General features: G+C 67.9%; 54 protein-coding genes and 2 tRNA genes (2 of these 56 only partly in view). 25 read left to right on the top strand and 31 right to left on the bottom strand.

Annotated elements, in window-relative coordinates:
* Window positions 1-887 carry the 3' portion of a penicillin acylase family protein gene (locus L2D01_02845; GenBank protein ID WBQ10725.1) on the top strand. It extends 1,426 nt beyond the left edge of the window, so only the last 887 of its 2,313 coding nucleotides appear in the window; its start codon lies off the left edge, out of view; it ends in the stop codon at window positions 885-887.
* Here L2D01_02845 and L2D01_02840 read toward each other — a convergent pair.
* Entirely contained in the window at window positions 884-1,477 is a 594-nt protein-coding gene (locus L2D01_02840) for a thiamine phosphate synthase (protein ID WBQ10724.1), read from the bottom strand. The genes L2D01_02845 and L2D01_02840 overlap by 4 nt on opposite strands.
* 5 nt (window positions 1,478-1,482) lie before the next feature.
* Between L2D01_02840 and L2D01_02835 the strand changes: the two genes are divergently transcribed.
* A complete protein-coding gene (locus L2D01_02835; GenBank protein WBQ10723.1) occupies window positions 1,483-2,166 on the top strand; it encodes a YggS family pyridoxal phosphate-dependent enzyme in 684 nt (227 codons plus the stop codon).
* Between the two features lie 6 nt (window positions 2,167-2,172).
* Here L2D01_02835 and flaF read toward each other — a convergent pair whose 3' ends face one another.
* Both flaF and flbT read right to left on the bottom strand, forming a co-directional pair.
* Window positions 2,173-2,541 carry a flagellar biosynthesis regulator FlaF gene (gene flaF / locus L2D01_02830; GenBank protein ID WBQ10722.1) on the bottom strand — a complete coding sequence of 123 codons (369 nt, stop codon included), beginning with the start codon at window positions 2,539-2,541 and terminating at the stop codon, window positions 2,173-2,175.
* Window positions 2,542-2,550: 9 nt separating this feature from the next.
* Window positions 2,551-2,949 carry a flagellar biosynthesis repressor FlbT gene (gene flbT / locus L2D01_02825; protein ID WBQ10721.1) on the bottom strand — a complete coding sequence of 133 codons (399 nt, stop codon included), beginning with the start codon at window positions 2,947-2,949 and terminating at the stop codon, window positions 2,551-2,553.
* 185 nt (window positions 2,950-3,134) lie between these two features.
* Here flbT and L2D01_02820 point away from each other — a divergent pair, with 185 nt between their 5' ends.
* Window positions 3,135-4,931: a tetratricopeptide repeat protein gene (locus L2D01_02820; protein ID WBQ10720.1), complete on the top strand. Its 1,797-nt coding sequence runs from the start codon at window positions 3,135-3,137 to the stop codon at window positions 4,929-4,931.
* A 13-nt stretch (window positions 4,932-4,944) separates the two neighbouring features.
* Here L2D01_02820 and rmuC read toward each other — a convergent pair whose 3' ends face one another.
* The 7 genes from rmuC to L2D01_02785 all read right to left on the bottom strand — a co-directional run bounded on the left by rmuC (window position 4,945) and on the right by L2D01_02785 (window position 12,429).
* The gene (rmuC, locus tag L2D01_02815) at window positions 4,945-6,285 is read right to left on the bottom strand and encodes a DNA recombination protein RmuC (GenBank protein ID WBQ10719.1); all 1,341 of its coding nucleotides are present in this window, start codon (window positions 6,283-6,285) and stop codon (window positions 4,945-4,947) included.
* A gap of 64 nt (window positions 6,286-6,349) precedes the next feature.
* Window positions 6,350-7,144, bottom strand: a complete 795-nt coding sequence (gene pgeF, locus L2D01_02810) for a peptidoglycan editing factor PgeF (protein ID WBQ10718.1) — start codon at window positions 7,142-7,144, stop codon at window positions 6,350-6,352.
* A gap of 4 nt (window positions 7,145-7,148) precedes the next feature.
* Window positions 7,149-8,585: a YdiU family protein gene (locus L2D01_02805; protein ID WBQ10717.1), complete on the bottom strand. Its 1,437-nt coding sequence runs from the start codon at window positions 8,583-8,585 to the stop codon at window positions 7,149-7,151.
* A gap of 58 nt (window positions 8,586-8,643) precedes the next feature.
* On the bottom strand, window positions 8,644-9,564 hold the full coding sequence (locus L2D01_02800) for an alpha/beta hydrolase (GenBank protein ID WBQ10716.1): 921 nt from the start codon (window positions 9,562-9,564) through the stop codon (window positions 8,644-8,646).
* A gap of 103 nt (window positions 9,565-9,667) precedes the next feature.
* Window positions 9,668-9,898 (bottom strand): hypothetical protein, encoded by a 231-nt coding sequence (locus L2D01_02795; protein WBQ10715.1) that lies wholly within the window; start codon window positions 9,896-9,898, stop codon window positions 9,668-9,670.
* A 162-nt stretch (window positions 9,899-10,060) separates the two neighbouring features.
* Window positions 10,061-10,618 (bottom strand): DUF924 domain-containing protein, encoded by a 558-nt coding sequence (locus L2D01_02790; GenBank protein ID WBQ10714.1) that lies wholly within the window; start codon window positions 10,616-10,618, stop codon window positions 10,061-10,063.
* A complete protein-coding gene (locus L2D01_02785) occupies window positions 10,615-12,429 on the bottom strand; it encodes a long-chain-acyl-CoA synthetase (protein WBQ10713.1) in 1,815 nt (604 codons plus the stop codon). The genes L2D01_02790 and L2D01_02785 overlap by 4 nt, the downstream gene beginning before the upstream one ends.
* A 236-nt stretch (window positions 12,430-12,665) precedes the next feature.
* Here L2D01_02785 and L2D01_02780 point away from each other — a divergent pair, with 236 nt between their 5' ends.
* The 3 genes from L2D01_02780 (at window position 12,666) to cydC (ending at window position 16,908) form a co-directional block, all read left to right on the top strand.
* A complete protein-coding gene (locus tag L2D01_02780) occupies window positions 12,666-13,322 on the top strand; it encodes a helix-turn-helix domain-containing protein (GenBank protein WBQ10712.1) in 657 nt (218 codons plus the stop codon).
* A 158-nt stretch (window positions 13,323-13,480) separates the two neighbouring features.
* Window positions 13,481-15,190, top strand: coding sequence for a thiol reductant ABC exporter subunit CydD (cydD, locus tag L2D01_02775; GenBank protein ID WBQ10711.1), 1,710 nt, complete (start codon window positions 13,481-13,483; stop codon window positions 15,188-15,190).
* Entirely contained in the window at window positions 15,187-16,908 is a 1,722-nt protein-coding gene (cydC, locus tag L2D01_02770; protein WBQ10710.1) for a thiol reductant ABC exporter subunit CydC, read from the top strand. Before cydD ends, cydC begins: the two co-directional genes overlap by 4 nt.
* A 3-nt stretch (window positions 16,909-16,911) precedes the next feature.
* On the opposite strand, the gene L2D01_02765 is transcribed toward cydC, so the two are convergent.
* From L2D01_02765 to L2D01_02755, 3 genes are all read right to left on the bottom strand, one after another.
* Window positions 16,912-17,133: a hypothetical protein gene (locus L2D01_02765; protein WBQ10709.1), complete on the bottom strand. Its 222-nt coding sequence runs from the start codon at window positions 17,131-17,133 to the stop codon at window positions 16,912-16,914.
* A gap of 169 nt (window positions 17,134-17,302) precedes the next feature.
* Complete coding sequence (locus L2D01_02760) at window positions 17,303-18,412, bottom strand: Fic family protein (GenBank protein ID WBQ10708.1); 1,110 nt, start codon at window positions 18,410-18,412, stop codon at window positions 17,303-17,305.
* Between the two features lie 187 nt (window positions 18,413-18,599).
* Window positions 18,600-18,686: transfer RNA gene (locus L2D01_02755), tRNA-Leu, on the bottom strand.
* 176 nt (window positions 18,687-18,862) lie between these two features.
* On the opposite strand from L2D01_02755, the gene L2D01_02750 reads away from it, so the two are divergent.
* Both L2D01_02750 and L2D01_02745 read left to right on the top strand, forming a co-directional pair.
* Window positions 18,863-20,206, top strand: a complete 1,344-nt coding sequence (locus L2D01_02750) for an exopolysaccharide biosynthesis protein (protein WBQ10707.1) — start codon at window positions 18,863-18,865, stop codon at window positions 20,204-20,206.
* Window positions 20,203-20,778 (top strand): demethoxyubiquinone hydroxylase family protein, encoded by a 576-nt coding sequence (locus tag L2D01_02745; protein WBQ10706.1) that lies wholly within the window; start codon window positions 20,203-20,205, stop codon window positions 20,776-20,778. Before L2D01_02750 ends, L2D01_02745 begins: the two co-directional genes overlap by 4 nt.
* 3 nt (window positions 20,779-20,781) lie before the next feature.
* Here the strand turns inward: L2D01_02745 and glpK are convergent, their stop codons facing one another.
* Window positions 20,782-22,263 carry a glycerol kinase GlpK gene (glpK, locus tag L2D01_02740; GenBank protein WBQ10705.1) on the bottom strand — a complete coding sequence of 494 codons (1,482 nt, stop codon included), beginning with the start codon at window positions 22,261-22,263 and terminating at the stop codon, window positions 20,782-20,784.
* Window positions 22,264-22,338: 75 nt separating this feature from the next.
* On the opposite strand from glpK, the gene L2D01_02735 reads away from it, so the two are divergent.
* Both L2D01_02735 and L2D01_02730 read left to right on the top strand, forming a co-directional pair.
* Window positions 22,339-23,274, top strand: coding sequence for an alpha/beta hydrolase (locus L2D01_02735; GenBank protein ID WBQ10704.1), 936 nt, complete (start codon window positions 22,339-22,341; stop codon window positions 23,272-23,274).
* A 71-nt stretch (window positions 23,275-23,345) separates the two neighbouring features.
* A complete protein-coding gene (locus L2D01_02730) occupies window positions 23,346-24,851 on the top strand; it encodes a hypothetical protein (GenBank protein WBQ10703.1) in 1,506 nt (501 codons plus the stop codon).
* Window positions 24,852-24,882: 31 nt separating this feature from the next.
* Here L2D01_02730 and thiD read toward each other — a convergent pair whose 3' ends face one another.
* Window positions 24,883-25,746 (bottom strand): bifunctional hydroxymethylpyrimidine kinase/phosphomethylpyrimidine kinase, encoded by an 864-nt coding sequence (gene thiD, locus L2D01_02725; GenBank protein ID WBQ10702.1) that lies wholly within the window; start codon window positions 25,744-25,746, stop codon window positions 24,883-24,885.
* Between the two features lie 137 nt (window positions 25,747-25,883).
* On the opposite strand from thiD, the gene L2D01_02720 reads away from it, so the two are divergent.
* A complete protein-coding gene (locus L2D01_02720) occupies window positions 25,884-26,672 on the top strand; it encodes a LuxR C-terminal-related transcriptional regulator (GenBank protein WBQ10701.1) in 789 nt (262 codons plus the stop codon).
* A gap of 159 nt (window positions 26,673-26,831) precedes the next feature.
* Entirely contained in the window at window positions 26,832-28,154 is a 1,323-nt protein-coding gene (locus tag L2D01_02715) for a hypothetical protein (protein ID WBQ10700.1), read from the top strand.
* Window positions 28,155-28,171: 17 nt separating this feature from the next.
* On the opposite strand, the gene trxA is transcribed toward L2D01_02715, so the two are convergent.
* Together trxA and L2D01_02705 are read right to left on the bottom strand one after the other, a co-directional pair.
* On the bottom strand, window positions 28,172-29,095 hold the full coding sequence (gene trxA / locus L2D01_02710; GenBank protein ID WBQ10699.1) for a thioredoxin: 924 nt from the start codon (window positions 29,093-29,095) through the stop codon (window positions 28,172-28,174).
* A 75-nt stretch (window positions 29,096-29,170) separates the two neighbouring features.
* The gene (locus L2D01_02705; protein ID WBQ10698.1) at window positions 29,171-29,704 is read right to left on the bottom strand and encodes a prolyl-tRNA synthetase associated domain-containing protein; all 534 of its coding nucleotides are present in this window, start codon (window positions 29,702-29,704) and stop codon (window positions 29,171-29,173) included.
* A 160-nt stretch (window positions 29,705-29,864) separates the two neighbouring features.
* On the opposite strand from L2D01_02705, the gene L2D01_02700 reads away from it, so the two are divergent.
* Window positions 29,865-29,939: transfer RNA gene (locus tag L2D01_02700), tRNA-Gly, on the top strand.
* A 137-nt stretch (window positions 29,940-30,076) separates the two neighbouring features.
* Here L2D01_02700 and L2D01_02695 read toward each other — a convergent pair.
* The 5 genes from L2D01_02695 to L2D01_02675 all read right to left on the bottom strand — a co-directional run bounded on the left by L2D01_02695 (window position 30,077) and on the right by L2D01_02675 (window position 36,331).
* The gene (locus L2D01_02695) at window positions 30,077-32,026 is read right to left on the bottom strand and encodes a beta-propeller domain-containing protein (GenBank protein ID WBQ10697.1); all 1,950 of its coding nucleotides are present in this window, start codon (window positions 32,024-32,026) and stop codon (window positions 30,077-30,079) included.
* A 109-nt stretch (window positions 32,027-32,135) separates the two neighbouring features.
* Window positions 32,136-32,990, bottom strand: coding sequence for an N-acetylmuramoyl-L-alanine amidase (locus L2D01_02690; protein ID WBQ10696.1), 855 nt, complete (start codon window positions 32,988-32,990; stop codon window positions 32,136-32,138).
* A gap of 77 nt (window positions 32,991-33,067) precedes the next feature.
* Window positions 33,068-34,453: a DUF1254 domain-containing protein gene (locus L2D01_02685; protein ID WBQ10695.1), complete on the bottom strand. Its 1,386-nt coding sequence runs from the start codon at window positions 34,451-34,453 to the stop codon at window positions 33,068-33,070.
* 73 nt (window positions 34,454-34,526) lie between these two features.
* Complete coding sequence (locus L2D01_02680; GenBank protein ID WBQ10694.1) at window positions 34,527-35,360, bottom strand: ABC transporter permease; 834 nt, start codon at window positions 35,358-35,360, stop codon at window positions 34,527-34,529.
* Window positions 35,357-36,331 (bottom strand): ATP-binding cassette domain-containing protein, encoded by a 975-nt coding sequence (locus L2D01_02675; GenBank protein WBQ10693.1) that lies wholly within the window; start codon window positions 36,329-36,331, stop codon window positions 35,357-35,359. The genes L2D01_02680 and L2D01_02675 overlap by 4 nt, the downstream gene beginning before the upstream one ends.
* A gap of 144 nt (window positions 36,332-36,475) precedes the next feature.
* Here L2D01_02675 and ppk2 point away from each other — a divergent pair, with 144 nt between their 5' ends.
* The 6 genes from ppk2 (at window position 36,476) to L2D01_02645 (ending at window position 44,586) form a co-directional block, all read left to right on the top strand.
* Entirely contained in the window at window positions 36,476-37,231 is a 756-nt protein-coding gene (ppk2, locus tag L2D01_02670) for a polyphosphate kinase 2 (GenBank protein WBQ10692.1), read from the top strand.
* A gap of 29 nt (window positions 37,232-37,260) precedes the next feature.
* Complete coding sequence (locus L2D01_02665; protein ID WBQ10691.1) at window positions 37,261-38,346, top strand: DUF2855 family protein; 1,086 nt, start codon at window positions 37,261-37,263, stop codon at window positions 38,344-38,346.
* 33 nt (window positions 38,347-38,379) lie between these two features.
* Entirely contained in the window at window positions 38,380-41,205 is a 2,826-nt protein-coding gene (locus L2D01_02660; GenBank protein ID WBQ10690.1) for a [protein-PII] uridylyltransferase, read from the top strand.
* On the top strand, window positions 41,202-42,776 hold the full coding sequence (gene murJ / locus L2D01_02655) for a murein biosynthesis integral membrane protein MurJ (protein ID WBQ10689.1): 1,575 nt from the start codon (window positions 41,202-41,204) through the stop codon (window positions 42,774-42,776). The genes L2D01_02660 and murJ overlap by 4 nt, the downstream gene beginning before the upstream one ends.
* Before the next feature lie 89 nt (window positions 42,777-42,865).
* Window positions 42,866-43,909 (top strand): tryptophan--tRNA ligase, encoded by a 1,044-nt coding sequence (gene trpS, locus L2D01_02650; protein ID WBQ10688.1) that lies wholly within the window; start codon window positions 42,866-42,868, stop codon window positions 43,907-43,909.
* 101 nt (window positions 43,910-44,010) lie between these two features.
* Window positions 44,011-44,586: a copper chaperone PCu(A)C gene (locus L2D01_02645; GenBank protein ID WBQ10687.1), complete on the top strand. Its 576-nt coding sequence runs from the start codon at window positions 44,011-44,013 to the stop codon at window positions 44,584-44,586.
* Window positions 44,587-44,675: 89 nt separating this feature from the next.
* Here the strand turns inward: L2D01_02645 and L2D01_02640 are convergent, their stop codons facing one another.
* From L2D01_02640 to L2D01_02610, 7 genes are all read right to left on the bottom strand, one after another.
* A complete protein-coding gene (locus tag L2D01_02640) occupies window positions 44,676-44,969 on the bottom strand; it encodes a BrnA antitoxin family protein (protein ID WBQ10686.1) in 294 nt (97 codons plus the stop codon).
* Window positions 44,941-45,228, bottom strand: a complete 288-nt coding sequence (locus tag L2D01_02635) for a BrnT family toxin (protein WBQ10685.1) — start codon at window positions 45,226-45,228, stop codon at window positions 44,941-44,943. Before L2D01_02635 ends, L2D01_02640 begins: the two co-directional genes overlap by 29 nt.
* 168 nt (window positions 45,229-45,396) lie before the next feature.
* Window positions 45,397-45,846, bottom strand: coding sequence for a hypothetical protein (locus L2D01_02630; protein WBQ10684.1), 450 nt, complete (start codon window positions 45,844-45,846; stop codon window positions 45,397-45,399).
* A 3-nt stretch (window positions 45,847-45,849) separates the two neighbouring features.
* A complete protein-coding gene (gene trpB, locus L2D01_02625; protein ID WBQ10683.1) occupies window positions 45,850-47,061 on the bottom strand; it encodes a tryptophan synthase subunit beta in 1,212 nt (403 codons plus the stop codon).
* A gap of 49 nt (window positions 47,062-47,110) precedes the next feature.
* Window positions 47,111-47,764, bottom strand: coding sequence for a phosphoribosylanthranilate isomerase (locus L2D01_02620; GenBank protein WBQ10682.1), 654 nt, complete (start codon window positions 47,762-47,764; stop codon window positions 47,111-47,113).
* 49 nt (window positions 47,765-47,813) lie between these two features.
* On the bottom strand, window positions 47,814-48,437 hold the full coding sequence (locus tag L2D01_02615; protein ID WBQ10681.1) for a class I SAM-dependent methyltransferase: 624 nt from the start codon (window positions 48,435-48,437) through the stop codon (window positions 47,814-47,816).
* A complete protein-coding gene (locus L2D01_02610; protein ID WBQ10680.1) occupies window positions 48,434-49,189 on the bottom strand; it encodes an alpha/beta hydrolase in 756 nt (251 codons plus the stop codon). Before L2D01_02610 ends, L2D01_02615 begins: the two co-directional genes overlap by 4 nt.
* A 109-nt stretch (window positions 49,190-49,298) precedes the next feature.
* Between L2D01_02610 and L2D01_02605 the strand changes: the two genes are divergently transcribed.
* From L2D01_02605 to infC, 3 genes are read left to right on the top strand one after another with little or no spacing between them, the layout of a single operon-like run.
* Window positions 49,299-50,420, top strand: a complete 1,122-nt coding sequence (locus L2D01_02605) for a glycosyltransferase family 4 protein (GenBank protein WBQ10679.1) — start codon at window positions 49,299-49,301, stop codon at window positions 50,418-50,420.
* 4 nt (window positions 50,421-50,424) lie between these two features.
* Window positions 50,425-51,411, top strand: a complete 987-nt coding sequence (locus tag L2D01_02600) for a glycosyltransferase family 9 protein (protein ID WBQ10678.1) — start codon at window positions 50,425-50,427, stop codon at window positions 51,409-51,411.
* Entirely contained in the window at window positions 51,392-52,051 is a 660-nt protein-coding gene (infC, locus tag L2D01_02595; GenBank protein ID WBQ10677.1) for a translation initiation factor IF-3, read from the top strand. The genes L2D01_02600 and infC overlap by 20 nt, the downstream gene beginning before the upstream one ends.
* Window positions 52,052-52,123: 72 nt before the next feature.
* Here the strand turns inward: infC and L2D01_02590 are convergent, their stop codons facing one another.
* Both L2D01_02590 and L2D01_02585 read right to left on the bottom strand, forming a co-directional pair.
* Entirely contained in the window at window positions 52,124-52,585 is a 462-nt protein-coding gene (locus L2D01_02590; protein ID WBQ10676.1) for a hypothetical protein, read from the bottom strand.
* Between the two features lie 55 nt (window positions 52,586-52,640).
* A complete protein-coding gene (locus L2D01_02585) occupies window positions 52,641-52,826 on the bottom strand; it encodes a DUF1674 domain-containing protein (GenBank protein ID WBQ10675.1) in 186 nt (61 codons plus the stop codon).
* A gap of 98 nt (window positions 52,827-52,924) precedes the next feature.
* On the opposite strand from L2D01_02585, the gene htpX reads away from it, so the two are divergent.
* From htpX to L2D01_02570, 3 genes are all read left to right on the top strand, one after another.
* Window positions 52,925-53,878 (top strand): zinc metalloprotease HtpX, encoded by a 954-nt coding sequence (gene htpX / locus L2D01_02580; GenBank protein ID WBQ10674.1) that lies wholly within the window; start codon window positions 52,925-52,927, stop codon window positions 53,876-53,878.
* Between the two features lie 75 nt (window positions 53,879-53,953).
* Complete coding sequence (locus tag L2D01_02575; GenBank protein ID WBQ10673.1) at window positions 53,954-54,301, top strand: hypothetical protein; 348 nt, start codon at window positions 53,954-53,956, stop codon at window positions 54,299-54,301.
* Window positions 54,298-54,833, top strand: the beginning of a protein-coding gene (locus L2D01_02570) for a methyl-accepting chemotaxis protein (GenBank protein ID WBQ10672.1). Its footprint extends 925 nt past the window's final position; only the first 536 of its 1,461 coding nucleotides appear in the window; it begins with the start codon at window positions 54,298-54,300; its stop codon lies beyond the right edge, outside the window. The genes L2D01_02575 and L2D01_02570 overlap by 4 nt, the downstream gene beginning before the upstream one ends.

Below are 54,833 nucleotides of genomic sequence, written 5' to 3'. Positions count from 1 at the left end.
ATAACCGGGTCGTCTCCGACGCCTACCCGCACCCCCTGCCCGGCCTTTTCGACCCCTATCGCGCCGCCCGCATCGACACCCGCCTGGACGAGGCCGAGCTGCATGATGTGGCGGGCTTCGAGGATATCCAGATGGATGTGACCTCACATCAGGCGCGCCGCCTCCTGCCCGCCCTGCTCAGCGCGACGCCGGAAAGCCAGCTGGGCGTGCAGGCCCTGGCCCGGCTGGAGCGCTGGGACGGATCGCTGGACGCGGACGGGCCGGAGGGCCTGATCTTCTCGGCCTGGATGCGGGTTTTGTCCGCCGCCGTGTGGATGGATGAGCTCGGCCCCGCCGCGCCCTGGTTCAACCAGCCGCGCCGGGTGTTTCTCGACGATGTCCTCACCGGCGAGGCGTCGCGCTGGTGCGATGATGTACGCACCAGCCAGACTGAAACCTGCGCGGTGACGGCGGGACTGGCGCTGGACGCCGCTATGGCCGAGACCGCCAGCGCCTATGGCCGCAATATCGACGCCTGGCGCTGGGGCGAGGCCCATCAGGCCCGCTTCGCCCACCCGCTGGCCGATATTCCTCTTGTTGGCGCCATGTTCGAGGTGCGCCAGCCCGTGCCCGGCGACGGCTCCACCATCAATGTGAACCATTTCAGCTATGCGTCGGGCGCGTACGACTCGGTCCATGCGGCCAGCCTGAGGGCGGTCTATGACCTGGCTGACCTGAACCGCTCGCGCTTCATGCATGCGCCGGGACAGTCGGGGCATCCACTCTCGCCCCACTATCGCGATCTGGCGGTGCGCTGGGCGGCGGGCGAGAGCGTCGAGATTCGCGATGACTGGACGCCGGACGCATTGCCCGACGGGGCGCGCCTCCTGACGCTGGCGCCGCGCTAGTCCGACACACCTGCCACCGCCGCGGCGCCGGAAATCCCGAGCCCGCTCAGCCGCGGCAGGGTCGCCCCGGTGACTCCGCCCAGTGCATAGACCGGCAAGCGCGCCCGGCGCGCTGCGGCAGCGATGCGGAACACGCCCATGGGCCGTCCGGCGCTGGGGCTTGCCGATGCAAACGCCGTGGAGACCAGCACCGCATCCACCAGACCCGCCGCGCGCCGAATGGCGCCGGGACGATGAGCGCTCGCAGTCATGACTGGAAAGCGCGCCCGCACCGCCCGGGCCAGCATGCGCTCGGGCCAGTGCACCCCGTCCGCGCCGCAGCGCGCGGCCAGTTCAGGATCCGCCGCGACCAGAAACACCAGATCGCGCGCCCGGGCGATGTCCGCCAGATCACCGGCCATCGCCGCCAGCGCCGGGCGCCCAAAGGTGCGCAATATCAGCCCCGTCCCGGGCGGCATTGCGCGCGCCAGCGCCAGCGGATCGGGCGTCCGGTCCGGGTCGGTCAGCGCGAACAGCGCCGGCAGGCGCCCGCGCGGGCCATCCAGCCTCATCGCAAGCCTTGCCAGCCGCTCCGCTGCATCATACGCCATGGGTCATGTCCGATCTCAACGCCTCCATCGCGCAATCGCGCACCGCCATCCTTGAGCGGATCGCCGCCGCCGCCAAGGCGGGCGGGCGCCCGGCAAACGCCGTGACGCTGGTGGCGGTGTCCAAACAGCAGCCGGATGAGCGCATCGACGCCATGCTCGCCACCGGCCAGTGCGTGTTCGGCGAGAACCGCGTGCAGGAGGCTGAAGCTCGCTGGGCCCATCGCCGCGAAGGCCTGCCGGACCTGGAGCTGCGCCTGATCGGGCCGCTGCAGACCAACAAGGCCGAGGCCGCCTGTGCCCTGTTTGACGTGATCGAGACGCTGGACCGCGAGCGCCTGGCCGCTGCCCTGGCCAAGGCCATGGTGAAGACCGGGCGGTGTCCGCGCCTGTATGTGCAGGTCAATACCGGCCGCGAGACGCAGAAGTCCGGCATCGATCCGGCCGAAGCCGCCGCCTTCGTTGCACGCTGCCGCACAGAGCATGGTCTGGAGATTGAAGGCCTGATGTGCATCCCGCCCGAGGCGGAACCAGCCAGCCTGCATTTCGCCCTGTTGGCCAAGCTGGCGCGCGAATGCGGCGTGGAAGAACTGTCCATGGGGATGAGCGCGGACTACCCGCTGGCGATCCGCTTGGGCGCCACGTCTGTGCGGGTGGGATCGGCGCTGTTCGGCGCGCGTCCAACCGCCTGAAATATCTCAGCTCGCCGCCGCTTCTGCCGCCGGCGCCAGGCCCTGCATGATGGTGCGGTTGATGTCGATGAGGGTGTCAAGATCGGTGTCGCCGCGCATGGCCGCACTGGTTTCTTTTGACACGAAGATCGACAGGGAGATGATCCCGGCGCGCAGATTTTCCGGCAGAGCGTTGCCCGAGCTCGCGCAGTCTGCGGCGAAGGCCGACCAGACCCGGCGATTGCGGTCGAGCGCCTTGGCCTTCTTGCGGATGTCAGACGGACCGGCATCGCGCACTGACATCAGCTCGCGGGTGACAAACCCCATGAGCCGGTACTCGGTGGTGCGCGCATCTTCAGTGCGGGCGCTGGCGGTCTGGTAGGCCTGATATGACATGGAACAGCTCTAACGCCCGCTCGTACCGAGGCGCTCGGCCTCATAGGTGATCAGTTTGCGGCAGCGCAGCAGCGCCTTGTAATACTCGCCGCTCATCACATCGCGGCTCACCTCCACGCATTGCTGCAGGATGTCCGGATTGGTCACGGCGCCCATGAATTCGGTCATGCGCACCACAAACGCATCGTAAAGCCCGTCGGAGCTCGACGAGGACAGATACATCATCATCACGGGGAAATAGATGCGCTTGGCCGGGGTGTCGGCGTCCTGCTCCTGCATGATGTCCTTTTCACGCAGGACGCTGGCCTTGTTCTGAAGCATCAGCGTGGCGCGCCGGTCGCCATTCTCCACAACCGCCCCATTGAGGACGAATCGCTCGCCGGGTTTCAGCGACAGCTTGAGCGGCATGGACAGACTCCCCCGTGACGGATGGCGCACACCAAAGATGGACGCGTCACGCGCACTGTGTCCAGCCAAGGTGAAAAAAGCGTTGCCCTGACCCGGGAAAGCTGCGGCGCGCGCCGCGCCTTGTTAGCGGAACCTTAAGCGAAGCGCGCCTGTCTCGGTTTCAGACCGCCTGTGAGGAGCCTGCCATGCATCCCGTTCTTGATCTTGAAGCCGAGCTGGCCGCCGGCCGCGAAGAGGGTCTGCGCGAAGTGGAGGTCGAGGCCGCCGGTCCCGCCTCCGCCCCCGCCCTCGATCTCGCCGCCATCGCCTTGCGCAAGATCAATCCCAAGGCGCTGGCATTGCTGCGCCGCGCGACCCGGGAAATGGACACCGGCCCCGCCGGCGCTGCAAAGGCGGCGCGCCTGTGCCTGGACGCGCTCACGCTCAACCCCGATCTGCCCATCGCCAATCAGGCCATGGCGCTGGCGCTGGAGCGGCTGGGCCGCCTGTCCAAGGCGCTGGAGTTCTATGAGCGCGCCTGGCGGCTGGAGCCAAACAATCCGGACATCTATTCCAACCTCGCCATGGCGGCGTGGAAGCTCAACATGCTCGACGGCGCGGAGAAATTCCTGCGCCTGCAGCTGCAGCTCAAGCCCCATAACCCGAGCGGCGTCATCAATCTGGCCGGCGTGCTGCGCGACAAGGGCCGCTACGAGGATTCCGTCGAACTTTTGCGCGCCGCGATCTACGCCGCGCCCGAAACCACCGAGTTGTGGAATGCGCTGGGCACCACGCTGATGGACTGGGGCCAGCCGGACCAGTCGCTGACCTTCTTCGCCGAAGCCCTGCGCCTGAAGCCCGGCTTTGCGCGCGCCCATCACAACATGGCCTATGCGCTGGAGCTCAATGGCGACGCGCAGGCCGCCCTGCCCCATTTCGAGGCCGCGCTGGAAAACCCCGCCACGGAACAGGACAAGGTCGTCTCCAGCCACGGCTATTCACACACGCTGCTGGCCGCCGGTCAGATCGCCAAGGGCTGGGAATGGTATGAGTGGCGGCGCAACATGCACTACCGCCACGCCACCAATTTCCTGGTCCCCGGACGATCATGGAACGGGACGGACAAGGGCGAGCTCAAGGGCAAGACGCTGGTCGTGCTCGGTGAGCAGGGGCTGGGCGACGAGGTGCTGTTCGCCAATATCCTGCCTGACGTGATCGAGGCGCTGGGCCCCGATGGGGCGCTGCGCCTGGCGTGTGAAAAGCGCCTCATCCCGCTGTTCCAACGTTCATTCCCCAACGCGACAATTGCGCGCCACTACACGATCGAACGCGAAGGCCGCCAGCATCGCAGCGCGCCGGATCTGGTGCGCGAGGGCGACCATGACCATTGGTCGCCCATTGGCAGCCTGATGCGCGCCTTCCGGCCTGATACGCAGAGCTTCCCGGACCGTCCCGCCTTTCTGATCGCTGACGAGGCGCGGGTAGAGGCGTTCCGCGAGCAGCTCGCCGCCATGGGCCCGGGTCTGAAAGTCGGCCTGCTCTGGAAATCGCTGAAGATGGACGCCACGCGGTCCAAACACTTCGCCGCCTTCGATCTGTGGGCGCCGGTCCTGAAGACCCCGGGGGTGACCTTCGTGAACCTGCAGTATGGCGAAACCGCAGACGAGATTGCAGCCGCGGAAAAGCGTTTCGGCGTGCGCATCCATACGCCTGAAGACCTTGATCTCAAGAATGATCTCGACGGCGTGGCGGCCATCGGCAAGGCGTGTGATCTGGTGCTCGGACCGATGAACGCCAGCACCAATCTGGCGGCAGCCGTGGGCGGGAATGTCTGGTTCATCCGCCCCAGCCTGGTGACCTGGGCCATGCTCGGCCAGCGCGAGATGCTCTGGTATCCCCAGACCCGCACCTTCGCCGGGAAAGTCTATCGTGACTGGACCGGCGCGATGGCGGCTGTGACGCAGGCACTGCAGGACTACGCCGCCAAGCGCGCTGCGGCCTGAGCGGTCCGATGCGTCAGCCGCGCCCGTCTTCGATGGCGGGCGGGGCCTCGGCCTCGTCAACTTCGTCTTCGCCTGCCGAATCCAGCCAGTTGTCGCCCAGACGCTTCTTGGTGCTGGCGCCGAGCTTTCTGAGCGTCTCCACCTGCGAGACCAGATTGCCCCGGCCATCCACCAGCTTCTTGCGGGCCTCCTCCCAGCTGCCGCGGGCGCGGCCGATCTGGTCGCCCACCTTGTCGAGATCGGTGAGGAAGCCTTCGAATTTGTCATAGAGCAGGCCGGCGCGCTGCGCGATGTCGCGGGCGTTCTGGTTCTGGCGGTCGATGGTCCACAGATTATGGACCGTGCGCATGGCCATCATCAGCGTGGTGGGCGTGGCGATCATGACGTCACGCTCCCAGGCGAAGGCGGCCAGTTCGGGATCATTCTGCAGCGCCACCGAGGCAGCACCCTCCAGCGGAATGAACATGAGCGTGAAGCTCACCCCCTCGTAGAGCTGGGCGTAATCCTTGTCCCCCAGCGAGCGGATATGGGCGCGCACCGAGGCCAGATGGGCTTTCAGCGCCGCGCCGCGATCCTCGTCAGTCTCGGCGTTCACGCAGCGCTCGAATGCGGTCAGGCTGACCTTGGAATCGATCACCAGGCGTTGGTTATTGGGCATGGCGACCACCACGTCCGGACGCAGGCGCGCCCCGTCCGGTCCGGTCTCGCTGGTCTGGGTCTGGAATTCCGATCCCTCGCGCAGGCCGGCCTTCTCCAGAATGCTGGAGAGCACCATCTCGCCCCAGTCGCCCTGGATTTTCGACTGCGAGCGCAGCGCGTTGGCGAGATTTTTGGCTTCGCTGGACATGGTGCGCGCATCCGCGTGAAGGGTCTGCACCAGCTGATGCAGGGCGGAGGTCTGGCCGACGCGCTTTTCGGAATCCTCCACCACCTGTTTACGAAAGCCATCGAGCTGTTCGCGCAAGGGCTTGAGCATCTCAGTGAGGGTAGTTGTGCTGCGGGTATGCAGCTCCTCGCCGCTGGCTTTGAGCACTTTGGCCGCGGTCGCTTCGAACGCTTCTGACAGGGCGTGGCGCGCCTTCTCCAACTCGGCGAGCTTTTCGGCGTGGTGCGTGCGAGCGGCGGTCATTTCCGCTTCCATCCGGGCGATCCGCTCGCGGGCTTCGGCAAGTTCGCTTCCGCGCGCCTCGGCATCGGCGCGCCAATCATCGCGTTCGGCGCGCACCTCGTCGAAGCGCGCCAGATCGACGCCCGCAGGGGCCTGCGGCTTGCGCACCGCCAGCACGATCAGCACCGCCAGGATCGCCGCGACCCCGCCCAGATAGATCCAGGATTCCATAGCCAGTTGCATCATGAACGCAGCCTCCTGCCCCGCTTATCGCGGCGGCGCCGGATTCGCACAAGGGCCGGGACCGAGATCAGCCGGGGGTAAGCGCGATAATCCCGCACTGGCCGCCAAACGCGCCGGCATGCCCGTCGCGCGCCGCCCGGCGGCAGGAGAAGAAGCGCGCCTCGTCGGCAAATGTGCAAAGGGGCAAGCGCGCAATGGCATCGGTGCTGACGCCCGCTGCCACAAGCTGGCGCGCGCAGGCCCCGGCCACGTCCAGCCCCGCCCCGCCTTGCGCGTCGCGCGGACCCGCAAGCGCCTCGTCCAGCGCGCCGAACTCGGCTTCAAACTGCGCCAGAACTTCCGGCCCGACCCGGTAATTGGGCCGCGACACCGCCGGGCCAATGGCGGCGCGCACGGCGCCCGCCCGCGTGCCGTAAGCCGCCTGCATCGCCGCCAGCGCCGCGGGGATGACCCGCGCGATGACCCCGCGCCAGCCGGCATGGATCGCCGCGATAGCCTGGTGTTCGGGGTCGTGCAGAAGCACCGGCGTGCAGTCCGCCGTCTGGGCGCACAGGGCGAGGCCGGGCCGGTCGGTGATCAGCGCGTCGCCCTCGCCCGCCGACCAGACGCCTTCGGGCTTGCGGTCCACGCGATGGACGACCGCGCCATGCACCTGATTGAGAAACACCAGCTCGACCCCGCCCAGCGCCCGCGCCACCCGCGCCCGGTTCTCCTCCACCCGCGCCTTGTCGTCGCCGCGCGACCAGGACAGGTTAAGGCTGGCATAGGGCCCCTCGCTGACCCCGCCGGTGCGCGTGGTGAAGGCATGGACGACCCCCGGCGCGGCGAAGCCCGGCGCGGCCAGCAATTGCAGTTGGTCCATCACATCAGTCCTGCAGAAATCCGGGCTGCCCTTGTCCCAGATCATAGCCCGCCCGGGCCTCGCCGATAGCCTCCAGCGCCGCTTCAAACGCGCTCCAGTCATCGTTTTCGGCAATCGGCGCCCAGAGCCCCTCAACCGCCTCGATCACCAGATGTACCGGCTCGGATCGCGCGAAATAGGCATGCTCCAGGCGCTCGGGCCGCACCGGCTCCCGGGCGGCCACGCCGTCACGGACGGATGCGAACAGCTCGGACTTGTAAGTCCCGGCCCGCGGGCTCGCCAGCGCGCGCCCCTGATCGCCGCAGAACCAGTCAAAGAACACCGCCTCGAAGGGCAAGCGGGTGACCTTCATCGCGTCGAGAAACGCCGTCACGAACGCACCATCGGCCTCGTCATCCAGCGCCTCCAGCCCCAGCCGGTGCAGGAAGGCGGTGCGTACAGCGCGCTTGTAGTGTTCGGGGAAGCCCGACAATGCCTCGATCAGCGCCTCGCGCTCGGCGATCAGGCTGAGCGCACCGCCCAGCTGCTGCAGCGCCCAGAACACCGATTCCGGCTGGCGGCCATAGGCGTAAAGCCCCGAGTGATCGAAATAGGCGGCGGTGAAGCCCGGTTCAAAATGCGGCAGGAAGCGCCAGGGGCCATAGTCAAAGCTCTCGCCCGTCACCACCAGATTGTCGGTGTTGAGAACGCCGTGGACGAAGCCCGCCGCCATCCACTGCGCCGCCAGCTGCGCCGACCGGCGGCAGGCCACGTCGAGCAGGCCGACTCCGAGGCCGCCCGGATGCGCGCCCGCCTCGGGCACCAGGCTCTCAACGGCATAAGCCGCCAGCTCGCCCACCAGGTCGGAGCGGTCGAAATAGGCATGTCGCTGGAAGGCGCCAAACCGCACATGGGAATGGGAGAGGCGCGTCAGCACGGCAGAGCGCGTGGGTGAGGGCTCATCGCCGCGATGCAGCGCCTCGCCGGTCTCGTACACGCAGAACGCCTTGCTGGTGTAGACGCCCAGCGCCTCCAGCATCTCGGCCGCCAGCACTTCGCGCACCGCGCCTTTCAGGGTGAGGCGTCCATCGCCGCTGCGCGAATGGGGTGTCTGGCCTGATCCCTTGGTGGCGAAGTCCAGCAGCCGCCCGCGGCTGTCGCGCGCCTGGGCGAACAGAAAGCCGCGCCCGTCGCCGATCTGCGGGTTATAGGTGCGGAACTGGTGGCCATGATAGCGGATCGCCAGCGGCGCGGACTGATTGTCCGGCAACGGCTCAAAGCGGTGAAAGTGACGCCGTCGCGCTTTCGCGTCGAGCCCGTCCAGCCCCATTTCGCGGGCCCAGCGATGGTTCCAGTAGCGCGGCTCGGCCTTGGGAAAATCGGCCGGCGCCACTGCGTCGGCGAAGTCAGGCCCGAGGGCGGCGAAGCTGGGGTCAGGCCGGTAGGCCGGGGGCAGGATCATACCCGTTGAGCTAATGTCCGGACGGCGGAGATGCAAGCAGGGGATGCCGGACGGGCGCTCATGCATAGGCTTTCGCCAGCGCCTTGGCGGCATGCTCGATGGCCGGAATACAGGCCGGCGCCAGACGTGACATGTTCAGGAATCCGTGGGGCGAGGCGTTCCACAGCTTGAACGTCACGGGCACGCCGCTGGCCGCCAGCCGCTCGGAATAGGCGCGGTCCTCATCCATCAGCGGGTCAAATTCAGCGGCCAGGATATAGGCGGGCGCCACGCCCGACAGATCGTTTTCAAACAGGGGCGAGGCGCGCAGATCCGACGCGTCGGCGCCAGCCAGATACACCTTCACAATATCCTCCAGCAGGCGCACCGACAGGATCGGTCCCTCCTGCCAGCGCGGACGCGCCTTTTTCACCTCGGCCAGCTGCAAGAGCGGATAGATCAGCAGCTGAAACGCCAGCCGCCCGCGCGCATATTGCGCCAGCCCCGCCGCCAGATTGCCGCCGGCCGAATCCCCGCCGACGGACAGCTTCGCCCGATCAAATCCGTGCTCTGACAACGCCCCGCCGAGGGCGGCGTCCAGCACCGCCCGCGCATCGTCCACGGCTGCCGGGAACGGGTGCTCGGGCGCCAGCCGGTACGCCACCGAGCAGACCGGCACGCCGGACACCGCCGCCAGCCGCTGGCAAAGGGCGTTGTGGCTGCCCAGCCCGCCGACCATGAAGCCGCCGCCATGGAAGAACAGAAGGCCCGCGCCCTCGATGGCGCCATAGGGCCGGTAGACCCGAGCCGCCAGATCGCCTTCCGCACCCGGCAAAGTGATATCGTCGCAATGCTCTACAGGCGGCGGCGGCACGTCGAGCAGATCGCGCGCGCCCGCCAGCGCGTCGCGCATGGCCTGCGTGGTGCGCTGGGTGCTGAACAGCTCCGCGATCCCGGACTGCTCCATCCACTTCTCAACAGTGTTCTGATCTCGGCTCATCAGTCAGGCAGGCTCCGGGCGAGAGGCAGTTCTTGTGCACATGCAATATCACACCGGACCATGACCGGAATACGATCATGGATCATCCTGTCATTCGCCAAAATCAATGCAGGCGCACGGGCTGGCTGCGCACGATCCGGCCCGACAGCGCATCCTCGATCTCCGAGCGCAGGGCGCGCCAGGCGTCGGCGCACTCGGCCTCGCCCTGGTCTTCCATTTCCCACACCGCCTGATCGGCATAGCCCAGCGCCTGGGCGCCGTGGCGCTCCACCAGGGTGAAGGCAATCATGCGGATATCCTGGGGCGTGATGCGGGACGGACGGGCGGCGGGCATGGATGAGCTCTCCAGCAATGAAACCTGTGCTCCGGTCTGCAAGCCGCCTGCCAGAGCGAGCGCATGTAATTTCAACGCGTTAGCCGAGGCGCACGCCCGGCGCGCCGAGTCATCCCTGCCGGGGGGCGTGTTTTGCCGGGCGCCGGATCGGCGGCGGACGGGTTAGCCCGGGCGATATCCGCCAGATTTGAGCCATTCGGCTTCTTCGCGCGTATCGGGGCGTCCCAGCACCGCGTTGCGATAGGGGAAGCGGCCAAACTGCGCGATGATGTCGCGGTGGGCCACTGCATGGCGCAGCGTATCGTTTCCGGCGGGCAGCCGCTCGTCGCACAGGCGCACGCACAGATCCTGATCGGCCAGAGCTTCCGAATGCATGAAGGGCATATAGGCGAATACGCGCCGGTCGGGCGCCAGCGCCATGTCCTGACCGGCGTCCAGCATCAGGCGCGCCGCCTCCAGCCCCAGCGCGTCCAGCGAGAAGGCGGCATTGGAGCCGCGCCAGATATTGCGGGGAAACTGGTCCAGCACCAGGACCAGCGCCAAGGCGCTGTCGGCCTGCGCCATCCAGGGATGGCCGTCCACCGTGCGCACGGTGCGGTAATCATGGGCCATCCTGCCGAAGCGCCGGCGCACGTCAGCGTCGAACGCCGGGCCGCCACCGAACCAGCGCTTGGGCCCGGCCTCGTTGAACCAGAATTTGAGGATCGCGTCGGGCGTCAAACCCGCCGCTCCCCGCTTTCGATCTGCCGGCGAATCTCCGGCGTCAGCGGCACATACCGCCCCGCCTCGGAATCGTCGACATAGACCGGATCGGTGATGGTCTCGGGGTCCCAGCCTTCCTTGACCAGATCGGCCTTCTTCAGCTTGAACGTCCCGGTGGTGTGCATCTCCGGCGTTTCCTTGTGCAGCCGGATGAAGAGCGGGCGGGCATAGGCGGCCAGCTCGCGGTGCACATGGGCATGCAGGGCGTCCAGATCGAAGCCGTCGGCCACGATCAGCGCCGCCATGCCGGCGCGGCCGGGATAGCCCTCCACCTCCACGCCATAGACATTGGCCTGGACCACATGGGGGTGAACGCCCAGCGCTTCTGCGACTTCGTTGGTGGACACATTCTCCGACTTCCAGCGGAAGGTGTCGCCGATCCGGTCGATGAAATAATAGTACCCCAGCTTGTCCGCCTTCATCAGATCGCCGGTGCGGAAATACCGGTCGCCCTCGGCGAACACGCCGGTGAGCACTTTCTTTTTCGTCGCCTCTTCATCCTCATAGCCGTCAAAGCGGTAGCGCGCATCATCGTGGCGGATCTCGCCAATGGCCTCGCCCACCTCGCCGGGCTGACAGGGGATGCAGCGCCCGTCCGCGCCGCGAACCGGCTCTTCCTTCTCCACGTCAAAGCGCACCAGCTTGATGTTGAAGCGCTTCTTCAAAAGCGGCGGCACCCGGCCGATGGCGCCCGGCTTTGAATCCAGATTGAGCAGGCCGACATTGCCTTCGGTCGCGCCATAGAATTCCAGAATGCGCGGAATGCCCGAGCGCTCCACGAAGCGCGGCCAGACATCGGGGCGCAAGCCATTGCCGATGGCCACGCGGATTTTGTGCTTTTTCTCCTCAGGCGCCGGATCGGCGGCGACCAGAAACCGGCACAGCTCACCGACATACATGAACATGGTCGCCTTGGTCTCAACCGCATCGGCCCAGAACCGGCTGGCGGAAAACTTGCGCCGCACGATCACCGCTCCGCCAAACGACAGGCCCGCGCCCACCCCGCACAGCCCGCCTGTGGCGTGATACATGGGCAGAACCATCATCATGCGGTCGGATTTCTTCGCCTTCGCCGCCACGCCGAACACCTGCAGATAGTAGAGCGCGCGGGTGTGGGCCACGATGGCCGCCTTGGGCAGGCCGGTGGTGCCCGAAGTGTACATTTTCAGGCACGGATCCTTGGCGCGCAGATGCGCCCGCCGCGAACGGTCAGGCCGCGTATCGGACGTCCCGGCCAGCGCCGCGTCGAAATCGGATGCGTCCTCGATTTCGCCCTGGGCGCCGTCGGTGACCCAAACCCGGGTCTTGCCGTCCAGCGCGTCGCGCGCCGTCAGATACTGGCCCGCCAGCGCGCCCTCCACGATCAGATGATCAGCGCCTGCAATGGTGACGCCATGGGCCAGCGCCTGGCCCTGGACCTGATTGTTGAGCAGGGCGGCGATCACGCCCACCTTGGTCAGGCCATACCAGACCGCCACATATTCCCAGCGATTGCCCATATACAGCGCCACCGTGCCGCCCGGCTCGACGCCCGCCTCCACGGCCCAGTTGGCGATCCGGTTCGCATAGGCGTCGAACTCGGCATAGGTGATCTGGCGATTGTCTTCATCGAGGAAGGCGACCCGCTTGGCGTGCGCATCCACGCTCGCCTCCAGCAGATCGGGCGTCAGCGTTTCGGAGTCCGGGGTGATGGACTGGAGCGCGCCGAGCAGGCGGCGCAGCTCGGTAATGTAGAATAATTCCCGGCGGATCGCCGATATCAGACCCATGATATATCCCTCCCGGAGCGCGGCGCGCTCGGCCAGCGCGTGCTTTGACAGGACAGTACGGCGAGGGCGGCGAGGGTCAAGAACGCCGCGGCGCCCGGTGCGCAGCCCTTTCACGCATCGCTTGAATGAACATAATCAGTGATCATGTGCATAATTTATTCATATTGACTGCAAACCTGATATGGAAATGTCCGTCGTGGCCGATGGCTGATTTTGCAGAAGGGCTCTCAGGATCAATGATCTGGGGCAATGAACTGCGCGCCTTCCGGGCGCGTAACAATCTCAAGCAGGCCGCGGCCGCCGATCTTCTCGGGGTGAGCCAGGCCTATATCTCGCGTCTGGAAGGCGGCGTGCAGCGCCCGTCAACCGAGGTGGAAGCGCGCCTGCGCGCCGTTCTGACAGCGCCCGAACACCGGCCCGTCTTTGAATCGTTCAAGGCCGTCGTCGAATACTCCCCTCACGTGATGTATCTGCTCAGCCTGCGCGATGGCGCCCTGTGGGTGGAAACCGCGAGCCATGCCGCGATCAAGCTCAGTGATACGCTGGCGCCGGGCGCGCCGGCGCTGGAAATCGGCTCGGCCCTTGATCCGGGCGACACGCCGGAGGTTTGTGCCGGCGTCAGCGCTCTGATTGACAGAGGCGGATTTGACGGCCGGATGGCGCTTATGGAGGCGGTCTGGTCGGCGCAGGATCGCGTCACGGGCGCCCCGCTGCATTTCTGCAGCACGCTGGTGCCGGTGCGCGACGAGACGGGACGCTGGTTCATTCACGGCACGACGCAACCGGTCGCCGCGAACGAGTTTGACGACCTGATTCGCCAATGGGACGGTCCGGTCGGGGTCCAGGGCTTCGATCAGCTGCCGGGCGCCCGGGCGCGGGCCATGGCGGGCTGACGCGTCGGCCGGGCGCCGCCTGGTGCAGTCCAGCCCCGTGGCATATTCTCATGCCCTGCCTGCAAGGGCTTGGCGCCCGGCGCTGCATTTCGTTTATACCGCCCCTTTCGTGATCGCCGCGCGCTCCCTGCACGGCGCGCAATCTGACGCGAAGGCGCATGCCAGAGACGCTCACCGCCTCCCTCCCAACCCCGGCTGACGCCGCCGCCAAGGCGCGGCGCGCGCATGGCGCCCTGCTGTCCGCCTGGGGCCGCAGCTCGGCGGGCCTGTCCTGGCTCGGGTCGGCGCTGGGTCTGGCCCAAGCGCTGCTCTATGCGGGTTTTGCCTGGTGCGCCGCCGGCGCGGTCGCAGCCCTGATCGCCGGCGGATCGCCCTGGACCTGGGCGGCCCTGGCCGCCGTCTTCGCCGCCATTCGCGCCGGTGTTCAGTGGGGCGAAGCGCGCGCCGGGTTCGAGGCCGGCGCCCGGGTGCGCACCCATGTGCGCCGCGCGGCCGCCGATGCGCTGGCAGTGCGCGGTCCCGGCTTCACCGAACGTCACGACAGCGGGGCCTTGTCGTCAGCCCTGATCGAGGGGGTGGAAAAGCTCGACGGCTATTTCTCACGCTTCCTGCCCGTCTCGCGTCTGGCCGCGCCGGCGCCCCTGATGCTCGCCGGTCTGGCGCTGTGGGCGAGCCCGGCGGCGGGACTGATCTATCTGGCCAGCGCCCCGGTTCTGGTGCTGGCGTTGGCCCTGACCGGCATGGGCGCCGCCGCTGCGGCACGCGGCCAGATGGACACGCTGCGCCGCATGGCCGGACGCTTCAATGACCGGCTCCAGGCGCTGGAAACCCTCAATGCCTTTGACGCCGCCGCGCGCGAACGCGAAGGTCTCGCCAGCGCCGCCGAGGCCTTCCGCCTGCGCACCATGGCGATATTGCGCGCCGCCTTCCTGTCTTCGGGCGCTCTGGAGCTGATCGCCGCCGCCGCCACCGCCGGCGTGGCGATCCAGACTGCGCTGGCGCTCAGCGGCGCCTGGCCAGTCTCGATTGGGGCCAGCGTCAGCGCGCAGGCCGGCCTGTTCGCGCTTCTGCTGGCCCCGGAGGTGTACATGCCGTTCCGGCGCGTGGCAGCCGCCTATCATGACCGCGCCGACGCCGAAGCCGCCGCCGAGGCGCTGGCGCCCCTGTTCGAAGATGACGGCGCCAATGCAATTGCCGCGCGCCCTGCGCCCGTGATCGCGTCAGCGCCTCAAGTGCGCTTCATGAACGCCGCCTGCCGCTATCCTGGCGGACGTGAAGGGCTGGCGCCGCTCAGCTTCACGGCGCCCGCCGGGGAGATCACCGCGCTGTGGGGGCCGTCGGGCGTGGGTAAGTCCACGGCGTTGAAGCTTCTCATGGGCTATGCCCCGCTGACGGGGGGCGAGATTCGCCTCGATGACACCGCCCTCGCCGCGCCGCTGGCCGGCGCCGCGGGCTGGGTGGGGCAGCGCGCCCGCCTTTTCCACGGCAGCGTGCGTGAGAATATCGCCCTGTTTGATCCCGACCTGCCCGAAGGGGCGATCCTCGCCGCCGCCGAGGCCGCCGGGGTGATGGAGTTCGCCGCCAGCCTTCCCGACGGCCTCGACACGCGGCTGGGCGAGCAGGGCGCGGGCGTGTCGGGCGGTCAGGCCCAACGCATCGCGCTGGCGCGTGCGCTGGCGGCTGACCGCAAGCTGATCCTGCTGGATGAACCCACCGCCCATCTCGATGGCGAGAACGAGCAGCGTTTTGTGGAGGCGCTCAGCGTCGCCGCGCGCGGGCGCACGGTGATCATCGCCACCCATTCACCCGCCGTGCGCGCCGCCTGCTTCCATGTGGTCAGTCTTCAGATCAGGGCCGAGGCGGCATGAAGGACCTCATCTATTTTCTCGCCCTCGCCCGGGAGGACCGGTTCCGGCTCGCATTGGGCGCCGTGTTCGCCATGCTCGCAGCACTGGCCGGGCTCGCCCTGTTTTCGCTGGCAGGCTGGGTGTCGGCTGCGGCCGCCGCCGGCGCCGGGCTGGCGTTCGGGGCGCTGATTGGCGGCGGGGGCTTGCGCATCCTCGCCCTGATGCGTCCGGTGCTGCGCTATCTCGAGCGCCTCGCCAGCCATGACGGCGCCTTCCGCTCCATCGCCCGATTGCGCCTGTGGGTGTTCGACGCCGCTGCGCCGCTGGCGCCGGGACCGCTGACGGGGATGCGCAGCGGCGATCTGCTGGCGCGTGTCACCCGCGATGTGGACGCGCTGGACGGACTGTTCATGCGCCTTTTGACCCCCGTCGCCGCCGCGCTGGCGGTCGTGGCCGGGGCGTGCGTGCTGCTGGCGCTTACCGCGCCCTCGGCCCTGCCAGCGGTGCTGGGCGTCTACGCCGTCTCGGCCATCCTCCTGCCCTTCATCGCCGCGCGCAGCGGCGAGGCGCCGGGCGCCGCCGTGATCAGCGCCAGCGCCGGGGCGCGCGCTGAAGCAGCCGATCTCGCTGCGGGTCTGGCTGATCTGAAAGCGGGCGGCGCAGAGACGCGCGTGATCACCAGACTGGAAGCCGCCAGCCGGGACTGGATCAACGCCCAGCGGGCGCTCGCCGCTCAGGGACGGTTTCACGCGGCTGTGCTGGGCCTGGCCGCACCTGTTGCATTGGTGGCCGGCTTCGCCGCCGCCCATGCGGGCGGCGCCGGTCCGGCCCTCGCGGCGCTGGCGGGCTTTGCCGGCTTCGCCCTGTTTGAAACCGCTGCGCCCATGGTGCAGGCCGGCGAGCAGCTTGGCCAGACCCGCGCCGCCGCGAGGCGCATGCGCGCGCTGGCGCAGATGGCGCCGGTCAGCACTCGCCCTCCACATCCCGCCGCTGCGCCGGCCGGGCATGATCTGTCGTTCGAAAACGTGCGCTTCACCTATCCCGGCGCGGACCGGCCGGCGCTAGACGGGCTCGATCTGGCGCTGCCCGAGGGCGCGCGCGTCGCCGTCGTGGGATCGTCTGGCGCAGGCAAATCCTCGCTGATCCGGTTGGCGCTGGCCTTCTATATGCCGCAGGCCGGAGCGGTGACGCTCGGCGGCGCCTCGCTCGCAACGCTTGATCCCGGCGCGGCGCGTGCGCGCCTGGCGTTGGCCGGTCAGCGCGCCGAGCTGTTGTCCGGCACGGTGGCGGAGAATCTGCGCCTCGCCCATCCTGACGCCGATGACGCGGCGCTGTGGGACGCGCTGGCGCTGGCCAGCGCAGACGCTTTCGTGCGCGATCTGCCCGACGGACTGGAGACGTGGATCGGCGAACAGGGCGCGCTCGTCTCGGGCGGCCAGGCGCGCCGCCTGGTGCTGGCGCGGGCCTATTTGCGGGGCGCGCCGGTGCTGCTGCTGGATGAACCGACCGAAGGTCTGGACGCCGACAACGAAGCCGAGATCGCGAACAGCCTGGCGCGCTGGCTCGATCAGGATGCGCGCCGCTCCGCCCTGATCGTCACCCACCGCCCGCGCCTGCTGGCGCTGGTCAACGAGGTGGCGGTGATGGATCAGGGCCGCGTCATCGAACGCGGCGCGCCGGACGCGCTGGCCAAAGCCGGGGGCGCGTTTGCGCGCCTCTTCCCCGGCTGGAGCGGCTGATTTCTAGTCCCAGAAGCGCCACCAGGGCGTGTCTTCCACCGGCTGGTGAATGCCGAGCCACTCGCGGCATTGCTCGATCGCGGGCGTGAGATGACCCCAGGCGGGGATCAGATCGACAATCCAGACATTGGCTGGCGGCCAGAACACCGACGCCAGGAACGCACCCACCAGAACCGTAACGATTATGGTCAGGATCGGGCGGAACAGATCAGCCAGAAACTTCATGACGCGTCTCCCTCCAGCGCAACGCCGAGACGCGAGCATAGCCCAGCGCGGTCTGAACCGTGAGTGAATTTCGATTAGCGGATCGAGAGAGGATGGTACGGGCGGTCGGACTCGAACCGACAAGGCCTTGCGGCCGGGGGATTTTGAGTCCCCTGCGCCTTCGTTTCCATCACCCATTCCCCTCCGGGGGATCAATGAACAGCCCGACCAGGGCGGCATTGATGTAGTAGTTGTGCCGTCCGGCCTGATGCTTGCGCACAAAGCCGTGGCTCGCCAGCGTGTCGAGATATTTGGCGGCGGTCTGACGTGTGACGCCCAGATCCTGCATCACAAAATCGATGCGGGTGTAGGGGTGACGGAACAGATTGTTCAGCAGGTCTTGCGAATAGAGCTTGGGCAGGTCTTCACGCATATGATGCTTCATGCCAGCCATCTGCCCGCGGATGGCCTCCACCAGGCCGAGCGTGGTGGAGGCCGTGCTGGCCACCGCCTCTAGCATGTAGAGCACCCAAGCCTGCCACGATTCAGCGCCGCCCTGCGCGTCTCTGACCTGCTGCAGCAGGCGGTAATAATCGTTCTTGGTCCGTGTGATGTGGCGGCTGAGATAGAGGATCGGGATATCCAGGAGGCCCGTGCGGCTGAGGTACAGGACATTCAGTATGCGTCCTATCCGTCCGTTGCCGTCCGGGAAAGGGTGGATGCTCTCAAACTGATGGTGGATCACCGCCATCTTGATCAGCGGGTCAAGCGCGCAAGCGTCATCGGCGTTGATGAAATATTCCAGCGCTGACATCTGCGCGACGATCTGGCCCCCGTCCTGGGGCGGCACATAGACGATTGCGCCGGTGCGGTCGTGCTTCAGGGCGGTCCCAGGGAGGGTCCTGAATCCGTCATCGCGCCCTTTGAGAAGGCGGAAAACTTCGATCAGGTGGTTATTGGTGATGAGACGATCAGCGGTCTGCATCCGGTCATAGCCGAGCTTCAGCGCGTCGCGATACAGCGCGACCTCCTTGGCCGCCGCAGAGAGCGGGCCATCCGGGAAGAGATCGGCCTGAAACAGCTCGTCATGGGTCGTGACGATATTCTCTATCTCGGATGAGGCCTTCGCCTCCTGCAAAACCAGCGTGTCGATCAGGATGCCCTGATTGGGGATGTTTCCCGCCCGGCCTTTCAGCTCGGCCAAAGCGCGATTGGCTGCCGCCAGAGCCTTGAGCACGGGCACGGTCTCCAGCTCGACGGGCGGCGGCAGGGACGGAATGGTATAGGTGGATTTTAACACGTTGCAGCGCTCACGTTAAAAATATGCGTAACTTTTAACACGTGATGGCGACATGTAAACAAATCCGGCCTGGCTTTGACGCAGGCTTGAAAGCCCAACCCCCGCTGGACATCGAACGGCGCTGCCACCGCGAGAGAGCACCAAGCTTTGTAACCAGTTCAGCAGCAGGCCGAATTTGGCTTTGTACTGGTACGGGCGGTCGGACTCGAACCGACAAGGCCTTGCGGCCGGGGGATTTTGAGTCCCCTGCGTCTACCAGTTCCGCCACGCCCGCGCATGTTCGATGACTGGACGCTTTCCATGCCTCAAACCGGGCGCGGTGTGAAGAGGCGCGGGCGCCGCTACGGGCCGGGCGCGACCTTCCTCGCGCACTTGATTGCGCCGGCCATTCCCGCCTATCGGTGAGGCCTCACCTCTCCGCGCCCCTCCGGTGCCTGCCCAGGAGCCGCCATGTCCGGCCCAGACGCCTCAGCAGACGCCTCACCCGATGCCGCCGCGCCGCGCCGCGGCCTGATCGCGGCGCTGGAGGTCATCGCCGCCGAAGCGCCGCCGGAGGGTTTGACCCTGGCCGAGCTCGGCGCGAGGCTCAATGAGCGGGCTTTCGGGGTGATCCTGTTCGTCCTGGCGATCCCGGTGTGCATACCTTTCCTCTATGGCGTGCCCCAGATCGTCGCCCTGCCGATGATGGCGCTGGCCCTGCAGATGGCCGCCGGGCGCGACCAGCCCTGGATGCCGGCCAAATTCGGCGCGCGGCGCCTGAGCCTGGCGTCGCTCCAGCGCACGGCGCAAGGCGCACGTAAATGGTTCGGCTGGATCGAAATGCTGGCCCGCCCGCGCCTGAGCGTTCTGACGGGGCCCATTGGCGAGCGGGTGACGGGCGTTCTGTTTGTGGTGTTCTGCACGTCGATCCTGGTGCCTCTGCCGACCACCAACACCGCGCCGGGCATCGGCATCGCCATCGCCGCCATCGGCCTGATCACCCGCGACGGGTTGGTTCTATTGGCCGGGCTGGTGCTGGGCCTGGGCTGGATCACCCTCTTGATCGTCGGCTTTGCGCTGTTCGGACTGGCGTTTCTGGATCTTCTGAGCGACGCGCTGCGGGCCGCAGCGGGCTGGGGCGCCGGCAATCCGCATGTCCTGGCCGCCGGGACCGGGGCGCTTGTGCTGACCGGGATCGCGCTCTCGCGCGTCCTGCGGCGACGCGCCCCCTCCCCGGCGGGCGATGAACCCGCTAGGGTCAGGGCCATGGAGACCCCGGCTCATCCTGTCCTGCGCGGTGTTGACCAGGCCCTGCGCCCGGATGTCTGGCCGCTGCTGGGTGCGGCCGGGTCCGGCGCCCTGCTGGCGGGCGCGTTTGCGTTCGAGATATTCGGCGGATTGCCGCCCTGTCCGCTGTGCATCGACCAGCGCTGGGCCCATGTCTGGCCGCTGATCGCCGGGATCGTGCTGTTCGCACTTTACCGGTTTGGCCCGCCCCTGCCGGGTCTCGCCGTGCGCGCCGGCTCCGCGCTGATGGCCGGCCTGTTCGCCTTCGCCACATGGCGCGCCGTGCGCCATGCCGGGCTGGAATACGGTCTTCTGGATACGCGCTGCCCCGCGGCGGACATGACCGGCGTAACGCTGGAAGATATGATGGCCCAGATGGACACGCCTCAGGTTCTGGTCGCCTGCGACGAGGTCTACTGGTCGCTCTTCGGGATTTCCATGGCCGGATACAATGTGCTGTTCAGCGGCGCGCTGTGCGCTATCTCCCTCATTGTCCTGTTTCGCAAGCCCGCAAGGAGCGCATCATGAGCGCACCGTTTGAACGCCGCCCCGTCCGCCGCCCCGGCCCCGCCCGTGATCCGCGCGCCATCGCGGCGATGTTCCGCGTGGACCATGCTGGCGAATATGGCGCGGTGCGCATCTACAAGGGCCAGCGCGCGGTGTTCGGATCAAACCGCGCCACGTCGCGTATCGCCCGCCAGCTGCGCGAGATGGAGGCGGACGAGCAGCACCATCTCGACGCCTTTGACGGCGATATCCGCGCCGGGCGCGCCCGCCCCACCGTGCTGGCGCCGATCTGGAACGCGGCCGGTTATGCGCTGGGCGCCGTCACCGCCCTGATGGGCGAACGCGCCGCCCATGCCTGCACCGAAGCGGTCGAGACGGTGATCGAAGAACATTACAACGAGCAGATCGCCCAGCTCCACGCCATGGGCGAAACCGAGCTTGTTGACCGCATCACCCGCTTCCGCGACGAGGAGGTGGCTCACAAGAATCTCGCCGTGGACGAAGGCGCGCGCAGTGCGCCGGGCTACCCGCTTCTCTCCGCCGCGATCAAAGCCGGCTGCCACGCGGCGATTGCTGTCAGCAAGAGGGTGTAGCGCCTACCCCAGCGCCCGCTTCACCGCCGCGTCCCAGCCCGCCAGCAGGCGGGTGCGGGCAGCCGTGTCGAGTTCGGGGCGGAAGCTGCGGTCGGCGCGCCAGAGCGCGCGCGCATCCTCGATGGAGTTGAACAGGCCCGCGCCCAGCCCCGCCAGAAACGCCGCGCCCCAGGCGGTGGATTCAGTATTGACCGGGCGCACCGTCTCCACCGCGCACAGATCGGACAGGCGCTGCAGGAAGCCCGCGTCGCGCGCCATGCCGCCATCGACTTTCAGTGTGCTGACATTCACCCCGTCCGCCTGCATGGCCGCGAGGAGATCGCGGGTCTGGTAGGCGACGCTGTCGAGCGCCGCGCGTGCGATCTCCGCCTTGCCCGATCCGCGCGTCAGACCGGTGATGATCCCGCGCGCGTCCGGGTCCCAGTGCGGCGCGCCGAGGCCGGAGAAAGCCGGCACCAGATACACGCCGCTGTCCGGATCAGCCCCGGCGGCGAGGCCGGCCGCTTCCGACGCCCGCGAAATCAGGCCCAGCCCGTCGCGAAGCCACTGGATGGTGGCGCCCGCTGACAGCACAGAGCCCTCCAGCGCGAAGGATGAGCGGCCACCGAGACGCCAGGCGGTGGTGGCGAGAAGCCGCGCCCGGGACCGCACAGGCGCATCACCAGTATTGACCAGCATGAAGGCGCCCGTGCCGTAGGTGGACTTCATCTCGCCTGGCTTGAGGCAGGCCTGCCCGATGGCGGCGGCCTGCTGGTCGCCGGCTGCGCCGCTGATGGGCACGGGCCGGGTGAAGATCACTGGATCAGTCTGCGCATACTCTCCGGCGCAATCGGCGACGACCGGCAGCACGGCGCGCGGGATCGCGAACAGGCGCAACAGCTCGTCATCCCAGTCGCCCTGCGCGAGATTATAGAGGCTGGTCCGGCTGGCGTTCGTGGCGTCGCTGACATGCACCCGCCCGCCGGTGAGGCGCCAGATAAGGAAGCTTTCGACGGTCCCGAAGGCCAGCTCGCCCGCCTCCGCCCGCGCCCGCGCGCCGGGCACGGCGTCGAGAATCCACGCCAGCTTCGTAGCGGAGAAATACGGATCGAGCACCAGGCCCGCGCGCGCGGCGACCATCTCCTCCGCCCCGTCCGCGCGCAGCCGGGCGCAGGAATCCGCCGTGCGCCGGTCCTGCCAGACAATGGCGTTGTGGATGGGCCGCCCGCTGGCGCGGTCCCAAACGAGCGTGGTCTCACGCTGATTGGTCACGCCCAGCGCGGCGATCCGGTATCCCTGATCCTCCGCGGCGCTGAACGCCTTGCGCGCAGTGGACAGCACCGTGGCCCAGATCACTTCGGGGTCATGCTCCACCCAGCCCGGCCGGGGATAGCCTTGCGCGAACTCCTCCTGCGCGGTGGCGATCACGCGCCCGGTCAGATCGAACGCCAACGCCCGGCTGGATGTGGTGCCCTGATCAATGGCGAGCAATGCGGTTTGTGCCATGACGTCCTCCCCCGGCGCGGCTATGGTGCCCGGCGCAACGCTAACCGTTTGACGCGCGCAGGAGAACGCCTTTCCATGAGCTTCCAGGCTGAAACCCTCGAAAGCCCGACCGGCGCGCACATCCGCTTGCGGGTGGCGCAGGCGCAGGGCGGCGCCCGCGGGATCATCCAGATCCATCACGGTCTGGCCGAGCATTCCAGGCGCTATCAGCGCTTTGCGGAGTTTCTCAGCGCGCGCGGCTATCATGTGGCCGTGCAGGACCAGCGCGGACATGGCGAAACCATCGCGCCGGACGCGCCGCGCGGCGTATTTGCGGCGCGCGATGGCTGGAGCCGGGTGGTGGCCGACTCCCGTGCGGTGGAGGACCATCTGCGCGCCCGGTTCGAAGACCTGCCGCTGATCCTGTTTGGTCACTCCATGGGCGGTGTCACCGCCATGACCCACGCCATGGCCCGCAAGGGCGCGGTGGACGGGCTGGGTATCTGGAACGCCAATCTGGCCATGGGCTCGCGCGCGGACCTGATCCGCACGGTCCTGTCCATCGAAGCCCTGTTCAAGAAAGCGACCGATCCCTCGACCTGGATGGAGGCGCTGACCTTCAAGGCGTGGGGGCGCAAGTTCAAAGACGCGCGTACCGAGTATGACTGGCTGTCGCGCCTGCCCGAGGAGGTGGACGCCTATATCGCCGACCCCATGGCAGGCTGGCCGGCGTCGATCTCCATGTGGCGCAGCCTGGTCGAAGGCACGCTGCGCAGTGAAGACGAGGCGGCGCTGCGCCTGATGCCCGCCGATCTGCCCATCCATCTCGCCGCCGGCGGCCAGGACCCGGTGGTCGATCAGGGCGCGGCCGTGAAGACCCTCGCAGCGCGCCTCCACGCCGCACGCTTCACCGACGTGACCATGCGCTTCGACCCGCAAGGACGCCACGAAACCCTGCACGATCTGGGCTATGAGCAGGCCATGTCCGACTTCGCCGACTGGACTGACCGGGTGTGCGGCCGGGCGGGCTGAACGCCTGAAACCGGCTTGCCACACCGCCCGTGCCTGCCCATCATGTTCGCCTCACGCGGGAGGGCGGCGTCATGACATGGTTGAAAGCCGCCGCGGCTGCGCTGGCGATATTTGCAGGGGCGCATACAGCGGCGTCAGCGTCGGATGATCCGACCCGCCTCGGGCTGGAGTTCTTCAGCGCCATCAATGAAGAACGGTGGGACGACGTTCTGACCACCGGCGAGGCGCTTCAAGACTTGCCGGCCTATGCCCGGCTCCCCGCCCTTTTCCGGGCGGGAGTCACGATGGAAATGGGCGCCGCGCACTATTTCAAACGCGACCACGACAGCGCGCTTCCCTACATGCTGGAGGCGCGGGAGATCCACCCCGGCCTGCCTGGTCTCGGCTATTACCTGTTCATGATCCACACTCTCGACGCGCGCTGGCCGGAAGCCGCAGCGGAAGTCGCCGCTCCGGCTGCGCAACAAGGACTCTTTGAGCAGGTCCGCCCCAATCACCTTGAATCTGTTGCGCAGGGCCTGCGCGGTTTCGGCTACGAGGCGGAGCTGGATGCGTTCCTGGACGCGCTGCTGCGCCGGTGGACGCCGCCGGAAGGTCCCGCCGGTCTGGACTGGGTGCGCCAGATGGTCATCGAAGCCCATGTCAAACGGGGCCGGATCAACGAGGCGATGGATGAGGCGCGCCGCCTGGTCGGCGCCTCCGCCCTGATCGATCTGCGCGCGGCGCGCCGGTACGCGGAGCTGTGGACCTGGTCAGGATTTGACGAACTCACCGAGGTCCGCAGGGGGCTGCAGCGCGAGACCGAGGCGCTGCGGGCCGAGTTGCAATCGCGCCGGCCTGCCCTGCGCACCGGCGTCATGTTATCCGCCAACCTGCTGCATCTGGGTGATCTGGATGGCGCGCACGCGGTGGCGCAGTCTCTGCTCGAGCGCGTTGAGGCTGGCGAGCGATTCCCGGACGCCTGGGAGTATCATGCCAATCTGTACACGCGGCTGGGCGATGTCCTGCGCGCCCGCGGCGACGACGATGGAGCCGAGGCGATGTACTGGCGCGCGGCGCATACGGCCGGAGCGACCGACCGGCCCGAGATGGCGGGCGGCCATATCGTCGATATCGCCCATCGCCATGTCATGGCCGGGCGGGGTCAGCAGGCGCTGGACGCGCTTGAACAGGTCGACGAGGACATGCTGACCAGCCGGGGCCACGCCATCGTGGCGCGCGTACGCACGGTCGCAACCTTTCAGGCCGGCGACCGGGACGACGCAGAGGCGCAACTGGAAAACCTGCGGGACGGCGGTTCGACCGATTATCTCAGGGCCCTGCTGCACATCGGCCGGATTGAAGAGGCCGAGGCGGTGTTGCGCGAGGAGGTGAGCACGCCCGGCGGCGCCGAGACGGTGCTGGCCATGCTTCATGACTACCGAACCCACGAGCGCGCCACGGCCTTTGATGTCCAGACACAGGCGCGCGCCAACCTTCTCGCCCTCGCCGCCCAGCCGGACATCGCCGAGGCCATTGCGGGCGCCGGGCGGGTGCTCACCTTCGATGACCTGTACGAGCTGGATCTCGACCCCTGACTGGCTGACCCCCCGACCCGGCCCCTGACCTCTACCCCTCGCGCACCGGCGCGCTGGCGAAGCTGCGTTGCACCGTCCAGCCCTGATGCACCGGTCCTGAGCCCTTGCCGAAGCCGGGCGCCTGGCGGATCGCCTCGTGCAGATAATCCCCGGCCTGCTCCACCGCCCGGTCCAGCGCCAGGCCCTGGGCCATCAGCGCAGCGATAGCCGACGCGAGCGTGCAGCCCGTCCCGTGGGTGTGGCGGGTGCGCAGGCGCGGACGGGTGAACAGGCGCATGCCGTTGCGCGTGAGCAGACAATCAATCACGTCCCCGCCTTCAAGATGCCCGCCCTTCACCAGCACGGCGCGCGCGCCCGCCTTGAGCAGCGCTTCGGCGGCGGCCCGCTGGCCGTCCAGGTCCTCGATTGACAGCCCGGTCAGCGCCTCGGCTTCGGGTATATTGGGCGTGATCAGCGCCGCGCGCGGGACCAGCACCGACTTGATCGCCGCCAATGCGCTGTCATCCACCAGCCGGGCGCCGGACGAGGTGACCATCACCGGATCCACGATGAGCGGGATCGCCTGCGCCTTCGCCGCATCCAGCGCCCTGGCCACCGCCTCGATCACATCGGCGCTCGCCAGCATGCCGGTCTTGATCGCATCCGCGCCGATATCGTCCAGCACGGCGCCGATCTGGCCGGTGATGATGTCCAGCGGCACGGGATGCACCGCGCTGACGCCCATCGTGGTCTGCACCGTCACGGCCGTGATGGCCGTCGCGGCATAACCGCCCAGCGCCGTCACGGTCTTGATGTCGGCCTGGATGCCCGCCCCGCCCGAGGAGTCCGATCCGGCGATCACCAGCACGCGGCCCCTCTGCTCTTCGGGGCCGAACTCGTCGATTGCATCACTCATGGCTTGCCTTGGCCTCCGGAACCGGGGTTTGCTCTTGCGCGCCAATCTAGCGGCGCATGGGGAGGCTGCAATATCGTCCCCTCCTTTCAGATTGCCGTGATCTGAAAGCCTGCGCCCGCTCATGACCGGGAGACCGCATGGCCAAACGCAGTTTTCGCCGGGTCGTGACCGCCGCAGACGCACAGGGCAAATCCTACGTCCTGAAGGATTCGCATGTCTCGCCCGGTGATTTCCGGGCAGTCCACTGGTTCACCCGGCGCAATGCCGACGCCCTGCGCGATCCGCCCCACCAGGAGATCGTACGCCTGCCGCTGGCGCCGCCGCGCGGCGCGACCACGTTCCAGTTCATCATCGTGCCGCCCGACCGGCCCCACATCACCCCTGAGCAACTCGACGCCTATTACGCGGCCGCGTTCGAGGGCACTGAAACCGTGCGCGTGGACACCGCTCATCACCCCGGCATGCACCGGACCGACACCATCGACTACATCACTGTGCTGCAGGGCGAGCTGACGCTGATCCTGTCGGACAGCGAGGTCACGCTTTATCCCTTCGATACGGTGGTCCAGCGCCGCACTGCCCATGCCTGGGCCAATCGCGGTGAGACAGCCGCCGTGTTCGCCGCCGTGACGGTGGACCTGACGCTGGCGGGCACAGCCGAGCCTGGCGAACACGCGCGGCTGGAATTCGCCGCCCTGTACGGGCTGACGCCATCAGAGCTCAATGTCGCCCTGGCGCTGGCCGCAGGCCTCAGCCTTCAGGACATCGCCCGCGCGCGCGCTGTCAGCATCAACACGGTGCGCACCCATGCCGCCCGACTGCGTGACAAGATGGGCGCACGCACCCAGGCGGACATCATCCGGGCCACCGTCACGTTTCTGGGCGTGATCGGCAAGGACGCCCTGGCGCCTCATCCAAATGGATGACGACGCCTCAGGTTGAAACGTCATTATCTGTCCTCCCCTCGGCATCGGGGGTCAGCCGGCGGCACATCCTTGCCCGTCAGGGTTTGATTTTCGGGGAGCAGATTAATGTCCAGACATCCGGTCACAGGACGGACCTCTTTATTGGCGGGCGCAGCCGGCGTGGCCACCGCCCTTTTCGCCTTTGCGGGCCCGGCTGCCGCCACTGACGGCCAGGCCGGCGCGCATGAGAACACTCAGGCCGCGGCCGGCATGACGGTGACAGCGGCGCGGGTGCGGGGCGCGGCGCGCCAGTACACGCTGACGCCCCGGCAACGCCAGCAAGTCGAGCGCCTTCGTGAAGACACTGCGTCCGAACTGATCCGTTCAGGCAGCGAAACCAGAGCTGACGGCGGAGATCCGGCCCTCAGAGAGTATCTCGATCTGCTGGACGATCTGCTGGCCGGACGCCGGCCCTATGGCGATCTGACGCCGCCTCCCTGGCAGCCGGCAGACGCTCTCAGGTTCGGTGTTTCCGGTCACTACGGGCGGGCCAATCTGAACCTGCCGGGGACCGGCATCGGTTTCCAGCGCGACACCCCGTCCAGCGGCGAGCGCTTCGGCGCGGCCACGTCACGAACAGGTTACGCGCACGCCTATGGCGCCGCGATCAACGTGCCCGTCACATCTGAGCCGCCGGTGGCGAGCACGGTTAGCGGGCGCACACGCATTCAGCCTGGAGCCTCTATTGGCTTTCGCACCAGCCGCGAAACGCAAAGCGACATGACAGTGATCGCCCCGGGCGGAAGCGGCGACAGCGGCTTTGTTTACGGCGCGCTTTCGCCGTCCGGCTCGTCCGGAATCAATGTCAGCAATTTCGGCTCGGTCCATGAAGCCCGCAATGAATGGCGGGCCTGGGACGTCAGCGGCGATTACGGGTTCCGGGGTTTTGACTCGCTGGCCTGCGCGCAGCTTTTCATCACGCTCTACTACGCCTCCATGGTCCAGGATTTCGAAGGCTGGAGCCAGCATACCGGCGGCGGCGTCAATATCGAGCAATCGCGCGACCAGCGCGCCAGCAATGACCGCTATGGCCTTAATATCGGCATCCGCGCCGGGGGACGGCCGGGCGACTTTTCGATCGGGCCGTTCATCCCCTTCTTCAAGGCGACGGCCGGCCTGGCCAACACCCGCTCCAGCCTGCGCAGCGAGGAAACGGTCCTGTGCAATATCTGTCCGCCATCTGATCAGAACTTCACGATCAACACGACAGACAGCCGCCGGGACTGGGACTTCACCGGATCGCTGAAAGCCGGTGTGAACCTGCCTGTCAGTCAGAATGTATCGGTCAATCTGAGCGCCGGATATGAGCACGGCGGCCGGATCGGCGCGATCTGGAACCCCAATTCGGGCGATCAGGTCTTCTTCGACAACCGGACCACCGAACTGCAGCGCGTCAATTATCGCCCGCGCTATGTGGCGGTCGGCCTGCGCGCCCGCTTCTAGCGCCGCGCAGGTTTACCTCACGCAAACAGGATGGACGACAGGCGCCGCCGGCCGGACTTGGCCAGCTCCGACATGGGGCCGGAGGCGTCGAACACGCGCAGGAGGAGCTGACGCGCGGCGGACTCGTTCCATTCCCGGTCCAGCGATATGGAGACCAGCAGCGCGTCCACGCAGCCCTCCATATCGCCCGCCGCCAGACGCGCCCGGGCCAGCGCGAACTGCGCTTCGGGATCGCTGGCGGCTTTCGAGGCGCGCCGCTCGGCGGCGTCGAGGTCGTCGGCCCCTTCTACTTCACCGGCCAGCTCCATGGAGGCACGCACGGACGCGATGGCGGGGTGGGATTTCTTGGTCTCGGGCGCGCTGTCGATCAGCGCCCTGGCCTGATCGGGATCGCCGCTCATCAGATAGAGGCGCGCCAGCCCCGCGATGGCCTCGGGATTGTCCTTGTCCATCTGCAGCGCCTGGGCAAAATCCTGCGCCGCGCCGCCCGCATCGCCCGCCGCCAAGGCCTCATGGGCGCGCGCGATCAGATCCTCCACCGCCGCGCCATCCACCGCGCCGGACAGGCGGGCGATGAACTGCTTGATCTGGCTTTCGGGCAGGGCGCCCATGAAGCCGTCCACCGGCTGGCCGTTCTGGAAGGCGATTACGGCCGGGATGGACTGGATGCGCAGCTGGCCGGCAATGCCGGGGTTTTCATCGATATTGATCTTCACCAGCTTCACCGCGCCCTTGGCCGCGCGCACGGCGGCCTCGATCACGGGGGTCAGCTGGCGGCACGGGCCGCACCAGGGCGCCCAGAAATCCACCAGCACGGGCACGGTCTTGGACGGCTCGATCACGTCGGCCATGAAGCTCTTGTCTGTGCCGTTGCGGATGAGGTCATCACCGCCCGCAGCGGACGGGGCCGGGCTCTGGCCGCTGGCGCCAATAATCTCCATGGGGTCTGCTCCTCGAGAAAGATGTGTCGAACCGCTTGCGCTCTAGGTGGCCGCTTGCGCGCGCGCTTGCAAGCCTCAACCGGCGCTGAGGGCGGCCAGGTCGAGCACCTCGGGCTCACGGCCCAGCGCCCGCACAAAGCGCAGAAGGTCAGCGCTGGTCAGCGCCGTGGTCGCGTCATTCTTCAGGGGATGGAAGTTCACGATCTCATGGTCCATCAGCGCCCGGTCCAGAATGAAGCGCACGCGATGGCCTGGATCATTGATGATGGCGAACGCCGTCACCGAGCCGGGCGTGACCCCCAGCGCCTCTACCAGCAGCTCCGCCGACCCGAACGACAGTCGCCCGCCGCCGATCAATTTGTGCAGCTGGTTGAGCGCAATCTGCGTCGACTGCAGCGCGCTGATCAGCACCAGCTCGCCTTTCTTGTCCTTCAGAAACAAATTCTTGGTATGCCCGCCGGGCATGTCCGCCCTGATGTCCTCGCCCTCGGCCACCGTGAAAACCGGGGCATGCTCCACCGTGCGATGGGCGACGCCCAGCGCGTCAAAAAAGGCGAACAGATCGGCCCGGCTGACCGGCGGGGCGGGCGGTTGCGGCGCGTGTGTCATGACCTCCCGATTAGCCTTGTCCGGCAGGCGCGTGCAAGCCTTGGCGAGGCCCGCCGCCGCACTGCCGATGCGGTGAACAGGCGGGCTTGCCAAACCTGGCGCGATGCGCGATATACCCGCCTCCCGGCCTTGGCCGGGGCCCTGTCACGCAGGATTATGAGCGGGCGTAGCTCAGGGGTAGAGCATCACCTTGCCAAGGTGAGGGTCGTGAGTTCGAATCTCATCGCCCGCTCCATTTATTCGCTGTCCATCGTTGAATTGAGATGACATGGCCGGCGCGCGACGGTGTTGCGCGCCAGGGCGGTGCTGCGCGCCCCGGGCGGCGGCACGCATCCCCAGGCAGCCCTGCCCCGCCTCCCCAAAACCTCCCGCCTACTTCCCCGCCCGCCTTTCAGGCTGCGGCGTGTAATCGATGCGCCGCGTCTCGCGAATGCGCGCGCCCGAGGCGTCGCCCTCCACCAGCTCATAGCCCAGCAGCGCGAACACGCGACCGCGCAGGAAGATCGGACGGGCATCGCCATACCAGTCGACGCAGGACGCCTGACAGCCATCATCCACGCCCGCCGGCGCCTCGGACTCCAGCCGTCCATAGTCTGACAGCCGGCGATCATCACGGCGCAGGAACAGCATGTCCGCACCGGCTGCCCTGGCGCCGCGATTGATCACGGGCAGGCCGAGCAGGCCGTCAGCGCCGTTCGGGCTGGCCGTATCGGGATTGTAGAAGAAGGCGTGGCTGCGCGATTCCGCCTCGCGCGCGCCGCGCTCCACATAGCGGTCGATGATGGAGGGCTCGGGTTCCATCAAATCAACGGTGAGGAAGACTGCCGCCTCCTCGCCGCCCACCACCACCGCGTCGCGGCCCAGCTGCTCGATCCGGTCGACGCCTTCAGGCACGGTAAACTCAACCGGCTCGCCACCCTCCACCGGCACGACCACGAGCGAGTAATCACTCTTCCCGCCACGCCAGCGGCTGAGGGCGTAGAGCAGCCGGTCTCCGATAAAGCGGTTGCGGTCGAGATAGGCGTCCTCGTCGCCCGGCAGGAACTGATAGTCGGAGGCGGGCGCCGCCCCGCCGCCATCTCCGAAGCGCGCGAGTGGGAGGCGCAGCAAAGCCGGGCGGCCGCGCGTCAGATCCGCGTTCCACATCGCATCGCCATAGCCCTCGTCGGCGACCAGCACGTCAATCCGGCTGCGGGCGGTATTGGCGTTGAAAGAGAACTGGTCGAGTGGTTCGCCCTCCACCTGCACGGCGCTGGGCGGTCCGTCGCCGAGCGCGATGCGGATCAGGAAGTTCTGGCTGTCATCCTCCGCCATGCGGGGAGCGCTGACCCACACATAGACCGCGTCCTGCGCGACGAAGAAGGTGCGCGACTCCGGCCCCAGCACGATGGTCGCCTTGCAGCGCAGCTCCGGCTCCGCCAGATCGCACTGCGTGACCGTGTGCATGGCCTCCACCGTCTCCGCGCCCCGGGCGCGGAGAGGTGCGGGGATGAAGACATTGCTGGCGCTGGCGATGCGTTCAAATTCCGGCCCCTCGCGGTCGGGCGTCCAGCGGCTCAGGCCCGGCATATCGTCGAGCACGTCGCGTGAATTCCACTGGAACGACAGCGGCGCGTAGAAGATGAGCCGGTCACCGATCAGGCGCGAGGCGTAATTGCGATCCGAATAATAATCGTCTGATCTCAGATGATGGGAATCGATGAAGGTCAGCGTCCCGTCCGCAGCCAGACGGAAGCGGTTGATCTCGGTCCCGCCGCGCCGATAGCTATAGCCGATGACCACGATGAGATCGCCGGACACCAGCATTTCGTCATACCAGTCCCAGCGCGCGCTGGCGCCGGGCGGATAGGCGTCGATTGTGTCCACGGCGCGCAGATCCCCGTCCGCCGTGGACACGGTGAACAGGCGCCCGCGCCGCAGGATGACCAGATAATCCCCGCTGACCTTGACGATCCCGCCCTCATCCACCCCGGCGACCTGCACATTGGTGATGGAATCGTTCTCCGTCGAAACCGAGGCGGTGACCGTGACGCTCTCCTGCGGCGCGGCGGAGGGTGCAGGGGCGGACGGTGAGGCCCCTGGCGGGGCGGGCGGCGGCGGGGGTGGCGGGGGCGCAGGCGGCGGCGGAACGCGCGCGGCGACCATAAGATCGCCGCCGGGCGCCAGAAACTCGCGCAAGTCCTCATCGGAGGTGAAGCTGGGCAGGCTCGCCGTGTCCGGCCGCTGGACGGTCGTACAGCCTGCCGCGCCCAAGCTAACAAGCGACGCGGCGACAACAGCGATCAGACCCCGCCGCACGACATTCATTCCCGATCCCGGCATGTCCCGAACTCCCCTGCAAGCTCGTGCAGACTGGAGCAGCGTCGTAGACATTCCGCAAGCAGATTTCTTGCGGCGCACGGTCCTCTGGCGCCGGGACCAGCCCAATCGGCTAGCGGCCCCGGTACGCCCGCGAAATGCCGTCAGACCCGCGCATCATCAACCCGTCCGGGTCCGTGGCCAGATCCAGCAGCGCCGCCGTCTGGGCGTCGGTCATGCCGTCATGGCGGGCCGGGCGGAAGCGCATCTGGAAGACGGTTAGCACTGTGCGGGTCTGATCGTCCCACGCGCCGGTTTCCTGAATCGGGTAGCCGTGCCGGCGCAGGCGCGCCTGATGCCAGGCCGCGTCGGGAAGCGCCTCCTGATACTGCGCGGTCAGCGCCTCCAGCCGGGTTTCGTCCGGCCACGGAATGAGCCCGGCCCACGCCAGGCGCCGCCACGGAAACAACGGCCCGGGATCAGACTTGCGTCCCGGCGAAACCTCCGCATGGCCCAGAATGCGGTGGGGGAGAATCTCGTTGCGCGCCGCGATGTCGGCGATCAGCCAGGCGGCGGCCGCGATCTGCGCCTCGTCATAGGGTTCCCAGTCTTCCGGCGCGCCCCAGTCATACCCGCGATTGACGATCTCGATCCCGACCGAAGCGGTGTTGAGATAGGTCTCCCCGCGCCAGCTGGAGACGCCCGCATGGCGCGCCCGGCGGCGCTCGGGGACCAGGCGGTGAATGCGGGCGGGATCGCGGTCGATGAGATAATGGCTGCTCACCCCGGTTTGCGTCAGCAGGCGCAGGGCTTCTTCAAAATCCACCGCCGTATAGTGCACGATGATATAGCGCACCCGGCTGTCATGAGCCTCGCTGGCATGGCGGGTGTCGATCAGGGGACCACCGGCGCAGGCGGCCAGCAACCCCATTGCGGCGAGCGCCATGAGGCCGGCGACGGCCCGGCGGGCAGCGGATAATCTGGTCATGGCGGCTTTCGCGGGGCGGGCGGACATCATCACGCCAAGCCTGCCCGCGCGCGCCGCGCCGTACAAGAGCGCGCGCCTCAGCGCCGCTCCACGCCCGGCATGGTCCACTCGCCAGACAGCGCCGTCTCGCCGGGCGCATAGAGGCGCGCCGTCAGGGCGAAGGGCGCGTCCGGCGGGGCCGGCAGCCAGTTGGAATCCGGGGAGGCCTGGGGCGGTTCGGTGGAAATCCTGATGGTCAGTCCGCCATCTGAATCGTAGGTCAGATCGTCCCGGTCGCCGAGCGCATGGCGCCAGCCGGCGCCCTCGGGCAGAAAACCATCCACGTCATAGAGCGTGATCGACCAGAATGCGTCCGTCGGCGGCAGGGCGCCGGGCTCAAAGCGCAGAATGTAGGCGTGGCTGCTATGCAGCGGCTGGCCGTCGCGATCCACCGACGTGTTGGGATAGATCGCATCCGCCGCCAGATTGGCTCCCAGCCCGATATGCGCCACGCCGGCGCGCAGGGCGTAATTGGTCCCATACGCGCCCAGCCCCTCAGTCAGCGTGCGCCAGCCCTCCGGCCCGGGCGGCTGGCGGTCGGCTTCGGCCAGTCTGGTGCGCGCCACCGTTACCCCGCGCCCCATCACCCGGCGCGCCAGCGGCCCATGCCCGCTCCAGTCAACCGCGCCGGTTTCCGGGTGAACGCCCAGCGCGGCCAGGCGCGCGGTCATTTCTGCATCCTCCGCCCTGGCCGGGTTCAGCGCCATTAGCGCGGCGAGGCGCGTGAAGAATTCATTCGGCGCCAGCGCCGCCACCGCATCGGACGGTCGCAGGCCGGCATCGCCCATCCGCGCCGAGGCTGAGGGCGGTGGCGCGGTGAGCGAGATGGCGTCCTGAAGGGCATGAACTGGCGCAAAGTCTTCGCCCGGCGCGATCTCGATGCGCCCGATCAGCCAGGCCATGGGGGTGGAGACCCGCACATGCACAGCGCCCGGCAGGGCCGGCCCGTCCCAGTCCGGACCGGTGATGAAGGCGAGGCCCGGCCCTGAACCCGCCACGCGCGAACCCGGCGCGCCGGCCACATCGGTCCAGGCGTCCAGCACCTGCAACAGCCAGTAGCGCTCGCCCATATCCGGCCAGCGCAGCACAACAGGACCGTCAGACAGGTCGAGCCAGGCGATGGAATACAGCGTATCGAGATTGGGCCGCACCACCGTGTCATCCCCGGCCTGCGGCAGGTCGCGGCGGTGATGCAGCGTGTTGATCGCACCCGGTTCGCCTTCAGCTTCGACCCGCGCCAGCATCACCGCGCGCGTCTCCTCCATCAGCACCAGGGGATAGCCGAACACATAGGCTTCGCCAGCCGTCTGGCCGAGATCACGCAGGGACAGGCCGTCCGGATTGCGGGTCAGCACATGCCAGCCCGCCGCGGCGGCGGCGATCAGGGCGATGAGGGTGAAAATCGCAGGGCCAAGATATCGCATCACGGCCACCTTCGCCTGTCAGGCTGGCGCGGCGCAAGCCTTGAAGCGGGCCCGGCCTGCGCCCCGTGCTCGCCTAACGCTCCTTGCGGTAAAGCCACATCGTGATGGGACCGAATACGGCCGCGATCAGACCCGGCGCCAGCAGGGCCAGCAGGACGGCGCGCAGGTCCGGCGTTCCGGCCATGATGTCGCGAATGGCGGTCACCAGCAGGCTGACCGGATTGACCGACACCACCGCCTGCAGCCAGCCCGGCATGGTGGCCGGATCGACATAGATATTGGAGGCGAACGTCAGCGGCATCAGCACCAGCCAGGCCAGCGTCATCACGGTGGAGGGCGTGCGCACCGACAGAGCCAGCGCGGTGAAGATCCAGCCAAAGCCCAGCGCGAACCCGTTGAGCAGCATGAGGGCCGGGATCACCGCGATGAAGCCGCCCTCGGGGCGGTAGCCCATCAGCGTGCCGATGATGAAGACGATCAACCCCGACGCCGTGAAGCGGAACACATCGGCCAGCATCGCCCCGGCGATCGGCCCCGGCGACCAGACGGGCAGGGAGCGGAAGCGGTCGAACACGCCCTTGGAAATGTCGGTATTGAGCGTGAATCCGGTATAAACGGACGTGAAAACAATCGTCTGCACCAGAATGCCCGGCAGCAGGAATTGCAGATAGGCGTCTGTCGAGCCCGCCAGCGCGCCGCCGAACAGATAGGTGAACATCACCGTGAACATGATGGGGGTCACCACCACGTCGAACAGCTGCTCGGGCATGTGCTTGATCTTCAAAAGCGCCCGCCAGGCATAGGTCAGGCTGACCGACACCGCATGGGGCGGGCTGGCGGCCATGGCCGGCGCCGATTGCACCACCGTCTCGGCGGCCTGCTTGAGGGGCGTCGTCGTGTCGCTCATGGCGCGACCTCCGGTGCTGGCCCGTCCTCCGCCTCCGGCGGGCGTCCGGTCAGCGCGAAGAAGACTTCATCCAGACTCGGCTGGCTGAGGCTATAGCCCGACAATTCAATCCCAGCCGACGACAGAGCGGAGAGCGCGGCGAGCCCCGCATCGGGATCAGACACATCCACGCTCAGGGACAGGCCATTGCCGCCGGCGCGCACTTCGCCGTCCAGCAGCCCGGCCAGCAGGCCGGACGCCTCCTCGCGCCGGTCCGCACCCGCCAGGCTGATCTGCAACACGCCGCCGCCGACTTTCGCCTTCAACTGCGCGCTGGTTCCGCGCGCAATGATGCGGCCGTGATCCACCACAGCGATCTCGCCCGCCAGCTGGTCGGCCTCTTCGAGATATTGCGTGGTCAGAAGGATGGTCGTGCCGCTGGCCGCCAGGCCCCGCACAATATCCCAGACCTGATTGCGCGAGCGCGGATCGAGCCCGGTGGTCGGCTCGTCAAGGAAAAGCAGCTCGGGCCGGCGGATGAGGCTGGATGCGATATCCAGCTTGCGCCGCATGCCGCCGGAATAAGCTTTCGCCTGCTTGGCGGCCGCGTCAGCGAGATCAAACGCGCCCAGCAGGTCCATGGCGCGGCCCTTGGCCTCGGCGCCTTTGAGCCCTGACAGGCGCGCGAGCAACAGCAGGTTCTCAAACCCGGTCAGGTCTTCGTCCACCGAGGCGAACTGGCCCGTCAGGCTGATCTTGCGGCGCACCTCGCGCGGCTCACGCTCGATGTCGTGGCCCAGCACCAGCGCGCTGCCGCCAGAGGGACGCAAAAGCGTCGCCAGCATGCGCACCAGCGTGGTCTTGCCTGCGCCATTGGGCCCCAGCACGGCGAAAATCTCGCCGCGGCGCACCTCCATATCGATGCCGTCCACGGCCCGCTTTTCGCCAAAGCGGCGCGACAGGGCGCGCGTTTCAATCGCATGGACTGACATGGCGGGGCTCGTCCGCAAGGGCTGGGGCGAGCCTGTTTAGCCCAATCAGCGCGCCGCACAAGCCAACATGATATGACGGTTTGGACAGGCGGCGCCGCGCGCCAGCCTCGACTTGAGGCGCGCGCAGGCCCAGGGTGGCCGGCGATGGACAAGAAAATTTACAAAAGCGAACTCAAGCGCCTCCAGATCGGACTGGTGGCCCTGCAACGCCACCTGATCGCCACCGAGGCGCGCTGCCTGATCATTCTGGAAGGGCGCGATTCGGCGGGCAAGGACGGGGTGATCAAGCGCATCGTCCAGCACCAGTCGCCGCGCGACACCCGTGTGGTGGCGCTGGGCAAGCCCACCGAGCGCGACCGGTCGAGCTGGTATTTCCAGCGCTGGACCGAGCATCTGCCCGCAGGCGGCGAAATGGTGCTGTTCAACCGGTCCTGGTACAACCGCGCCGGCGTGGAGCCGGTGATGGGGTTCTGCACCAATGCCGAGCACAAGGCCTTTCTGCAAAATGTCGGTCCGTTCGAGCGCATACTGGTCAATGACGGGCTGGTGCTCTTGAAATACTATCTGGACCTGTCGCGTGACGAACAGGCCAAACGGCTGGAAGACCGCTGGGTCAATCCGCTCAAATCGTGGAAAATCTCGCCCGTGGACGCCGTCGCCCTCAAGAAGTTCGACGCCTATTCGAAAGCGCGCAACACGATGCTGGCCGTCACCGGCGATCCGGTCCCCTGGCGGGTGGTGAACGCCGATGACAAGCGCGCGGCGCGCCTGGCGATCATCCGCGACATCCTGCGCAGCGCCACCTGCCCGGATCTGCCCGAAGACTATGGCGACCCGGACCCGGCCGTGCTGCGCCGCTGGTCATCCGATGACCGGCCGGACGCACACCTGCACCACTGATAATCTCGACACTGAGGGAGACGAGGGCCATGGGCTGGGCGCTGAGCATTGATCAAGCTGACATAACGCACGCCGACATCGTTGAGGACCCGCCGCGCGCGCTGAACGCGGGCGAAGCCCGCCTGACCGTGCGCCGCTTTGCGCTGACCGCCAACAACATCACCTATGCCGCCTTCGGGCAGGCCATGGGCTATTGGCGCTTCTTCCCCGGCGCGGACGGGCGCGGGCGCCTGCCGGTTTGGGGCTTTGCCCAGGTGACTGAAAGCCGCGCGCCGGGACTGGACCTGGGCGAGCGGGTCTATGGCTACTTCCCCGCCGCCAGCGAGCTGGTGGTCACCCCCGGCAAGATCCGCCCTGACAGCTTTGTCGATGCGGCAGACCACCGCTCCGCCCTGCCGGCAGTGTATAACCGCTATGTGCGCTGCGCCGCCGACCCGGCCTATGACCCGCAGCGCGAAGCCGCGCAGATGGTGCTGCAGCCGCTGTTTCTCACCTCCTTCCTGATCGATGCGCATTTGCGCGAGGCGGCCTTCCAGGGCGCGAACCGCCTCACCCTGACCAGCGCATCCAGCAAGACCGCACTGGCGCTCGCCTTCCTGTTGGGCCGCGACCGGCCCGAGGGTTTGCGCATCGAAGCGCTGACCTCGTCGCGCAACGCCGCCTTTGTGGAGGCGTCGGGGCTGTATGACGACATCACCGGTTATGACGACATCGCCGCAATGGACCCCGCCCCCGCCCGGCTGATCGTGGATTTCGCCGGGGCGGCGGAGGTGAACCGGGCCCTGCATGGGCGGTTCGGCGCCAACCTGAAAGCCAATATCCGCGTCGGGGGCGCCCATTGGGATGACAGCGCGCCGGCATCCGATCTGCCCGGACCCAGACCCGCCTTCTTCTTCGCCCCCGACCATGCCCGCGACCGCATCGCGCAGTGGGGACCGGACGGGTTCGCCAAACGCCAGGGCGAGGCCTGGTCCCATTTCGTGGCGGCGGCGGATGATCTCTTGGCTTGGCGAAGCCTCACCGGCGGACCTGAGGCTCTGGGCGCCTATCAGGCGCTGGTGCGCGGCCAGGTGCCCGCCAGCGAAGCGCTGGTGGTCGAGGTGGAAGAGCGCTGACAGGGCGGGGCGGGCTGGCGTAGAACTACGCCCATGATCCGGCCCACATCCCTTCCCGCCTCGCTTGACGGCCTGCGCCTGCGCGCAGAGCTCGCCGCCGCCACGCGCAAGGGCTGGGACCAGCCGGCGGAGCGTCAGGCCGCTTTGGCCAAGCTGAAAGCCTATCTCACCCGCGGCCGCGCCCATGCCGAATCCCGTCTTCAGGGCGCCAGCGGCGGGCTGGAGGCGGCGCGGACCCTGTCCGGCGTGATGAACGCCGTGCTGCGCGCGCTGTATGATTCCATCGCCAGCGATCTGACCGATCAGGGCGCGCGCACGCCGGGGCTGGCGCTGTGCGCGGTAGGTGGATATGGCGCGGGCGAGCTGGCCCCGCACAGCGATATCGATCTGCTGTTCCTGGTCGATGATCCCGCCCCCGAGCACGCCACGCTGATTGTCGAGCGCACGCTCTATGCCCTGTGGGATAGCGGTCTGCCCGTGGGCGGCGGCGCCATCCGCACGGTGAAAGAGGCGATCGCGCTGGCGCGTGACGACGTCTCGGAGCGCACCGCGCTTCTGGATATCCGCAGCCTGACCGGCGATGTGCGCCTGGTGCGTGAACTGCTGAGCGCGTTCGAAGAGGAATTGCTGGGCGAGCGCGCGGGCGCCTTCGCCGCCGCCAAGCTGACCGAGCGCGATGAACGCGTCGACCGTCAGGGCGACAGCCGCTACGCCGTCGAGCCCCATATCAAGGACGGCAAGGGCGCCCTGCGCGATCTGCAGACCGTGCGCTGGCTGGCTCAGGTGCTTTACGGCGCCGACGCCATGGAGCGCTGGGTGGCCGCGGGCCTGTTATCCGTCGCCGATGTGGAGCGCTATCTCAACGCCGCCGATTTCTTCTGGACCGTGCGCTTCCACCTGCACGCCCTGGTGGGACGCAAGGACGACCGGCTGAGCTTCGACATGCAGCCCGGCGTGGCCGTGCGCATGGGCTATGACGACCGCGCCGACGCGCTGGGGGTGGAAGCCTTCATGCGCGACTATTTCCTCAAAGCCATCGATGTGGGCGCGCTCACCCGCCTGGTCTGCGCCAAGCTGGAGGCTGACGAGCTGAAAGACGCGCCGGGCGCCGCCGGGCGGTTCCTGCCGTCCGACGGCATGGCGGACGCCGAAGGCCTGGCCGAGGAAGGCTTCACGCTGCGCGCTGGACGGCTGACCTTCGCCGATCCGGCGGCGATTGAATCCGATCCGGTGATGATGCTGCGCCTGTTCGAGGCGGCGGCGGCGCGCCATTACGATCTGCACCCGGACGCCGTGGCGCGCATCGGCCAGTCCCTGCGCCTGATCGACGACGCGTTTCGCAGCGATCCGCGCGCCGCGCGCAGCTTCTTTGCGGTGCTGCTGGACGCCGAGGATCCGCGCATGACCCTGCGCGCCATGACCGAGGCGGGGCTGCTGGGCGCCTATATCCCCGAGTTCGGCGATATCGTCGCGCGCACCCAGTTCAACATGTATCACCGCTTCACCGTGGACGAGCATACGCTCAACGCGCTGGGCCTGTTGCGTCTGATCGAGCAAGGCAAGCTGGCGGGCGATCACCCGCTGGCCACCAGCCTGGCGCAGAAAATCTCGTCGCGCCGGGCGCTGCATCTGGCCGTGTTGCTGCACGATACCGGCAAGGGCAAGGGCGACCAGTGCGTGGAGGGCGCCGCCAATGCGCGGGTTGCCGGGCCGCGCCTGGGGCTGGACGAGAACGAGGTGGAGCTCACCGCCTGGCTAATCGCCAACCACCTTGAAATGAGCGATGCGGCCCAGCGCCGCGACATTTCCGACCCGCGCACCGTGCTCGATTTCGCGCGCCTGTGCGGCACGCTGGAGCGCTTGCGGCTCCTGACCATTCTGACCGTGGTGGATATCCGCGCGGTGGGTCCGGGCGTGTGGAATGGCTGGAAAGCCCAGCTCTTGCGCGATCTCTATCAGGCCACCGCCGCCGTGCTGGCCGAGGGCGGGGAGCGCGGCGAGGACGCGGCCCGCGCGCGCCTGGCCGCCCGCGCCGAAACCGCCCGCGCCGCCTTCCGGTCTGTGGTCGGCCGATTTGATGCAGACTTCGCCGAGCGCTGGATCGGCGAGATGGATGATCCCTACTGGCTGGCCTTCGCCGAGAGCGACCGGCTGCGCCACGCGGCGTTTGTCCGCGCCAGCGCCGCCATGGGCCGCGACATCGCCGCAGGCGTGCGCATCGACAAGCGCCGCTCGGCCTGTGAGGTGATGGTGCTGGCGCCCGACCGCGACGGGCTGTTCGCCGACATCGCCGGCGCCCTGGCGCGCGAAGGCGCGAACGTGGTGGGCGCCCAGGTCGCCACCACCCATGGCGGCCAGGCCTTTGACGTATTCTTCGTCCAGGAGGGCGGCGGACGCCCGTTCGGCTGGTCCGACCCGCGCGCGCGCTCGCGCCTGAAAGACGCCGTGGAGAGCGCCGCGCGCGACGGGCTGGCGCCCGGCTGGCGCCTGCCGGTCCAGCCCCTGCGCCGGCGCGAGGCGGCGTTTGCGGTCAGCCCCTATGTGAAGCTGGACCTCGAGGCCGCCGACAATGCGCTGGTGATCGAAGCCTCGGGCCGCGACCGGCCGGGCCTGCTGCATGCGCTGGCGCACACGCTGACGGGGCTCGGCCTGTCCTTGCAGGCGGCGCGCATTGACGGCTATGGCCAGCGCGCGGTGGACACATTCTACGTCACCTGCAAAGGCGCCAAGCCCGATGATCCGGCGCTTCTGGAGACCATCACCAAGGCGCTCGAAGCGGTACTCGTCGAGGCTGAGGCGGCGCTGGGAACCCCGTCCGGCGCCGGGCCTGCCCCCATTCCTGCGAGCGCCGGGCGGTGAGGCTGTTTCGCAATCTCGGCGTGGTGAGCGCCTTCACGCTGGGCAGCCGAATCCTCGGCCTGATGCGCGAGAGCTTGATGGCCGGGCGCCTGGGCGCCGGGCCGGTGGCCGACGTGTTTTTCCAGGCGCTGGTGATCCCCAACACCTTCCGCCGCGTGCTGGCCGAGGGCGCGTTCAATGCCGCCTTCGTGCCGCTCTATGCGCGCGAGCTGGAAGGCAAGGGCAAGGACGAAGCCGACGCCTTCGCCAGCGAGGCGCTGAGCGTGCTCGTCACGGTCACGCTTCTGGTGGTGGTGGCGATCCAGCTGCTGGCGCCATGGATCGGCTACGCCTTCTTTCCAGGGCAGGTGAATGATCCGGACCTGTTCGCACTGGGCATTCTGCTGTTGCAGATCATGATGCCCTATTTGCTGTGCATGACGGTGACCGCGCTGATCGGCGGCGGGCTCAATTCCCATGGCCGGTTCGCCACGGCCGCCGGCGCGCCCATGCTGTTCAATCTCGTGCTCATCGGGGTGCTGCTGTTCGAGTTCGCAGACCGCGAAGCGCTGGCCGTCTGGCTGGCCATCGGCGTGACCGTGTCAGGCGTGATGCAGGTCGTGCTGCTGGTGCTGGCGGCACGCCGGGCCAGGCTAAAGCTCACACTGCGCGCGCCGCGCGTGACGCCGCGGGTCAAGCGCCTGATCGTGCTGGGCGTGCCCGGCTCGGTGGCGGCGGGCGTCACCCAGATCAATGTGCTGGTCACCTCCTCGATCTCCATGCTGGAGGAGGGCGCCCGCTCCTATCTCAATTATGCCGAACGGCTTTACCAGCTGCCGCTGGGCGTGATCGGCATCGCCATGGGCCTGGCGCTCTTGCCCAACCTCGCCCGCCGCCTGCGCGCCGGGGACGAGGCCGGCGGCCAGTACACCCTGAACCGCTCTATCGAGATATCGCTGGCGCTCACCCTGCCCGCCGTGGCCGCCATTCTGGTGATCCCGCATTTTCTGGTCGGCGGATTGTTCGAATGGGGCGCGTTCACCGCCGAGAACACCGCCAACACCGCGCTGGCCCTCATCGCCTACGGCGCGGGCCTGCCGGCCTTCATCCTGATCAAGGTGCTGACCCCCGGCTTCTTCGCCCGCGAGGACACGGCCACGCCCATGCGCTATGCGCTGGTCTCGGTGGCGGTGAATTTTCTGCTGGCCGTGACGCTGTTCTTCGGCGGCATGGGCTTTCTGGGTCTGGCCATCGCCACCAGCGTGGCGGGCTGGATCAATGTGGCGCTGCTGGCGCGCACCCTGCTGACGCGCGGGCTGTGGCGGCTGGACGCGCGCCTCATCGCCCGCCTGCCCCGACAGGTGCTCGCAGCGGCTGTCATGGGCGCCGCGGTCTGGGCCATGGCCGGACCGGGCGCAGACTGGATCACCGGGCTGGCCCCCGCCCTCGGCGAGTATCCCGGCAAGCTGATCGTGCTCGGCGCGGTGGTGGCGCTGGGCGCCGCCGTCTATGGCGCAGCAGCGCTCGCCGTCGGGGCGCTCAAGCCCTCAGACCTGCGCGATCTGGTGCGGCGCAAGCCGGACGCGTCCTGACCCGGCAAGCCGTTCACGCTTGAGCCTTGCGAGGCGCGAGGCTATCACCGCGCCCTGTTCTTTCGCGACTGACCAGATATGGATCACCCATGAGCGACGCCCTGCCCGTCTATTCCGGCCCTGAACGCATCCTGTCGGGCATGCAGCCCACAGGCGGGCTGCATATCGGCAATTATCTGGGCGCGCTCAAACACTGGGTGCGCCTGCAGGAAGGCAAGGCCGACTGCTTCTACTGCGTGGTGGACATGCACGCTATCACCGTGGCCCATGACCCGGCCGAACTGCCGGGCCGCGTGCGCAGCGCCGCAGCCGCCTATATCGCCGCCGGGGTGGACCCGAACCGCAGCGCGGTGTTCGCCCAGTCGGCAGTCCCTGCCCATGCCGAGCTCGCCTGGATTTTCCAGTGCGTGGCGCGTTTGGGCTGGCTGGAGCGCATGACCCAGTTCAAGGACAAGGCCGGCAAGGACGCCGAGCGCGCCAGCGTCGGCCTGTTCACCTATCCCGTGCTGCAGGCGGCTGACATCCTGATCTACAAGGCGACCCACGTGCCCGTGGGCGAGGACCAGAAACAGCATCTGGAGCTGTCGCGCGACATCGCCGCCCGCTTCAACCGCGACTTTGGCGGCGGTGAGGCCGTGCTGCCCCTGCCCGAACCGGTGATCCCGCCGTCTGGCGCGGGCGCGCGCATCATGTCGCTGAAAGACGGCACGGCAAAGATGTCCAAATCCGATCCCAGCGACAATTCGCGCATCAATCTGCACGACGACGCCGATGCGATCGCGCGCAAGATCAAGAAGGCCAAGACCGACGCCGAGCCCCTGCCCGCCACCACAGCCGAGCTCGACGCCCGGCCCGAGGCGCGCAATCTGGTGGGTCTCTACGCGGCGCTGACCGGGATCAGTGCGCAGGCTGTGCTGAACGATCATGCTGGTCAGGGCTTCGGCGCCTTCAAGCCGAAGCTCGCCGACATCGCGGTGCAGTTCATCGCGCCTATCGCGGATGAATACGCCCGCCTGATCGCGGACCCGGCAGAGATTGACCGTATCCTGATACGCGGGGCCGAGCGCGCCCGCGCCGCCGCCGAACCGGTGATCGCTGAAGTGCGTGACCGGGTCGGCTACTGGAAAGCCTGATACACGCCGCGCGCTTGCATTACAGGTTTGTCATCCCCACATAACATCTCCGTCCGGCGCGGGTCTGTCTGCGCCGGTTGGCAAGACAAGGACCCCTCCCCATGCGTCACACAATCTGGCTCGCCGCCGCCTCCGCGCTCGCGCTCGCAGCCTGCAATGACCCCGCCGCCCCCGCCTCCTATGACGACGCCGACGCAACAAGCCCGTCCACTCAGGACGTCGCCTCTGATGCCAGTGTCCAGGAATCCATGGACCAGACCCCGGCCGCGCAGGAGCCCGCCGCGGCGTCCGAACCGACCGCCTACACGGTTGTCGGCGCCTGGATCCGCAATCCCCCGCCGGGCCGTGACGTGACCGCCGCCTTCATGACGGTGACCGCTGGCAATGCCGAAGGCCGTCTGGTTGATGCGCGCACCAATGCCGCCGGACGCGTGGAACTGCACACCATGGCGATGGAAGACGACGTCATGCGCATGCGCCGCGTCGAGGGCCTCGACGTGCCGTCGGGTGGCTCGATCTCGCTGGCGCCGGGCGGCGATCATATGATGTTGTTCGAAATTGACCGTGACGTGCTCGCCACGGGCGAGGTGCTGATCGAACTGGTGTTTGAAAACGGCCAGACCGTGAACCAGGTGTTCGAAGTGCGCGACACCGCGCCGGACGCCGAAGAGAACTGATCGGCTTCATCCAGACTTGACCAAAGCAACGGGCCGGGCGCAACGCGTCCGGCCCGTTTGCTGTCTGGCGTGCTTTTTTCCGCAAGCGGTCAGGCCGAAGCCTTTTTCACGGCCTCCATATAGGCGCGCAGCACCGCATTCATGCGGGTCTGATAGCCGCGTCCGCCCTGCTTGAAGAAGTGCAGCACGTCCCGGTCCAGCCGCACCGTCACCTGCTTCTTGCCATAGCCGGGATGCCAGACGGCTTGCGCGAAGTCTTCTTCGGTGAGTTCCGGAATATCGGAAAAGTCGATGTCCTCGTCGGGGATCGCCTCGATCTCGCGCAGGCGCTCCTCGGAGATGGGCGGCAGGTCTTCAAGATTCACCCGCACGATACGTCCCATGAAAGCGTCTCCTTTCCTCTCGACGCGCAGGCCGCGCCGAGATGATGCGGATGCGGCCCGAGCGGTCCGTGTGCACAACGGCGATCACCGGACGCCCGCTAAGAGGACCGACGGCTATCCATCGCTCTTCCCCACCGGCACCTGCGCGGGCCGGGATCAAGACATAGTCGCCGAAGAACAATTCGGCAGCCTCGTCAAACCCGATGCCGTGCTTGGTGCGGTTGGCGCGGTCCTTGGCCTCATCCCATTCAAACTGCATTGTAGCTACAATTGTCGTTACAAACAAGCGTCCCCGCTCGCTTCAGAGGCGCACATCTACGCCCTCTGCGCGAATCCGCCAACCGGATTTCGCGCCTCGGGCCTGAGAGATTTAAATGGCCATGAAGTTCGAGGCATTGTCTCGCGTCAGGCGCGGATGATCGCTTGCCTACGAATTGCGCGCGGCCTTCGCCGTATCCGAGTGCATTTCCTCAATAAGCCAGTCGCCAAACCAGATGGCGTCGACCATGTCGAAAACCCGTGACTGGTCCGGCGTGCCGATGACGTCGGACCGGCGCAAGGCCATCGAGGCAAGCGGCCTATAGCGATCAATCTGAGCGTCGATGACCATGAAGGAAGGCTCGCCAGCCACCACTCGGAATTCGACGGCCACAAGATGGCGATCATCTGCGGACGTGTTGTCGCCCCAAGACCCGATGAGCAGATCGAAGCGAGGATAATGCTCACTGCTCTGCTTGCACCAGGTCACGTAATAGACTGCTTGAGTCTGGGCGTTCTCGACTATCTCCCCCCAGAAGCGCCGCGTCGTCGTGCGGCAGTTGCTGCACTCAAACGACGTCTGGCTTGTCGGGTTCACACTCAAATCAGATGCAGGCATCCCCTACAGCTCCACCCCCAGCGCGCCGGCCACACTGAACACGTCCTTGTCGCCGCGGCCGCACATATTCATCAGGATGACGGCGTCCTTGCCCAGTTCCCGGGCGAGATCGCGGGTGCGCGCCAGGGCGTGGGCGGGCTCCAGCGCCGGGATAATGCCTTCGAGCTGGGCGCACATCTGGAACATTTCCAGCGCCTCGGCGTCAGTGGCGGACCGGTACTCGGCCCGTCCCATATCGTGCAGGAAGGCGTGCTCCGGCCCGATGCCGGGATAGTCGAGACCGGCGGAAATGGAGTGACCTTCCGTGATCTGACCATCGGCGTCCTGCAGGAGATAAGTCCGGTTGCCGTGCAGAATGCCCGGCTTGCCCCCATTCAGGCTGGCGGCGTGGTCGGGCGTGTCGAGGCCCTTGCCCGCCGCCTCCACGCCGATCAGGCGCACGCTTTCGTCTTCCAGGAAGGGATAAAACAGCCCCATGGCGTTGGACCCGCCGCCAATGCACGCCACGGCGGCGTCGGGCAGGCGGCCCAGACGTTCGAGCATTTGCTCGCGCGCCTCTCTTCCGATCACGGACTGAAAATCACGCACCATCATCGGGTAGGGATGCGGCCCCGCCACCGTGCCGATCACATAGAAGGTCTCGTCGGGATGGGTGACCCAGTCGCGCAACGCTTCGTTCATGGCGTCTTTCAGCGTGCCCCGCCCGGAGGTGACGGCGTGGACCTTGGCGCCCAGGAGCTTCATGCGGAACACATTGGGTTTCTGGCGCTCCACGTCCGTGGCGCCCATGAACACCTCGCACGGAATGCCGAACCGCGCCGCCACCGTGGCCGTGGCGACGCCATGCTGGCCCGCCCCGGTCTCGGCGATGATGCGCGTCTTGCCCATGCGTTTGGCCAGCAGGACCTGACCCAGGCAGTTATTGATCTTGTGCGCGCCGGTATGATTGAGCTCGTCGCGCTTGAACCAGATCTGCGCCCCGCCAAAGGCCTCGGTCAGGCGCTCGGCGAAATAGAGCGGGCTTGGCCGGCCCACGAAATCGCGGCTGAACAGGTCAAACTCGGCGACGAAGTCCGGATCATCCTTGTACTGAGCATAGGCCGCCTCCAGCGCCAGGATGTTGGGCATCAGCGTCTCGGCCACATAGCGTCCGCCATAGGCGCCAAAGCGCCCGGCCGCGTCGGGATACTGGGAGAAGGCGTTGGGCTTGGTCATGGGACGGTCCTGAGAGTTGAGGCGGGGTGAGAGACAAGCCGCTTGCGGCTCACGGCGCAAGCGGGCGCGCAGATCGCGCTGCAGCGATAAAGGCTTCGATCTTCGCAATATCCTTGACGCCGGGCGCTGATTCCACGCCGGACACCACGTCGACGCCGCGCGCGCCGCTCTGCCGGATGGCGTCCGCCACGCTGTCCACGGTCAGTCCCCCGGCCAGCAGCCAGGGCGCGCCGGCGTCAAACCCGTTCAGGAGAGCGTAATCCCAACCGATTCCCAGCCCGCCGGGCCGGTCGGCGCCGGCGGGCGGTTTGGCGTCGAACACGAACCCGTCCACCGCCCCGCGCCAGCGCGCCGCCCGGTCCAGATCGGCGCGATCCGACACGCCCAGCGCCTTCCACACGCCCTCGCCCACATAAGACCGCACATCCTGGCAGCGCGCCGGGCTTTCATCGCCATGCAGCTGGATGATGTCGGGCTTCATGCGCACCAGCACCTCGCCCAGCAGCGCATCATCGGGGTCCACCAGCACCGCGACCGATCGCGCCGGTCCTTTTCGCGCCGCCAGCGCCCCGGCGGCGGCCGGCGTCAGCGCGCGTGGAGATCGCGGGAATATGATGAAGCCCAGATACGCCGCCCCCGCCGCCACAGCGGCGTCCACGGCGGCGGCGTCATTGAGGCCGCAGATTTTGACGATCGTGCTCATGGGCTCGGGATATAGGCCGGGCTCAAGGGATGAGGAAGCGGATGGCGCCTCACCCCACCGCATACCCCGCCGTATTGTATCCCGCGATCTTTGGCGTCTTGGGCAGATAGCCCGCCTCGATCCGGGTGATGTTAAACCCGGCGCGGGTGATCATCGCGGCGGGATCACGGGTCAGGTGACAGCCGCCGGCCAGCGGCTTCCAGACCGGTTCGATGCGGCGCTGCCAGCGGGCGACGCCTTCATCCGGCGCCAAGCCATGCTCGCTGAACAAAAGCTGGCCGCCGGGTTTCAGCGCCCGGCGCAGGGCGGCCAGCGCCCGGTCGGGGTCCGGAATGGTGCAGGCCGTATAGGTGAGCACGATGGTGTCAAAGCTTGCGGGCTCCAGCGCGGCGGTCTCGGCGCCCTCGGCCAGCCAGGTCACCGGGACCGGAAAGCCGGCAATGGCCGGCGCGGCCTTGCGGCGCATGCCCTCAGAGGGCTCCAGCGCGACAAGTTCGGTGATGGCCGCCGGATCATAGAAGGACAGATTGGTCCCGGTCCCGAACCCGACCTCCAGCACCCGGCCCCTGGCCTGCGGGATCAGGCGTGATCGCTGCTTCATTATCTGCGGCGCGCCGCAGGCGCAGCCGATCAGATGGGGCAGGACATGGGTCTCGTATAGCTGGCCGATCATGCCGACATCGCCTCCACCACGCGAATAAGCTCCGCCAGATCATCCGGCTCAACCAGCCGGTGATCGCCGCTGCGCGTCATCGTCAGGGTGACCGGCGCGTCTGGCAAGTGCTCCATCAGGCGCACCGAATGGCTCCACGGCATGTCGCGGTCCTGCCAGCCCTGAAGGATGTGCACCGGACAGGTGAGCGGGATAGGCGCGTCCAGCAACAGCCAGCGCCGCCCGTCCTCGATCAGGCGCGCGGTGATCACCTGCTGGCCGCCCGGGCCGCCGGGGCGCGTCCATTTGCCGTCGCGGGCAATGGCCTCGCGCGCATGCAAGGGCAGGCGCTCCCAGATCAGGGTTTCGGTGAAATCCACCGCCGGGGCGATCAGCAGCAGCGCCTTGACCCGCTCGGGCCGCGCCAGCGCCGCCAGGATGGCCAGCCAGCCGCCCATTGAGGAGCCCACCAGCACTTGCGGCCCGTCCGTGGCCTGATCGAGCACCGCCAGCGCGTCGCTGCGCCAGCGTGTGATGTCGGCGTCGTCCCAGTCCCCGTCCGAGGCGCCATGGGCGAAATAGTCAAAGCGCACGAGCGCGCGCCCGCCCGCCTGCGCCCAGGCGTCCAGCGCGGTCGCCTTGGTCCCGCCCATGTCGGAGTCGAACCCGCCCAGATACAACACGCCCGGACCCCGCCCGCGCCGGCGCGCATAGGCGAGGCGGGCGCCCTCCCGGTCTAGATAGTCCAGCGGCGCGGCGGCGGGGTCAGTCATGGCGGGGCCTCTACGGGTGTAGTGTGGCTGGCGCGGCGCGCTGTTGGCGCGCGCATCCGATGAGGGTACATGACGCGGGCCGTGCAGCGCGGCAAGGCGGACGCATGTGATGGTGATACTCCAGCTCATCCCCGAACTCGACGCCGGCGGCGCCGAGCGCACCACGATCGAGATCGCCGAGGCGGTGACCCGCGCGGGCGGGCGCTGCCTCGTGGCGAGCCGCGGCGGCCGGCTGGAGGGCGCGCTGGCGGACGCGGGCGGCGAGCTGGTGCGCCTCGACATGAAATCGAAAAACCCGCTCACGCTGTGGCGCAATGCGGGGCGGCTGACCCGCCTGATCAAGGCTGAAGCCGTGGACATCGTCCATGCCCGCTCGCGCGCCCCGGCCTGGAGCGGGCGCTGGGCGGCGCGCCGCATGGGCGCGCATTTTGTGACCACGTATCACGGGACGTATTCGGCAGGCTCCGGCCTGAAGCGCACCTACAACGCCGTGATGGCCTCGGGCGAGCGGGTGATCGCCAACTCCAATTTCATCGCGGACCATGTGCGCGCCGAACATGGCGTGGGCGAGGACCGGCTGCGGGTCATTCCCCGCGGAGTGGATCTCGATGTCTTCGACCCGGAGACGGTCAGCCCGCAGCGCATCGCGCAAATTCGCGCGCGCTGGGGCGCAGAGCCCGAGGAGGCCGTGATCCTGCTCCCCGGGCGGCTGACGCGCTGGAAGGGTCAGGCCTTCATGATCGAGGCGCTGGCGGGATGGAGCGGCCCTGGGCGGCCCTTCCGGCTGGTGTGTATTGGCGACGCCCAGGGGCGGGACGCCTATCAGGACGAGCTCGCCGCGAAGGCGCAGGCCGCAGGCATCACGCTGGTGCTGCCCGGTCATGAGAGCGATATGGCGGCTGCCTATCTGGCGGCCGATGTGGTGGTTTGCCCGTCCTTGCAGCCGGAAGCCTTCGGGCGCACCGCCGCCGAGGCGCAGGCCATGGGCGCGCCGGTAATCGCGGCCGATCATGGCGGCGCGCGCGAGGTGGTGGCCGATGGGCAGACCGGCTGGCGGGCCGCGCCGGGCGATCTGGAGGCCTGGCGCGCTGCACTGCACGCAGCGCTGCCGCTAACGCCTGAAGCCCGGGCAGCCCTGTCCCGGCAGGCCCGGGCGCGGGTGATCGAGCTGTTCTCAAAACAGGCGCTGCAAGAGTCCACCTTGCAGGTCTACCGCGAACTTCTAGAGTAGCGTCATGAATCCGGGCGAGGCCGACAAACAACAAATTCTCGTGCTCCACGATGGTGACCTCACCAGCGTGGTGCGCATGCTGGCGGCTGCGCGCCTGATCCGCAGCCATCACCGCACCGCGCGCATCACGCTTCTGACCGGTCCCGATTATGAGGGCCTGTTGAAATACTGCCCGTATTTCAATGCGGTGGAGACGACGCTGGGCGATACGGCGAAGAAGAATTTCTTCGAACGCATGAAGGCGGCGCGTAATTCAGGCTTTGACGTCGTCTATGATCTGGGCGCGGGCGCAGCCTCCAGCAAGATTCGCGGCGCCATGCGCTTCGCCAGCGTGCGCTGGATTGAGGCGCTTCACGATCCCAAAAAGCCGGGCCATCCGCTGGACCAGGTCGCTGACAGGCTGGGCGCGGCAGGCCTCTGCCGGGTCGGTCACGCGCTGGGCGAAGCCGCCGGGCCGGAGCTCGACTGGGTGGATTTCGTGGCCAAGCGCTCGCGCACGCTGGACCCGGCCTATTTCGGGCTGCAGCCGCGCTACGCCCTGTTCTGCCCCGCCGGGGATGAAAGCCCGCCCGCCCAGCGCTGGCCCAAGGAACGCTGGGCCTCTCTGGCCCATGAGCTGCGCCAGAAGGGCGTGGAGCCGGTGATTGTCGGCGGACCGTCCACCCGCGAGCTGGGACGCTACATCGCCCATATCACACCGGGCGCCCGCGATCTGACGGGCCGCGCCAATCTGATCCAGCTGGCCGGGCTGGGCCGCCAGGCCCAGTGCGCCTTTGGCGAGGATGTGGCGCTCTTGCACCTCATCGTCGCCGCCGGTTCGCCCGCCGTCCTGTTTCATCCCGGCGACACCGCCCCGGTGTACAGCGCCCCGCGCGGCGCCTCGCCGACGCTTTTGATGCACGCGCCCACCCTTGCGCAGATCAACGCCGCCGAAGCGGTGCAGGCGATGCGCTGCGCCGGCGGCTTCGCCGATGCGGGCGTGGCGGCGTGAGCGCCTTGCATTTGGGCGCATCCTCGCGATATTCCCTACCCGAACAGCGCCAGAACCTGTATTATGGCGTTCCAATTGTCAGCTTCCATGGAGAAGACGCATAGCTCGACGCCCGCATGCCGCGCCGCCGCCCAAAAAAGAGGGCCCGCGCATCAACCGGGAGATCCGCGTACCGCGGGTGCTCCTGATCGATGAACATGGCGAGAAACAAGGGATCGTGCCCTTCGACTCGGCTCTCGCAGCCGCCGAAGAAGCAGGTCTGGATCTTGTCGAGGTTTCGCCCAACGCTGATCCGCCCGTGTGCAAGATCATCGATTACGGCAAGCTGAAATTCCAGGAACAGAAAAAGAAGGCGGAAGCCCGAAAGAACCAGAAGACGCAGGACGTCAAGGAAATCAAACTGCGTCCGGGCATCGATGTGCATGACTATCAGGTCAAGGCGCGCGCGATGGCCCGGTTCTTTGAAGAAGGCGACAAGGTGAAAGTCACCCTGCGCTTCCGGGGCCGCGAAATGGCGCACCAGGACCGGGGCATGGACGTGATGAACCGGGTCAAGGCCGATTTCGCCGAGACCGCAAAGGTGGAGTTCGAGCCCAAGCTCGAAGGCCGCCAGATGACCATGATCCTGTCGCCGCGCTAACGCGCCGCACCGGACACACACGCAACGGCCCGGCGCATCACGCCGGGCCGTTTTGCGTTTGGGCGCCAATGGCTATTTGGATTTACTCCCAAGACCCCGCGCAGCCGCCGCCTGACCGGCGGAGACCGGGCCTGACCGCCCGCCATGGATCACATAGCCGTGGCGCGCCGGGTAGAGGTGAACCGGCGGACGCTCGACGCCGCCTATGAGCGGTCCGTGGAAGAAGTCCGGCGACAGCTGCACAGGCCGCGGCGCGTGGGCGCTCCGGTAAGCCGTCACAGGCGCGTGTTCCTCGTGCGGCGCGAGCCGGGGCTGCGCATACGGCGCATCGTAGCGAGCGTCGTAGGGCGCCACATGGGGAGCGTCGGGCCGGCGCATGTCATCGCCGGGCCGGGGTCGCGCTTCATACGGCGCGTCGTAGGGCGAGCGCGCCGGCTTGTAAGCCGCCGCCTCGCCATAATAATGGTCCGGCCCGCCAGCGAGGGCCGGGTCGGCGTTCAGGGCGGCAGCGAGGGCGGCGATCATCCAGCTCATGTGTGCCAGTTTAACACAGCCTGCAGAGCCTGCGAGCGTTAAGCTTGGTTAACGCTCAGAAATCGTGGGCGATGCCCTTTTTCTCCCAGTCGCCATAGCGCGTGGGTTCAGGCCCTTTGGGCCCCCCCAGCTCGGTCTCGAGCTCGGTCTCGGGCGCCGCTTCGAGCTCAGAAGCTGCGCGCCGCGCCTCGGCCTCGGCCAGCGCGCGCTGGGCCGCCGGGCTCAGCGGTTTATGTTCCATGTCAGACGGGCCGGTCATCGCTTGCAGTTCCGTTGATCGCTGCCCAGATAGATAGAGCTCACGGCCCCAAGGGCCAAGTCAGGATGGACACAGCGCACATGACTGCAAACGGTTTGAGGACCTTCATGCTGCTGGCGGCGATGACCGCCCTGTTCATGGGGGTGGGGTATCTGATCGGCGGCGCCGTGGGCGCGATCCTGGCGCTGGGCGTGGCGGCGGCGATGAATCTGTTTGCGTTCTGGAACGCCGACAAGATCGTGCTGCGCATGCATGGCGCGCGTGAAATCCTGCCCGAGGAGCGCGATCCGCGCCTGCATCAATACGCGTCCGACACCGCGCGCCTGGCCGAAAGCGCCGGCATGCCGGTGCCGCGCATTTTCATCATCGACAACCCCCAGCCCAACGCCTTCGCCACGGGCCGCAATCTCAATAACGCCGCCGTGGCCGCCACCACGGGCCTGCTGGCCCAGCTCAACCGGCAGGAGGTCATGGGTGTGATGGCCCATGAGCTTGCCCACGTGAAAATGCGCGACACCCTGACCATGACTGTGACCGCCACCATTGCGGGCGCCATCGGCTTCCTGGCCAATTTCGCCCTCTTCTTCGGCGGCGGGCGCGAGCGCGGCGGAATTATCGCGGCGCTGGCGCTGGCCATCCTGGCGCCGATTGCCGCGAGCCTGGTCCAGATGGCGATCTCGCGCGCCCGCGAATATGAGGCCGACCGCGTCGGCGCAGAGATTTGCGGCCAGCCCCAATGGCTCGCCGGCGCGCTGGAGAAGATCGAGCGCGGCGCGCGGCGCACCATCAATGAAAGCGCCGAACGCAACCCGGCCACCGCCCACATGTTCATCATCAACCCGCTCAACGGCCAGGGCGCGGACAATCTGTTCTCCACCCACCCGGCGACCGCCAACCGGATCGCCCGCCTGCGCGAGCTGGGCGGCTCGGCCCCCACCCCGCCCGCCGGGCCCTGGGGCCATCATGGTCCCTGGGGCGGATCGGTCGACGGCGATGACGCGCCGCGTGGCGGATTTGGAGGGCCCTGGGGTTGAGCCAGGCCGTCATTACGCGCACTCAAAATTAACCGTGCCGGGCCAGTCTGCGCGCCAGTTCGCCAGAGGACCGGCATGGCCCGCCACGCACCGCAAACAACTGTCATACCTGCCCTGTCTCTCGGCGCCTGTCTGGCGCTGAGCGCGGGCTTGCCTGTGGCCGGCGCCGTGCTGGCCGCGCCCGAGACCGGACAGGCCGCCGTAGCGTTCGCGCCCAACGCCTCGCCGTCCGAACTCGCCCGGGCCGCCGCCCGCGCCGGGGTCGATATTGTGCGCTTTGGCGGCGCGCCCGGCACGCTCATCGTTAATCTCGATCATCCCGGAAGCCGCGCCGCCTTGCGCGAGGCCGGCGCGTGGCTGATCGCTGATCCCGTCATTCTGGGCGGCTGCGCCCGCACTTTCGCTGAGGACACCCGCTCATGACCCGCCTTCAGACTGTCCGCGCCCGCGCCCTGCGCGTCCTGTTCGCCGCCCAGTGCGCTTTTACGCTGGTATATCTGGCCGCAGGCCTGGTCATCGACCCGACGAAAGCGCTGGCCGGCACGCTGATCCTGGCCGCCATCACCGCGCTGGCCGGCCTGTCCTGGCGGGCGGCGCCGGACGCCTGGACAACGCGCGCGGTGTTCGCCGCCGCCATGATGGCCTGCCCGGCCGCCCTGACCTTCCTGCTCAGCGGACATGCCTGGCAGATCGACATGCACATGACCTTCTTCGCCGCGCTGGCCGCCGTCACCGTGCTGGTGGACTGGCGCGCCCTGCTGGCCGCGGCGGCGACGGCGGCCGTGCACCATCTGGTGCTGAATTTCGCCCTGCCCGCCGCCGTGTTTCCCGACGGGGGCGATGTGTGGCGCGTGGTGTTCCACGCGGTGGTGGTGGTCGCCCAGACCGCATTGCTGATCTGGCTGGCGCGCGGCGTGGCCCGCGCGCTGGGCGAGGCCGATGCGGCGCTCAGCCA

The organism is Hyphomonadaceae bacterium ML37 (assembly GCA_027627685.1).
GTDB lineage: Bacteria > Pseudomonadota > Alphaproteobacteria > Caulobacterales > Maricaulaceae > Oceanicaulis.
The sequence above is the reverse complement of the archived record's forward strand: the minus strand, read 5'-3'. Positions and strand labels throughout refer to the sequence as shown.

Excerpts from the sequence above, each read along its gene's own strand:
- L2D01_02840 (WBQ10724.1), bottom strand. The coding sequence starts at position 1,477 with ATGGCGTATGATGCAGCGGAGCGGCTGGCAAGGCTTGCGATGAGGCTG.
- L2D01_02835 (WBQ10723.1), top strand. The coding sequence starts at position 1,483 with ATGTCCGATCTCAACGCCTCCATCGCGCAATCGCGCACCGCCATCCTT.
- ppk2 (WBQ10692.1), top strand. The coding sequence starts at position 36,476 with ATGGACAAGAAAATTTACAAAAGCGAACTCAAGCGCCTCCAGATCGGA.
- glpK (WBQ10705.1), bottom strand. The coding sequence starts at position 22,263 with ATGGCACAAACCGCATTGCTCGCCATTGATCAGGGCACCACATCCAGC.
- flbT (WBQ10721.1), bottom strand. The coding sequence starts at position 2,949 with ATGCCGCTCAAGCTGTCGCTGAAACCCGGCGAGCGATTCGTCCTCAAT.
- L2D01_02690 (WBQ10696.1), bottom strand. The coding sequence starts at position 32,990 with ATGACCAGATTATCCGCTGCCCGCCGGGCCGTCGCCGGCCTCATGGCG.
- L2D01_02575 (WBQ10673.1), top strand. The coding sequence starts at position 53,954 with ATGGCCCGCCACGCACCGCAAACAACTGTCATACCTGCCCTGTCTCTC.
- L2D01_02640 (WBQ10686.1), bottom strand. The coding sequence starts at position 44,969 with ATGGGACGTATCGTGCGGGTGAATCTTGAAGACCTGCCGCCCATCTCC.
- L2D01_02600 (WBQ10678.1), top strand. The coding sequence starts at position 50,425 with ATGAATCCGGGCGAGGCCGACAAACAACAAATTCTCGTGCTCCACGAT.
- L2D01_02705 (WBQ10698.1), bottom strand. The coding sequence starts at position 29,704 with ATGACACACGCGCCGCAACCGCCCGCCCCGCCGGTCAGCCGGGCCGAT.
- L2D01_02660 (WBQ10690.1), top strand. The coding sequence starts at position 38,380 with ATGATCCGGCCCACATCCCTTCCCGCCTCGCTTGACGGCCTGCGCCTG.
- L2D01_02750 (WBQ10707.1), top strand. The coding sequence starts at position 18,863 with ATGTCCGGCCCAGACGCCTCAGCAGACGCCTCACCCGATGCCGCCGCG.
- thiD (WBQ10702.1), bottom strand. The coding sequence starts at position 25,746 with ATGAGTGATGCAATCGACGAGTTCGGCCCCGAAGAGCAGAGGGGCCGC.
- L2D01_02645 (WBQ10687.1), top strand. The coding sequence starts at position 44,011 with ATGCGTCACACAATCTGGCTCGCCGCCGCCTCCGCGCTCGCGCTCGCA.
- rmuC (WBQ10719.1), bottom strand. The coding sequence starts at position 6,285 with ATGATGCAACTGGCTATGGAATCCTGGATCTATCTGGGCGGGGTCGCG.
- cydD (WBQ10711.1), top strand. The coding sequence starts at position 13,481 with ATGCCAGAGACGCTCACCGCCTCCCTCCCAACCCCGGCTGACGCCGCC.
- trpS (WBQ10688.1), top strand. The coding sequence starts at position 42,866 with ATGAGCGACGCCCTGCCCGTCTATTCCGGCCCTGAACGCATCCTGTCG.
- cydC (WBQ10710.1), top strand. The coding sequence starts at position 15,187 with ATGAAGGACCTCATCTATTTTCTCGCCCTCGCCCGGGAGGACCGGTTC.
- L2D01_02765 (WBQ10709.1), bottom strand. The coding sequence starts at position 17,133 with ATGAAGTTTCTGGCTGATCTGTTCCGCCCGATCCTGACCATAATCGTT.
- trxA (WBQ10699.1), bottom strand. The coding sequence starts at position 29,095 with ATGGAGATTATTGGCGCCAGCGGCCAGAGCCCGGCCCCGTCCGCTGCG.
- L2D01_02735 (WBQ10704.1), top strand. The coding sequence starts at position 22,339 with ATGAGCTTCCAGGCTGAAACCCTCGAAAGCCCGACCGGCGCGCACATC.
- L2D01_02720 (WBQ10701.1), top strand. The coding sequence starts at position 25,884 with ATGGCCAAACGCAGTTTTCGCCGGGTCGTGACCGCCGCAGACGCACAG.
- L2D01_02730 (WBQ10703.1), top strand. The coding sequence starts at position 23,346 with ATGACATGGTTGAAAGCCGCCGCGGCTGCGCTGGCGATATTTGCAGGG.
- L2D01_02635 (WBQ10685.1), bottom strand. The coding sequence starts at position 45,228 with ATGCAGTTTGAATGGGATGAGGCCAAGGACCGCGCCAACCGCACCAAG.
- L2D01_02630 (WBQ10684.1), bottom strand. The coding sequence starts at position 45,846 with ATGCCTGCATCTGATTTGAGTGTGAACCCGACAAGCCAGACGTCGTTT.
- L2D01_02685 (WBQ10695.1), bottom strand. The coding sequence starts at position 34,453 with ATGCGATATCTTGGCCCTGCGATTTTCACCCTCATCGCCCTGATCGCC.
- L2D01_02590 (WBQ10676.1), bottom strand. The coding sequence starts at position 52,585 with ATGAGCTGGATGATCGCCGCCCTCGCTGCCGCCCTGAACGCCGACCCG.
- L2D01_02605 (WBQ10679.1), top strand. The coding sequence starts at position 49,299 with ATGGTGATACTCCAGCTCATCCCCGAACTCGACGCCGGCGGCGCCGAG.
- L2D01_02795 (WBQ10715.1), bottom strand. The coding sequence starts at position 9,898 with ATGCCCGCCGCCCGTCCGTCCCGCATCACGCCCCAGGATATCCGCATG.
- L2D01_02695 (WBQ10697.1), bottom strand. The coding sequence starts at position 32,026 with ATGCCGGGATCGGGAATGAATGTCGTGCGGCGGGGTCTGATCGCTGTT.
- L2D01_02820 (WBQ10720.1), top strand. The coding sequence starts at position 3,135 with ATGCATCCCGTTCTTGATCTTGAAGCCGAGCTGGCCGCCGGCCGCGAA.
- L2D01_02665 (WBQ10691.1), top strand. The coding sequence starts at position 37,261 with ATGGGCTGGGCGCTGAGCATTGATCAAGCTGACATAACGCACGCCGAC.
- infC (WBQ10677.1), top strand. The coding sequence starts at position 51,392 with ATGCGGGCGTGGCGGCGTGAGCGCCTTGCATTTGGGCGCATCCTCGCG.
- L2D01_02800 (WBQ10716.1), bottom strand. The coding sequence starts at position 9,564 with ATGAGCCGAGATCAGAACACTGTTGAGAAGTGGATGGAGCAGTCCGGG.
- L2D01_02615 (WBQ10681.1), bottom strand. The coding sequence starts at position 48,437 with ATGATCGGCCAGCTATACGAGACCCATGTCCTGCCCCATCTGATCGGC.
- L2D01_02620 (WBQ10682.1), bottom strand. The coding sequence starts at position 47,764 with ATGAGCACGATCGTCAAAATCTGCGGCCTCAATGACGCCGCCGCCGTG.
- L2D01_02610 (WBQ10680.1), bottom strand. The coding sequence starts at position 49,189 with ATGACTGACCCCGCCGCCGCGCCGCTGGACTATCTAGACCGGGAGGGC.
- L2D01_02780 (WBQ10712.1), top strand. The coding sequence starts at position 12,666 with ATGATCTGGGGCAATGAACTGCGCGCCTTCCGGGCGCGTAACAATCTC.
- L2D01_02675 (WBQ10693.1), bottom strand. The coding sequence starts at position 36,331 with ATGTCAGTCCATGCGATTGAAACGCGCGCCCTGTCGCGCCGCTTTGGC.
- flaF (WBQ10722.1), bottom strand. The coding sequence starts at position 2,541 with ATGTCATATCAGGCCTACCAGACCGCCAGCGCCCGCACTGAAGATGCG.
- L2D01_02785 (WBQ10713.1), bottom strand. The coding sequence starts at position 12,429 with ATGGGTCTGATATCGGCGATCCGCCGGGAATTATTCTACATTACCGAG.
- L2D01_02680 (WBQ10694.1), bottom strand. The coding sequence starts at position 35,360 with ATGAGCGACACGACGACGCCCCTCAAGCAGGCCGCCGAGACGGTGGTG.
- L2D01_02585 (WBQ10675.1), bottom strand. The coding sequence starts at position 52,826 with ATGGAACATAAACCGCTGAGCCCGGCGGCCCAGCGCGCGCTGGCCGAG.
- L2D01_02745 (WBQ10706.1), top strand. The coding sequence starts at position 20,203 with ATGAGCGCACCGTTTGAACGCCGCCCCGTCCGCCGCCCCGGCCCCGCC.
- L2D01_02805 (WBQ10717.1), bottom strand. The coding sequence starts at position 8,585 with ATGATCCTGCCCCCGGCCTACCGGCCTGACCCCAGCTTCGCCGCCCTC.
- pgeF (WBQ10718.1), bottom strand. The coding sequence starts at position 7,144 with ATGGACCAACTGCAATTGCTGGCCGCGCCGGGCTTCGCCGCGCCGGGG.
- htpX (WBQ10674.1), top strand. The coding sequence starts at position 52,925 with ATGACTGCAAACGGTTTGAGGACCTTCATGCTGCTGGCGGCGATGACC.
- trpB (WBQ10683.1), bottom strand. The coding sequence starts at position 47,061 with ATGACCAAGCCCAACGCCTTCTCCCAGTATCCCGACGCGGCCGGGCGC.